Annotated in this window: 51 protein-coding genes and 1 tRNA gene (2 of these 52 cut by a window edge); 21 read left to right on the forward strand and 31 right to left on the reverse strand. The window is 66.6% G+C overall.

Features of this window, described 5'->3' with window-relative positions; translation table 11 throughout:
• The 3 genes from U7114_RS00240 to U7114_RS00250 form a co-directional block, all read right to left on the reverse strand.
• Nucleotides 1–780, reverse strand: partial view of a ribose-phosphate diphosphokinase gene (locus U7114_RS00240; protein ID WP_157238708.1) — the 5' portion only. Its footprint begins 201 nt before the window's first position; the window shows 780 of its 981 coding nt (coding positions 1–780); it begins with the start codon at nt 778–780; its stop codon lies beyond the left edge, outside the window.
• A gap of 2 nt (nt 781–782) precedes the next feature.
• A complete protein-coding gene (gene glmU, locus U7114_RS00245; protein ID WP_323056211.1) occupies nt 783–2,261 on the reverse strand; it encodes a bifunctional UDP-N-acetylglucosamine diphosphorylase/glucosamine-1-phosphate N-acetyltransferase GlmU in 1,479 nt (492 codons plus the stop codon).
• A 101-nt stretch (nt 2,262–2,362) separates the two neighbouring features.
• Nucleotides 2,363–2,434, reverse strand: a tRNA-Gln gene (locus U7114_RS00250).
• Between the two features lie 207 nt (nt 2,435–2,641).
• On the opposite strand from U7114_RS00250, the gene U7114_RS00255 reads away from it, so the two are divergent.
• Nucleotides 2,642–3,214, forward strand: coding sequence for a TetR/AcrR family transcriptional regulator (locus U7114_RS00255; RefSeq protein ID WP_323056485.1), 573 nt, complete (start codon nt 2,642–2,644; stop codon nt 3,212–3,214).
• A 108-nt stretch (nt 3,215–3,322) separates the two neighbouring features.
• Here U7114_RS00255 and U7114_RS00260 read toward each other — a convergent pair whose 3' ends face one another.
• From U7114_RS00260 to U7114_RS00280, 5 genes are all read right to left on the reverse strand, one after another.
• Nucleotides 3,323–5,152, reverse strand: a complete 1,830-nt coding sequence (locus U7114_RS00260; RefSeq protein WP_157238709.1) for an ABC-F family ATP-binding cassette domain-containing protein — start codon at nt 5,150–5,152, stop codon at nt 3,323–3,325.
• Between the two features lie 37 nt (nt 5,153–5,189).
• The gene (locus tag U7114_RS00265; RefSeq protein WP_157238710.1) at nt 5,190–6,149 is read right to left on the reverse strand and encodes a 4-(cytidine 5'-diphospho)-2-C-methyl-D-erythritol kinase; all 960 of its coding nucleotides are present in this window, start codon (nt 6,147–6,149) and stop codon (nt 5,190–5,192) included.
• Nucleotides 6,146–7,015 carry a 16S rRNA (adenine(1518)-N(6)/adenine(1519)-N(6))-dimethyltransferase RsmA gene (rsmA, locus tag U7114_RS00270; RefSeq protein WP_321215753.1) on the reverse strand — a complete coding sequence of 290 codons (870 nt, stop codon included), beginning with the start codon at nt 7,013–7,015 and terminating at the stop codon, nt 6,146–6,148. Before rsmA ends, U7114_RS00265 begins: the two co-directional genes overlap by 4 nt.
• A gap of 162 nt (nt 7,016–7,177) precedes the next feature.
• A complete protein-coding gene (locus tag U7114_RS00275; protein ID WP_323056212.1) occupies nt 7,178–8,347 on the reverse strand; it encodes a transglycosylase family protein in 1,170 nt (389 codons plus the stop codon).
• Between the two features lie 277 nt (nt 8,348–8,624).
• Nucleotides 8,625–9,530, reverse strand: coding sequence for a TatD family hydrolase (locus U7114_RS00280; RefSeq protein ID WP_321215752.1), 906 nt, complete (start codon nt 9,528–9,530; stop codon nt 8,625–8,627).
• Nucleotides 9,531–9,692: 162 nt separating this feature from the next.
• Here U7114_RS00280 and U7114_RS00285 point away from each other — a divergent pair, with 162 nt between their 5' ends.
• From U7114_RS00285 to U7114_RS00295, 3 genes are read left to right on the forward strand one after another with little or no spacing between them, the layout of a single operon-like run.
• Nucleotides 9,693–10,820, forward strand: a complete 1,128-nt coding sequence (locus U7114_RS00285) for a MoxR family ATPase (RefSeq protein ID WP_323056213.1) — start codon at nt 9,693–9,695, stop codon at nt 10,818–10,820.
• A 10-nt stretch (nt 10,821–10,830) separates the two neighbouring features.
• A complete protein-coding gene (locus tag U7114_RS00290; protein WP_323056214.1) occupies nt 10,831–12,270 on the forward strand; it encodes a DUF58 domain-containing protein in 1,440 nt (479 codons plus the stop codon).
• Nucleotides 12,267–14,804: a DUF3488 and transglutaminase-like domain-containing protein gene (locus U7114_RS00295; protein WP_416235530.1), complete on the forward strand. Its 2,538-nt coding sequence runs from the start codon at nt 12,267–12,269 to the stop codon at nt 14,802–14,804. Before U7114_RS00290 ends, U7114_RS00295 begins: the two co-directional genes overlap by 4 nt.
• A gap of 19 nt (nt 14,805–14,823) precedes the next feature.
• Here U7114_RS00295 and U7114_RS00300 read toward each other — a convergent pair whose 3' ends face one another.
• Both U7114_RS00300 and rsmI read right to left on the reverse strand, forming a co-directional pair.
• Nucleotides 14,824–16,323 (reverse strand): NAD-dependent succinate-semialdehyde dehydrogenase, encoded by a 1,500-nt coding sequence (locus tag U7114_RS00300; RefSeq protein WP_321215751.1) that lies wholly within the window; start codon nt 16,321–16,323, stop codon nt 14,824–14,826.
• Between the two features lie 184 nt (nt 16,324–16,507).
• Nucleotides 16,508–17,383, reverse strand: coding sequence for a 16S rRNA (cytidine(1402)-2'-O)-methyltransferase (gene rsmI / locus U7114_RS00305; RefSeq protein ID WP_321215750.1), 876 nt, complete (start codon nt 17,381–17,383; stop codon nt 16,508–16,510).
• A gap of 46 nt (nt 17,384–17,429) precedes the next feature.
• Here rsmI and U7114_RS00310 point away from each other — a divergent pair, with 46 nt between their 5' ends.
• On the forward strand, nt 17,430–19,157 hold the full coding sequence (locus U7114_RS00310; protein WP_323056215.1) for a dolichyl-phosphate-mannose--protein mannosyltransferase: 1,728 nt from the start codon (nt 17,430–17,432) through the stop codon (nt 19,155–19,157).
• Between the two features lie 67 nt (nt 19,158–19,224).
• Nucleotides 19,225–21,054 carry an AMP-dependent synthetase/ligase gene (locus tag U7114_RS00315; protein ID WP_323056216.1) on the forward strand — a complete coding sequence of 610 codons (1,830 nt, stop codon included), beginning with the start codon at nt 19,225–19,227 and terminating at the stop codon, nt 21,052–21,054.
• Between the two features lie 55 nt (nt 21,055–21,109).
• On the opposite strand, the gene U7114_RS00320 is transcribed toward U7114_RS00315, so the two are convergent.
• Nucleotides 21,110–22,306 (reverse strand): TIGR01906 family membrane protein, encoded by a 1,197-nt coding sequence (locus U7114_RS00320; protein WP_323056217.1) that lies wholly within the window; start codon nt 22,304–22,306, stop codon nt 21,110–21,112.
• A 124-nt stretch (nt 22,307–22,430) separates the two neighbouring features.
• Nucleotides 22,431–23,423, reverse strand: coding sequence for a stage II sporulation protein M (locus tag U7114_RS00325; RefSeq protein WP_321215746.1), 993 nt, complete (start codon nt 23,421–23,423; stop codon nt 22,431–22,433).
• A 71-nt stretch (nt 23,424–23,494) separates the two neighbouring features.
• Between U7114_RS00325 and U7114_RS00330 the strand changes: the two genes are divergently transcribed.
• A complete protein-coding gene (locus tag U7114_RS00330) occupies nt 23,495–24,295 on the forward strand; it encodes an RDD family protein (RefSeq protein ID WP_323056218.1) in 801 nt (266 codons plus the stop codon).
• A gap of 3 nt (nt 24,296–24,298) precedes the next feature.
• On the opposite strand, the gene U7114_RS00335 is transcribed toward U7114_RS00330, so the two are convergent.
• The 4 genes from U7114_RS00335 to U7114_RS00350 form a co-directional block, all read right to left on the reverse strand.
• Entirely contained in the window at nt 24,299–25,537 is a 1,239-nt protein-coding gene (locus U7114_RS00335; RefSeq protein ID WP_157238715.1) for a L,D-transpeptidase, read from the reverse strand.
• Nucleotides 25,538–25,601: 64 nt separating this feature from the next.
• Nucleotides 25,602–27,089, reverse strand: coding sequence for an adenosylhomocysteinase (gene ahcY / locus U7114_RS00340; protein WP_323056219.1), 1,488 nt, complete (start codon nt 27,087–27,089; stop codon nt 25,602–25,604).
• A gap of 9 nt (nt 27,090–27,098) precedes the next feature.
• Entirely contained in the window at nt 27,099–27,326 is a 228-nt protein-coding gene (locus U7114_RS00345) for a Trm112 family protein (RefSeq protein ID WP_104997233.1), read from the reverse strand.
• A gap of 78 nt (nt 27,327–27,404) precedes the next feature.
• Nucleotides 27,405–27,794 carry a DUF3499 domain-containing protein gene (locus U7114_RS00350; protein WP_321215743.1) on the reverse strand — a complete coding sequence of 130 codons (390 nt, stop codon included), beginning with the start codon at nt 27,792–27,794 and terminating at the stop codon, nt 27,405–27,407.
• 119 nt (nt 27,795–27,913) lie between these two features.
• Here U7114_RS00350 and U7114_RS00355 point away from each other — a divergent pair, with 119 nt between their 5' ends.
• Nucleotides 27,914–28,426, forward strand: coding sequence for a metallopeptidase family protein (locus U7114_RS00355; RefSeq protein WP_157238717.1), 513 nt, complete (start codon nt 27,914–27,916; stop codon nt 28,424–28,426).
• Between the two features lie 27 nt (nt 28,427–28,453).
• Here U7114_RS00355 and U7114_RS00360 read toward each other — a convergent pair whose 3' ends face one another.
• Genes U7114_RS00360 through U7114_RS00370 form a run of 3 tightly spaced genes read right to left on the reverse strand, consistent with a single transcriptional unit; the run spans nt 28,454 to nt 34,066 of the window.
• Nucleotides 28,454–30,142: a DUF5719 family protein gene (locus U7114_RS00360; RefSeq protein WP_323056220.1), complete on the reverse strand. Its 1,689-nt coding sequence runs from the start codon at nt 30,140–30,142 to the stop codon at nt 28,454–28,456.
• Nucleotides 30,135–33,503, reverse strand: coding sequence for a glycosyltransferase family 2 protein (locus U7114_RS00365; protein ID WP_416235531.1), 3,369 nt, complete (start codon nt 33,501–33,503; stop codon nt 30,135–30,137). Before U7114_RS00365 ends, U7114_RS00360 begins: the two co-directional genes overlap by 8 nt.
• Before the next feature lie 29 nt (nt 33,504–33,532).
• Nucleotides 33,533–34,066: a WhiB family transcriptional regulator gene (locus tag U7114_RS00370; protein WP_157238719.1), complete on the reverse strand. Its 534-nt coding sequence runs from the start codon at nt 34,064–34,066 to the stop codon at nt 33,533–33,535.
• Nucleotides 34,067–34,472: 406 nt separating this feature from the next.
• Between U7114_RS00370 and U7114_RS00375 the strand changes: the two genes are divergently transcribed.
• Nucleotides 34,473–35,171 carry a TIGR03089 family protein gene (locus U7114_RS00375; RefSeq protein WP_157238720.1) on the forward strand — a complete coding sequence of 233 codons (699 nt, stop codon included), beginning with the start codon at nt 34,473–34,475 and terminating at the stop codon, nt 35,169–35,171.
• Nucleotides 35,172–35,184: 13 nt separating this feature from the next.
• On the opposite strand, the gene U7114_RS00380 is transcribed toward U7114_RS00375, so the two are convergent.
• Nucleotides 35,185–35,763 (reverse strand): GtrA family protein, encoded by a 579-nt coding sequence (locus U7114_RS00380; RefSeq protein WP_323056221.1) that lies wholly within the window; start codon nt 35,761–35,763, stop codon nt 35,185–35,187.
• A 220-nt stretch (nt 35,764–35,983) separates the two neighbouring features.
• Here U7114_RS00380 and U7114_RS00385 point away from each other — a divergent pair, with 220 nt between their 5' ends.
• From U7114_RS00385 to manA, 4 genes are read left to right on the forward strand one after another with little or no spacing between them, the layout of a single operon-like run.
• Nucleotides 35,984–37,132 (forward strand): 5-(carboxyamino)imidazole ribonucleotide synthase, encoded by a 1,149-nt coding sequence (locus U7114_RS00385; protein ID WP_157242612.1) that lies wholly within the window; start codon nt 35,984–35,986, stop codon nt 37,130–37,132.
• Nucleotides 37,129–37,713 (forward strand): 5-(carboxyamino)imidazole ribonucleotide mutase, encoded by a 585-nt coding sequence (purE, locus tag U7114_RS00390; RefSeq protein ID WP_157238722.1) that lies wholly within the window; start codon nt 37,129–37,131, stop codon nt 37,711–37,713. Before U7114_RS00385 ends, purE begins: the two co-directional genes overlap by 4 nt.
• A 10-nt stretch (nt 37,714–37,723) precedes the next feature.
• Complete coding sequence (locus tag U7114_RS00395; RefSeq protein ID WP_157238723.1) at nt 37,724–39,370, forward strand: LCP family protein; 1,647 nt, start codon at nt 37,724–37,726, stop codon at nt 39,368–39,370.
• A gap of 29 nt (nt 39,371–39,399) precedes the next feature.
• Nucleotides 39,400–40,650 (forward strand): mannose-6-phosphate isomerase, class I, encoded by a 1,251-nt coding sequence (gene manA, locus U7114_RS00400; protein ID WP_323056222.1) that lies wholly within the window; start codon nt 39,400–39,402, stop codon nt 40,648–40,650.
• A 90-nt stretch (nt 40,651–40,740) separates the two neighbouring features.
• Here manA and U7114_RS00405 read toward each other — a convergent pair whose 3' ends face one another.
• Together U7114_RS00405 and glpX are read right to left on the reverse strand one after the other, a co-directional pair.
• Complete coding sequence (locus tag U7114_RS00405; protein WP_323056223.1) at nt 40,741–41,796, reverse strand: lipid II:glycine glycyltransferase FemX; 1,056 nt, start codon at nt 41,794–41,796, stop codon at nt 40,741–40,743.
• A gap of 86 nt (nt 41,797–41,882) precedes the next feature.
• Nucleotides 41,883–42,905 (reverse strand): class II fructose-bisphosphatase, encoded by a 1,023-nt coding sequence (gene glpX, locus U7114_RS00410; RefSeq protein ID WP_157242613.1) that lies wholly within the window; start codon nt 42,903–42,905, stop codon nt 41,883–41,885.
• A 225-nt stretch (nt 42,906–43,130) separates the two neighbouring features.
• Here glpX and U7114_RS00415 point away from each other — a divergent pair, with 225 nt between their 5' ends.
• The 3 genes from U7114_RS00415 to U7114_RS00425 all read left to right on the forward strand — a co-directional run bounded on the left by U7114_RS00415 (nt 43,131) and on the right by U7114_RS00425 (nt 45,950).
• Nucleotides 43,131–43,811, forward strand: coding sequence for a DUF4245 domain-containing protein (locus U7114_RS00415; RefSeq protein WP_323056488.1), 681 nt, complete (start codon nt 43,131–43,133; stop codon nt 43,809–43,811).
• Between the two features lie 9 nt (nt 43,812–43,820).
• Complete coding sequence (locus tag U7114_RS00420) at nt 43,821–44,435, forward strand: carbonic anhydrase (RefSeq protein ID WP_321215736.1); 615 nt, start codon at nt 43,821–43,823, stop codon at nt 44,433–44,435.
• Between the two features lie 87 nt (nt 44,436–44,522).
• A complete protein-coding gene (locus U7114_RS00425) occupies nt 44,523–45,950 on the forward strand; it encodes a class II fumarate hydratase (protein WP_091418460.1) in 1,428 nt (475 codons plus the stop codon).
• 156 nt (nt 45,951–46,106) lie between these two features.
• Here U7114_RS00425 and U7114_RS00430 read toward each other — a convergent pair whose 3' ends face one another.
• Both U7114_RS00430 and U7114_RS00435 read right to left on the reverse strand, forming a co-directional pair.
• A complete protein-coding gene (locus U7114_RS00430) occupies nt 46,107–46,577 on the reverse strand; it encodes an NUDIX domain-containing protein (RefSeq protein ID WP_321215735.1) in 471 nt (156 codons plus the stop codon).
• A gap of 72 nt (nt 46,578–46,649) precedes the next feature.
• Nucleotides 46,650–47,204 (reverse strand): A24 family peptidase, encoded by a 555-nt coding sequence (locus tag U7114_RS00435; protein WP_321215734.1) that lies wholly within the window; start codon nt 47,202–47,204, stop codon nt 46,650–46,652.
• A 59-nt stretch (nt 47,205–47,263) separates the two neighbouring features.
• Between U7114_RS00435 and U7114_RS00440 the strand changes: the two genes are divergently transcribed.
• Nucleotides 47,264–48,058, forward strand: a complete 795-nt coding sequence (locus U7114_RS00440; protein WP_157238727.1) for a hypothetical protein — start codon at nt 47,264–47,266, stop codon at nt 48,056–48,058.
• Between the two features lie 43 nt (nt 48,059–48,101).
• On the forward strand, nt 48,102–48,749 hold the full coding sequence (locus tag U7114_RS00445) for a GNAT family protein (RefSeq protein ID WP_323056224.1): 648 nt from the start codon (nt 48,102–48,104) through the stop codon (nt 48,747–48,749).
• A 97-nt stretch (nt 48,750–48,846) separates the two neighbouring features.
• Here the strand turns inward: U7114_RS00445 and U7114_RS00450 are convergent, their stop codons facing one another.
• Nucleotides 48,847–50,265 (reverse strand): PhoH family protein, encoded by a 1,419-nt coding sequence (locus U7114_RS00450; RefSeq protein ID WP_323056225.1) that lies wholly within the window; start codon nt 50,263–50,265, stop codon nt 48,847–48,849.
• Nucleotides 50,266–50,504: 239 nt separating this feature from the next.
• Nucleotides 50,505–51,266, reverse strand: a complete 762-nt coding sequence (locus tag U7114_RS00455) for an isoprenyl transferase (protein WP_321216230.1) — start codon at nt 51,264–51,266, stop codon at nt 50,505–50,507.
• 150 nt (nt 51,267–51,416) lie between these two features.
• Between U7114_RS00455 and trhA the strand changes: the two genes are divergently transcribed.
• Nucleotides 51,417–52,160 carry a PAQR family membrane homeostasis protein TrhA gene (gene trhA, locus U7114_RS00460; RefSeq protein WP_409339712.1) on the forward strand — a complete coding sequence of 248 codons (744 nt, stop codon included), beginning with the start codon at nt 51,417–51,419 and terminating at the stop codon, nt 52,158–52,160.
• Nucleotides 52,161–52,218: 58 nt separating this feature from the next.
• Here trhA and U7114_RS00465 read toward each other — a convergent pair whose 3' ends face one another.
• Nucleotides 52,219–52,563 (reverse strand): hypothetical protein, encoded by a 345-nt coding sequence (locus U7114_RS00465; protein ID WP_321215727.1) that lies wholly within the window; start codon nt 52,561–52,563, stop codon nt 52,219–52,221.
• A 98-nt stretch (nt 52,564–52,661) separates the two neighbouring features.
• Nucleotides 52,662–53,567, reverse strand: a complete 906-nt coding sequence (gene mca, locus U7114_RS00470) for a mycothiol conjugate amidase Mca (RefSeq protein WP_157238730.1) — start codon at nt 53,565–53,567, stop codon at nt 52,662–52,664.
• Between the two features lie 123 nt (nt 53,568–53,690).
• On the opposite strand from mca, the gene U7114_RS00475 reads away from it, so the two are divergent.
• Nucleotides 53,691–54,143, forward strand: a complete 453-nt coding sequence (locus U7114_RS00475) for a DUF4307 domain-containing protein (protein WP_323056226.1) — start codon at nt 53,691–53,693, stop codon at nt 54,141–54,143.
• Between the two features lie 192 nt (nt 54,144–54,335).
• A complete protein-coding gene (gene greA / locus U7114_RS00480) occupies nt 54,336–54,830 on the forward strand; it encodes a transcription elongation factor GreA (RefSeq protein ID WP_321215725.1) in 495 nt (164 codons plus the stop codon).
• 70 nt (nt 54,831–54,900) lie between these two features.
• Here greA and U7114_RS00485 read toward each other — a convergent pair whose 3' ends face one another.
• The 3 genes in view from U7114_RS00485 to U7114_RS00495 are tightly spaced (at most 8 nt apart) and all read right to left on the reverse strand, a layout consistent with a single transcriptional unit that may run on beyond the window.
• Nucleotides 54,901–55,521 carry a rhomboid family intramembrane serine protease gene (locus U7114_RS00485; protein WP_323056227.1) on the reverse strand — a complete coding sequence of 207 codons (621 nt, stop codon included), beginning with the start codon at nt 55,519–55,521 and terminating at the stop codon, nt 54,901–54,903.
• An 8-nt stretch (nt 55,522–55,529) separates the two neighbouring features.
• Nucleotides 55,530–56,768 carry a threonine ammonia-lyase gene (gene ilvA, locus U7114_RS00490; protein ID WP_323056228.1) on the reverse strand — a complete coding sequence of 413 codons (1,239 nt, stop codon included), beginning with the start codon at nt 56,766–56,768 and terminating at the stop codon, nt 55,530–55,532.
• A 3-nt stretch (nt 56,769–56,771) separates the two neighbouring features.
• A protein-coding gene (locus U7114_RS00495; RefSeq protein WP_321215723.1) for an AI-2E family transporter crosses the window boundary here: on the reverse strand, nt 56,772–57,671 show its 3' portion. Its footprint extends 435 nt past the window's final position; only the last 900 of its 1,335 coding nucleotides appear in the window; its start codon lies off the right edge, out of view — the gene reads right to left on this strand; it ends in the stop codon at nt 56,772–56,774.

The following is a 57,671-nucleotide window of genomic DNA, read 5'->3' on the forward strand; positions in this document are numbered from 1 at the left end:
GTGGGTGGCCGCGATGATGACATCCTTGGCACCGGCGTTCTTCAGCACCTGCACGGCACCGGAGATGGTTCCGCCGGTGTCGATCATGTCGTCGATCAGGACGCAGGTGCGCCCCTCGATCTGGCCCACCACGGTCTTGGACACGGCCTGGTTCGGCACAGTCAGGTCCCGGCTCTTGTGCACAAAGGCGAGCGGCGCGCCGCCCAGGCGCTCGGCCCACTGCTCCGCGACGCGGACGCGTCCGGTGTCCGGGGAAACGACGGTAACGTTTTCGGCGGCCACCCGGGTGCGGATGTAGTCAGCGAGCAGCGGAATGGCCATGAGGTGGTCCACCGGGCCGTCGAAGAAGCCCTGGATCTGCGAGGTGTGCAGGTCCACGCTCATGATGCGGTCCGCGCCGGCGGTCTTGTACAGGTCCGCCACAAGGCGGGCGGAGATGGGTTCCCGGCCCCGGCCCTTCTTGTCCTGGCGTGCGTAGGGGTAGAACGGGGACACCACCGTGATGCGCTTGGCGGAGGCACGCTTCAGCGAATCGATCATGATCAGCTGTTCCATCAGCCAGTTGTTCAGCGGGAAAGGGTGGGCCTGGATGACAAAAGCATCCGTACCGCGGACGCTTTCACCGGCGCGGACATAGATCTCACCGTTGGCGAAGTCATAGGCGTCCACCGGCAGCAGGTCGGTACCGAGCTCCTTGGCGATCTCCTTGGCCAGCTCCGGGTGGGCCCGGCCGGTTGCGAGCACCAGTTTCTTCTCGCCGCGCGCCGTAATTTCGCTCATGGTTACTTGCCCTCTTCTGTAGATGCCGGGGTACTTGAGGAATCTGTGGTGGCCGCCTGGGCCAGTTCAGCGGAGCGGGTTCCCGGGCGGTTGGCCGCGACCCATCCCTCGGCATTGCGTTGGGCGGCAACGGTCACGGCAAGCGCTCCCGCCGGCACGTCTTTTCTGATCACGGCGCCGGCACCGCTGTAGGCGCCGTCGCCCACGGTGACCGGAGCAACGAACACCGTGTTGGAGCCTGTCCGGACGCCCGAGCCGATGACCGTGCGGTGCTTCTTCTCGCCGTCGTAATTCGCCGTGATGTTTCCGCAGCCGATGTTGGTGTCCTCGCCGATTTCGGCGTCCCCGGCATATCCGAGGTGTGACAGCTTGGAACCGCGCCCGATAGTCACGTTCTTGGTTTCGTAGAACGCGCCGATCTTTCCGGTGTCCCCCAGGACAGTGCCCGGACGCAGGTAGGTGAAGGGGCCGACGGCGGCGCCCGCGCCGATGACGGCGCCGGAACCGTGGGTTCGGGTTACCTTTGCGCCCTCGCCGATGGTGACATCCGTCAGGGTGGTGTCGGGGCCGACGACGGCGTCCCTCGCCACGGTGGTGGCGCCGTGGAGTTGGGTGTTGGGAAGGATCCGGACGTCCTCGTCCAGGGTTACGGACGAATCGATCCAGGTGGTGGCGGGGTCCACTACGGTGACGCCGGCGCGCATCCAGGTCTCCACGATGCGGCGGTTCAGCTCTGCGCCGAGGGCGGAGAGCTGGACGCGGTCATTGGCGCCTTCCACCTGCCAGCGGTCGGCAGTAACGACGGCGGCGACGCGGCCGCCTGCCTTCCGGGCGAGTCCGAGCACATCAGTGAGGTATTTTTCGCCCTGCGAGTTGTCGGTGGTGACGTGGGTGAGTGCGTCCCGGAGGACGGCTGCGTCAAAGGCGTAGATGCCGGAGTTGACCTCACGGATCAGGCGTTCGGCGTCCGATGCGTCCTTGTGTTCGCGGATGCCGGTCACGGTGCCGTCCTCGCCGCGAAGGATCCGGCCGTATCCCGTGGCATCGTCAAGATCGGCGGTCAGCACGGTGACGGCATTGGCTTCACGCTCGTGCGTGGCCACAAGCTCGGCCAGCAGTTGTCCGGACAACAGCGGCACGTCGCCGTAGGTCACCACCACGGTGCCGGTAAGGTCCTGTTCTGCGTCCAGGGCCTGCAGGGCCACTTCCACAGCACGGCCGGTGCCGGGGATGTCGTCCTGGTCCACGATCAGGGCAGCAGGGTCCAGCTCCGCGACGTGGCGTGCCACCAGGTCGCGTTCGTGGCGGACCACGATGGCCAGCTGCCGGGGGTTGATGCTGCGGGCGGCCAGCAGTGCGTGGCCCACCATGGACCTGCCGCCGATTTCATGCAGGATCTTGGGGGTACGCGACTTCATCCGCGTACCGGCGCCTGCCGCCAGGACGATTACTGCGGCCGGGCCGGTATTCTCGGGGATCACGTACGGGCTCTCCTTGCTTGGTTACGCTGGCGCTTACGGTGTCCCGGCGAAATTGCGGGCGGCACCGTATGTCATCCTACTGAACGCTCCTCGCACAGCAGTTCCGCCCATAGGATTCGAACCTATACTCCACGGCTCCAAAGGCCGGGGTGCTGCCATTACACCAGAGCGGACCATGCCTTGGCGCGCGGCCGGGCACAAGTAGTTATTTTGCCACGGGTTCGGGGCGCCGCGCGACATGGGGCCTTCATCCCCTGCCCTTCCCCCGTTCCTGTCCCGCCTTGCCCGCTTTCCCGGCCCGTCCGGAGCGCCGCAAATCCGCCGGGAACGCGTGGTGCATGATGGAACGGTGAGCACCAACCCCTCAGCGGCGGAGCCAGCTGATCGACGTCGGACGCGGCCTCTTCGCCGTCCGCGGGCTCGACGGCACCACCATCGAGGAAATTGCTGCCTGCGCCGGAGTCTCCAAGCCGGTCATCTACGAACACTTCGGCTCCAAGGAAGGCCTGTACACCCAGGTGGTAGAGCACGAGTTTCGGCTCCTCCTGGACTCCATCAACGGCGCACTCACCGAGGAAGCCAAGCCGCGCGTCCTGGTGGAACGTGCCGCCCTGGCCCTGCTCACCTACATCGAGGACCGCACCGAAGGTTTCCGGATCCTGATGCGGGACGCTCCGCCGTCCCAGCCGGAAGGCGCCTTTTCCACACTGCTCTCGCACGTGACCGCCAAGGTGGAACACATCCTCTCCGACGAGTTCGACCGGCGCGGCTTCAGCGCCCGGGACGGCGCCATGTACGCCCAAATGCTCGTAGGCATGGTGGCAATGACCGGCCAATGGTGGCAGGACTCCCGCCAGCCCGACAAGCACACGGTGGCCGCACACCTCGTCAACCTCGCCTGGAACGGCCTGACCGGCCTCAAGAAGGACCCGGAACTGCAGTCTGAACTCTAGGCCTCGCCGTGGTTCCGTCCGCGGCGAAGGGGGTCATCCTCTGCATGCTGGCTCGTTCCTCGCCTCTGACGCATGCTGCCGGATAACCCCCTTCCCCGCTTGTGAGGGTCAGTCGCCCAGGAGTTCCGAGGACTCAAGCCATTCGAGTTCCAGGGCGTCCTTTTCGTCGGCCAGGTCCTTGAGCTGCTTGTTCTGTTCTGCCAGGGCGTCGAAGTCGGACTTCTCCGTGCTCTTGACCATGTCGTCGTGAAGCTTCTTTTCCTGCTGGTCGAGCTTCTTGATCTGCCGTTCGATCCTGTTGAGGGCCTTCCGGGCGTCGCGCTTCTCTGCTTCCGAGGCGCCTGACGGGGCTGAGGCGGCGGTGCTGCTGCCGGCGCTGGTGACGGGGTTCCCGCCGCCGGTGACCGTGGAGCCTGCCAGGGCGGACTCACGCAGCTCGAGGTACTGGTCCACGCCGCCGGGCAGGCCGCGGAGCTTGCCGTCGCCGAGGAGTGCCATCTGATGGTCGGTGACCCTTTCCAGCAGGTAGCGGTCGTGGCTGACCACCACCAGGGTTCCGGGCCAGCCATCCAGGACATCTTCGACGGCCGCAAGGGTATCGGTGTCGAGGTCGTTGGTGGGCTCATCCAGCATCAGCACGTTGGGTTCGCCGACAAGCAGGCGAAGAAGCTGGAGCCGGCGGCGTTCGCCACCGGACAGGTCCTTGACCGGGGTCCACTGCTTCTCGTTGGTGAAACCCAGCTGCTCCACCAACTGGCCGGCACTGAATTCCTTGCCGCCCACGTTGAAGGACCGCTTTTCCCGCTCAATCACCTCGATGACGCGCAGGTCCTTGACGTCGTCGAGTTCCTTGACCTCCTGGGTCAGGACAGCGGTGACCACGGTCTTGCCCCGCTTGACCTTTCCGGCGTCGGGAAGGATTTCTCCATTGAGAAGCTTCAGGAGCGTGGTCTTGCCGGCGCCGTTGACGCCCACCAGTCCCAGGCGTTCGCCGGGGGCAAGACGCAGGGTGATGTTGTCGAAGAGCTTCCGCCCGTCATCGCTGCCCTGGAAGTTGAGGGAGACGTTCTCCAGGTCCAGCACGTCCTTGCCCTGGCGGGCGGTTGCCATCTTGCTGAGGGCCATGGAGTCCCGCGGCTCAGGCACATCTGCGATGAGGGCGTTGGCGGCCTCAATCCTGAACTTGGGCTTTGCCGTCCGCGCGGGTGCCCCGCGGCGGAGCCAGGCGAGTTCCTTCTTGACCAGCTGCTGGCGCTTGCCCTCAACGACGGACGCCATCCGGTCCCGCTCGGCACGGGCCAGCACGTAGGCGGCATAACCGCCTTCAAAGGGGTCAACGATCCCGTCGTGGACTTCCCAGGTCTTGTTGCAGACCTCATCGAGGAACCACCGGTCGTGGGTCACCACCAGGAAAGCACCCTGGTTGGGCCGCCAGCGCGTCCTCAGGTGGCGCGACAGCCAGGCCACACCCTCCACGTCGAGGTGGTTGGTGGGCTCGTCCAGCATGATGACGTCGTGGTCCTCGATCAGCAGTTTGGCAAGCGCCACGCGCCGCTTCTGGCCGCCGGAGAGTGCATGGACGTTGGCGTGCCAATCGACGTCGGACACCAGCCCGCCCATGACTTCGCGGATCTGGGGATTGCGGGCCCACTCGTAGTCCGCCTGGTCCCCCACGATCGCGGCACCCACTGTCAGGTCGCCGTCGAGCACGTCGCTTTGATCCAGGTATCCCACGTTGACGTCACCGCGCTTGGTGACCCTGCCCGAATCCGGCGTGGAGCGCAAGGCAAGCAGCCGCATCAGGGTGGATTTGCCGTCGCCGTTGCGCCCCACCATGCCGATCCTGTCACCCTCCTCAAGCCCCAGGGTTACCCCGTCCAGGACTGTACGGGTCGCGTAGGAGACCGTCAGGTTCTCGCCGCCAAGAAGGTGTGCCAAAGGAACTGCTTTCTGCTTCAGGTAAAAAACTGGAGGTTTAGAGGAGGGTGTCGGAAATGATGCGCGCCCCCGGAACCGGGCCATGGACTGCGAGGGCTGTCAAGCCGTAGTGCCGCAGATCCGCGGCCAGGCCTTCAGCGGCCACCGAATCATCAGTCAGCAGGGCCACCGTGGGCCCCGATCCGGAGACGATGCCCGCAATTGCTCCGTGCGATTCTCCGATACCCAGCGTATCGCGCAGGGCGGGCGCCAGTTCAATGGATGCCCGCTGGAGGTCGTTGACCAGGACACGGCTCAGCGCTTCGGCGTCACCGCTGCGCAACGCTGTCAGGATCTTCGGGTCCACCCCGGTGGGTTCTGCGGCGTTGGCGCCGGCCGCTTCGCGGAGGCGGTCAAGGGTGCGGTACACCTCGGGAGTGGGAAGCCCGTAGTCCGCGGTGACCAGTACCCAGTGGGTCTGTGCCTTAGCCAGCGCCGGCGAAAGTTCGTCGCCCACGCCCAGGCCAACCGCCGTGCCGCCAAGGAGGGAAAAGGGGACGTCGGCCCCCAGTTCGGCAGCGAGGTGCGCCAGCTCTTCCCGCGACAGGCCACTGTTCCAGAGCGCGTCGCAGGCCAGCAGGGTTGCGGCAGCATCTGCCGATCCGCCGCCCATGCCTCCTGCCACCGGCACGCGCTTGGTAATTTCCAGATGGACCCCGGTGGAGTGCTCGGAGACGTCGGCCATAATCGCCGCGGCCTTGTGGGCCAGGTTGTTTCCGTCGAGCGGGATGTCCGCGGCGTCAAGATCGACCGTGCTGGCCGGGCTGAGGCTGATGGTGATCCCGGGCGTCTCCGTGCTGGTGGCAGCCACTTCCTCGTAGAGGGATACGGCCAGGTACACGCTGGCAACGGAGTGGTAGCCATCCGGTCGCAGCGGCCCCACTTCCAGCGAAACGTTCACCTTGCCGGGGGCTTTGACGCGGACTGTCCTTGCGGTGAACCGTCCCGGGGCGCTCATGCCAGCGCCTGCTTGGCTTCCGCGATTTTCGCGAAGGCTTCGATGCCGATGACCTCGCCCCTGGCGGTGGGGTCGACGCCGGCGGCAACGAGGCAGCGCTCCGCTTCCGGCGCCCCGCCGGCCCAACCGGCCAAAGCGGCCCTCAGGGTCTTGCGCCGCTGGGCGAAGGCGGCGTCCACCACGGCGAAGACCTGTTCCCTGGTGGCTGTGGTGACCGGAGGCTCACGCCGGGTAAAGGCCACCAGCCCCGAATGGATCTTGGGCGCCGGCCAGAAAACGTTCATGCCGATCACCCCCGCTTTGCGCATCTGGCTGTACCAGGCCGCCTTTACCGACGGCACGCCGTAGGTCTTGGAACCCGGCCCAGCGGCCAGCCGGTCCGCCACCTCATCCTGGACCATCACCAGTCCGTGCTGGAGGCTGGGGAAGTGCTGAAGGAGGTGCAGCACCACGGGAACGGCGACGTTGTAGGGCAAATTGGCCACCAGTGCCGTGGGCTGCACCGGCAGCTCCGTGACCTTCATGGCATCGGCATGCACCAGGTGGAAGGCTCCCGCGGCGGCCGGCCGCCATTCCCTGACGGTTTCCGGCAGTTTGGCAGCCAGCACCGGGTCAATTTCCACCGCCACTACCGACGCCGCAGCATCGAGGAGTCCGAGGGTCAGGGATCCCAGCCCCGGCCCCACTTCCAGCACTGTCTCTTCCGGGCCAACATCCGCGGCGGCCACGATCCTGCGGATGGTGTTGCCGTCGATGACAAAGTTCTGGCCGAGGGTCTTGGTGGGGCGGACACCGATCTCCTCCGCGAGCCGGCGTATGTCGGATGCACCAAACAATGGTGCGGGCGCGGGGATTGGTTCAGTCACCTAGGTATCCTATCCCGCGCGGTACGGGCGCCCCACCGGAAAAACAGGAGGGGGAAACAGGCGGGGAACCCGCCGGGAAAGACTGCCCGGTTAAACGGCTGCGGCCGGCCCCGGGTATCCGGGACCGGCCGCAGTGCCCGCATGGGCAGGCAATCCGCGAGGTCAGCTGGTGGCAGCCCAACCGCAGCCCCACGGCTGCAGGCCGCGCTGTGCGTAAACGCGGTTGGCAATGTCGATCTGCTGGGCCTTGGTGGCAAGGCTGGCGTTGGGGGCGTACGCGCCGCCGCCGGCGCCGATCCAGGTCCGGATATCGAACTGAAGGCCGCCGTAGTAACCGTTGCCGGAGTTGATGCTCCAGTTTCCACCGGACTCGCACTGGGCAATCTTGTCCCACATGGCTTCGTTCATCATTGCCGGAGCAGCGGCCCCGGTGTTGGCGCCTGCAGATGCCGAGGTGGCAGCCTGCGCAACGGGCTTGGGCTTGGTGCCCACGGTGACCTTCTCAGGTACGGGCTGGACCGCAACAGTCTCCGACACAAGGGTCCGGGACGCTTCGCGGCCGTCCACCAGTACCAGCTTGAAGGTCTTCTCCAGCTTGCCTGCGACGCCTTCCTGGGTGACTTCTTTTTCACCCTTCAGCAGTTCGGCGCTCTCACTGGTGACAATCTCGAAGGGGACGTCCTCTGTGGCGACCGCAGTCTGGCCGGTGTCGACGCGCGAGACCTTGATGACCATGTTGTTCACCACGTGCGCGTTAGCCGGCTGCGACGTGCGGTCGTTGGCACCAAGGGCCAGGCCGGCGTCTTCGAGGACCTTGCCGACGGTGGCCGCCGTGGTGGTTGCGGTGTCCACCTTGCCGTCGGCAACAATGCTGACGGACTTCGGTGTGGAGATGGAAACGTAGGATCCGGCAACTGAAAGCTGGGCATCCTTGGGCGCGGAAACCGAGGACGCGCTCGCGACGCCGAGTTCAGTAACCAGCCCCGCGACGTCCTGCGCGGTAGTGTTCACCGTCTTCTCGGCACCGTCGAGGCTCACCTTGACCTCTTTGGCCTTGTTGACGTTGATTACCGTGCCGTTCTGGACCGACGCATCAACGGACGGTGACACGCGGTCTGCAGGGTTGAGTTCCAGGTTGGCGCTCTTGACCACTTGGCCAACAGTTCCGCCGAACGTCTGCACGGACGAGACCTTGCCGTCAACATTGAGTGTGATGGTCTTGTTATTGCCGACGAAGGCTACGAGGCCCACCACGAGTGCGCAGAGCACCAGCAGTTGCGCGCCAACCTTGACAAAGCTGAACTTGCCGTCCGACGTAAAGAACTTGATCACGATTGCCCGTAACTTTAGGTCCATCCGGGCACGGGGAATCGCGCAATAAAATGCCCGGTACGGCCACAAGGGGCAGTCCGGGCACCGTTGCGCCGCCTAAACTCCGCTCAATCGGCAGGCCGGGCAACGCCCGAGAGCCTGCTGCAGAAAGAAGTGAATTACCCGCTGGCCTTCCCCGACCCCGGCTAATATCTGTCCACTGTAACCGTAGCGTTATAAAGCAACCAACAATTGTGCATACCGGGTATTTATTTGACAATGCCCGGGAAACGGCCGCCTAGTCCCAGGATCCGTATGCCCGTACGGTATTTTCGCTTATTCGGGCGCATATTTCTGCAAGATCGGATTCTGTCAATTCGGCCATGGCGCGGACTGTGTAAGGAACCATGTAGCTGGCGTTCGGCCGCCCGCGGTGGGGGTGCGGAGTCAGGAACGGCGCATCGGTTTCCACCAGGACCAAACCAGGGTCCGCAACTGCGAGGGCCCGGCGCAAATTCGCCGCATTCCGAAAAGTCAGCGTACCTGCAAAGGACATCCACCACCCTTCCTCGTTGCAGATCCTCGCCAGCTCGTCGTCGCCGGAGAAACAGTGGAAAACCACCCGCCCCGGCGCGCCTTCTTCCCTCAGTACCTGGACGACGTCGTCATGCGCGTCCCGGTCGTGGATCTGGAGCGTCAGGTCCAGGCGCTTGGCGATGTCGATATGGCGCCGGAAGGAGTACCTCTGATGCGCCAGCCCCTCCCCCTCGGTGCGGTAGAAATCGAGCCCGGTCTCCCCGATGGCCCGGATCCGGGGGTGGGAGGCGAGCTGCTCAATCTCTGCGAGCGCTTCTTCCAGTTGGCCGCGGGCGGCGTAACGGGGGGCGTCGTTGGGATGCAGCGCCACCGCCCCCAGCAGCCGCTCGTCCAGGTCCACCGCGCGGACCGTGAACCGGGACGATTCCAGGTCGCAGCCCACCTGGACTGCTCCCTGGACACCCACGGCCGCGGCGGCATCCAAAGCCGCCTTCACTCCGACCGGGGCCTGTCCGTCCGGGAAGTCAAGGTGGGTGTGGTTGTCCATAACGGGTACCGGCAGGGGTTCCGGAGCGGGCGGAAACGCCTTTTGCCGTGAGTTCCCCGGCTCCGGTGCGCCTGCCGTTGCGGGGTCCTGGTAGGCAGCGGGAGGAAGCGGATTGCACATCCGTCCAGCCTAGCCGCGGATGCTGCCGCATATTTGTCGGAACTCTCTGTCTGCGGTGGCAGTTGTGTTAGTAGTCTGGTACGAACACATGCGAACGCCCACCCGACGGGCGAAGGCAGGCTTGCTGTCCCGTCCAGGTGAACCAGCGCTGAAAGGTTGCCGATGGAACCCCACCGACGCACTGCCAACGATGTGAGCGCTGTGCACGGCAACCTGGCGGGGATCACCGATCCCGTCAGCCGTTTGAACGGCCACCGCCCCGCAGCCATGGACGCTGCATCCTTCCACGCAGCGAGCCAGCGCATCCTCACGTCCGTTAATACAGTCATCGATGGGAAATCCGACGCCGCCAAACTGGCGCTTACCGTACTGCTGGCCCAGGGCCACCTGCTGCTTGAAGATGTCCCGGGCGTAGGGAAGACACTCCTCGCCAAGACACTGGCACGCACCATCGACTGCACCGTCAACCGGATCCAGTTCACCCCGGACCTGTTGCCGTCCGATGTGACGGGCGTGTCCATCTACAACCAGGCCTCCCGGCTGTTTGAGTTCCGTCCGGGGGCTGTCTTCGCCAACATCGTCATCGGCGACGAAATCAACCGCGCCTCGGCCAAGACCCAGTCCGCGCTGCTTGAATGCATGGAAGAGCACCAGGTGACGGTGGACGGCAACTCGTACCGGCTCGACGAGCCGTTCATGGTGGTCGCCACCCAGAACCCCATCGAAATGGAGGGGACCTACCCGCTGCCCGAGGCGCAACGGGACCGTTTCATGGCCAGGATCTCCATGGGATACCCGGACAAGGACGCCGAAATCGAGATGCTCGAAACGCATCAGGCAACCTCGCCCCTGGCCAAGGTTTCCGCCGTCGTCACTGCAGCTGAGGTGGCGGCCATGATCACCACCGTCCAGCAGGTTTACGTGTCCCAGGCTGTCAAGGAGTACACAGTGTCCGTGGGCAGGGCCACCAGGGAAAGCCCGCTGCTCCGGCTGGGTGCCAGCCCCCGGTCCATGCTGCAGCTGCTGCGCGCGGCGAAAGCCACCGCGGCCCTGGACGGGCGCGACTTCGTGCTGCCGGACGACGTCGTCCACCTCGCCGAATCCGTGCTGGCACACAGGATCATCCTGGACCGGAAGGCCGCTGGTGCCGGGGAGACCCCCCACAGTGTCCTGCGGGGCATCCTGTCGCGCTTGCCCGTCACGTCCGGGACCGCTGGAGCCGGCACCAGGGCCCCTGCCCCTGCCGGCAGGACGGCTGCCCCGGTCACCGGCCTGGGCAGGAACCGCTAGGCGGCTACCCATGGCACTGCTGGACAAAGTGCCCCGGCACCTCTTCACCACCCGCGGCTGGGGCATGATCACCGCCGGCGGCATCGCCCTCGGAGCTGCGTACATCATGGGCCGCAGGGACTTGTTGACGTTGAGCGTGCTGCTCATAGTCCTTCCTTTGGTTTCCCTTGCCGGGATCCGGCTGGTGAAACCCAGGTTCCAGGTGTACCGGGAGTTCAATCCCTCCCCCGTGGAAACCTCCGCGCCCACGACCGTCCGGCTCGCGGTGGCCAGGACGGGAACCGGCAGCGGCCGGGCCACCATGGAGGAGCGGTTGCCTGCCCGCCTGGGCGAGTCGCCGGCGTTCCGTTTCCCTTCCCGTTCCGCCACAGGGGGCACCAGCCGGTACGAGTACCACCTGCGCTCAGCCCGGCGCGGGCAGTTCCTCATTGGCCCGGTGACGGCTGAGTTCACGGACCCGTTCGGCCTTTCGCTGCACCGCCAGGCGATTGACGACGGCGACATCCTCACCGTGACGCCTGCCGCCGTCGTGCTTCCCCTGACCGGGCTGGCCGGCGCCCGGGGCAACGACGGCATCACGGCCACCAGGATCCGGGCCAATCCCAGCGACGACGACGTCATGACCCGCGAGTACCGGCACGGGGATCCCATGCGGCGGGTGCATTGGGCCGCCACTGCACGCCACGGCGACCTCATGGTGCGTCAGGAGGAGTCGGTCACCACCCCCGAGGCAACAATCGTCATGGACCATCGGTACAGCGCGTTTTCCGGGGGCTCCGCAGGTCCGGCCGGGCAGGCTGGCCAGGACGGGCCCTCCATGGCCAGCAGCGCGGCCTTCGAGTGGAGCGTTGTGGCGGTCATGTCGATCAGCGCGCACCTGGCGGAGCGAAACTACGCCCTGCGCCTGCTGGACACCGGCGGCGGGCCTGCCTTCCTGCACTCGCCGTCCGCTCCCGAACCTGATGTTGAGGAGTACAGCGGCGGTGCCGGGCTCCAGTCCATCGGAGAAAGCCTTGCGGCCATCCAGCTGACCGGATCCCACCACGCCCGCCGCGACAATGTCCTTCACGAGTGGGCGGCCCGGGCGTCCACTCGCGACCGCACGTCCCATGACCCGGGGCCGGAGGCTTTCGACGACCTCCTCATGGACAAGCTGTCCGCACACCGCATGCGGGGTCCGGTGATCGCGGTGCTCGGAACCATTAGCCGCATGGAGGCCCTTGCGCTTGCCCCGGCGGCAGGCTACGCCACCAATGCCTTTGCCATCATCGCTGCCGAAAGGCCCGCAGAGTACGCGGATGTCCTGGAGGTGCTCCGCCAGGGAGGCTGGCGGGCAGTGGCCGTTGCCCCCTCGGTTCCCGTAGCGGCGGCCTGGAGCCAGTTCGACCAGGACCTTGCCATACCCGCCCCGACCGCCGACGTCCGCCGCGGAACGGGGGTGTCCCGGTGACCATGGCACCAGCCCGCAGGCACGGAACAGACCTGCCGTCCGGGACGCCTGGTGGAAACCCCGCCGCCCGGCCCCCGGTGGGCGCCTACCCCTGGGCCATGGCCGGAGCGATCGCCGTGGCCGTGTGCGGTGCCGCCCTTTCGCTGAACGGCGTGCTCCGGGGCTGGGGCTGGTACTGGCCGGTGCTGACCACCGTCCTTGTGGTCAGTTTCACCCTGGCCGCCCTCCGGTCCCTGCGCGCGCAGCCTCTGCTCGTGACGGCCGGCGGGTTCCTTTCCCTGGGTGCCATCCTGACGCTGACTTTTTTCCGCAGCTCAAGCTTTGCCGGGCTTGTCCCCACCGGAGGCAGCTTTGCCGAACTGGACCGCCTGGTCCGGCGCGCCAGCGAGACTGTTCTCTCCGAGACCGCGCCCGTGGCGCCCAATGTAGGCATCGTCATGGTTACCTGCGCTGTCCTGGGCCTGGCGGTGATCCTGGTGGATGCACTTGCGCTGCCGCTCGGCATGCCGGCCGCTACCGGGGTGGGGCTGCTGGCCATCCTGGTGGTGCCCGCGATGATCAAGCCGCAGAGCGTAGGCTTCTGGGGATTCGCCGCAACAGTTGCCGGATACCTGATGATCCTTGCCTGCAGCCAGTATTTCGCCCCCGATGCCCGGCTTCAGACCGATGCCGCCCGGAGTCCGGGCCACCTGCGGCGTGCCGTTCTCACGGGGTCCGTTGCACTCGCCGCAACCCTGGTGGCGCCCCTGGCCATTCCCGGCTTCGACCAGGGCACCTTCCCGCAAGGATCCCGCCTCAATCCGTGGGGCACGTCAACAGGACTGAACCCCATGATCACCCTGGGCAACAGCCTGCGCACTCCCGACGGAAGCGGGCGGATCACCTACGCCACCAATGCCGCCGCCCCGCTGTACCTGCGCTCGGTCACCGTGGACAATTTCGACGGCGAATCCTGGGGCCCCGACGACCGTGACGCTTCCCGCCTGCCGATGGGCGGCAGGATCGACCCTGGCTATACGGTGCTTGCCGACGAACAGCTCCGGCTGGTCACGGCCATCGACGCCGGCAGTTTCAACAGCCCCTACCTTCCCGCACCGTATGCCCCCGAAACGGTCCGCGGGCTCAGCGGCCGGTGGACCTGGGACCCGGCGACCTTGAGCATCAAGGGATCCGGCACCACAACATCACGAAGGCAGGAGTACCTGGTGACGTCCTCCGTGCCCAAACTGACGGCAGCGCTCCTGGATCAGTCCTCGGCAGCAGTCCAGGGCATCCCCGAGGACTTCACCCGGATCCCCGGCAACGTTCCCGACATTGTGCGCGCCACCGCCGATACCGTCGCCGGGACAGGCACGCCGTACCAGAAGGCGATGGCGATCCAGAAGTACCTGCGTTCGGCCGCGTTCACCTACTCACTGCAGTCTCCGGTGCAGGGCGGCTACGACGGCAACGGGCTCTCGGTGCTGGCTGACTTCCTCGAGCAGAAGAGCGGATACTGCATCCATTACGCGTCCGCCATGGCCGTCATGGCGAGGCTGGAAGGTATCCCCAGCCGGATCGCCGTAGGCTACGCCCCCGGCAGGCTCACGGGTGCCACCGTTTCCGTGGCCGGTCAGGGAGCGCTGCCCGAATATGAGGTGGATGCGCGTGATGCCCACGCGTGGCCGGAACTTTACTTCCAGGGCCTCGGCTGGGTGCCCTTCGAGCCCACTCCGTCCCGCGGTGTGGTCCCCGAATACGCCACGGAATCATCGGTATCTGCCTCCCCCGACGCACTGGACAACAACCAGGACCTGGTTCCCGGCGCCACGCCCGCTCCCGTTCCTGCACCCAGCACCACTCCCCTGCCCGCCCCCGGCGGTGGCGGCGGAAGCGCTGACGCCGGCGTCCAGCTCCTGCCGTGGCTCCTGGGCGCCGGCGGCGTCCTGGCGGTGGCGCTCCTTGCGGCCGCCCCCAGGATGGTTCGGGCGGGAATCCGGGCACGGCGGCTCCGGCCGCAGGACCCCGGCAAGGCCGTGCCCATGGGATGGCGCGAACTGCTGGATCTCGGCACCGACTACGGACTGCCCCCAGGCGCCAGCGAGACACCCCGGGCCTATTCGGCGCGGCTCCGTGGCACCCTGCTGGGGGACCCGGAAGGCGTGGACCGGCCCGCGCACCAGGCAGCCGCTGCCCTCACGGAAGAGTTCGAACGCCACAGCTACGGCCGCCCGCCCCGCACCATACCGGAACAGGATACCGATGACGCAAAGTCCCGGTCCGCCCGGGACAGGGCAACGGCCATGGCAGCCGAAGTCGGGGCCGTGGAAGAAACACTGCGCGCCAATGCTCCGCTCAGGCGGCGGCTGCAGGCCGCCTGGGTGCCGCCGTCGGTCATGGGCGGCCTGGGGCGCTTCCTCGCCGCCCCGTTCCGCTCCACTGGCCGCGCCATTGGCCGGGTCCTGGCCAGGACGGCTAAAGCCGCCGCACGCTCCTGGCCTGTTCCTTCCAGGCCCGGACCGCGCGACGGCGTCCACCGGCGAAGCGGGGGCTGACCGCTCCCAGCCCGTCGACTTATCCGGCGTAGGGATCGGCGATGCCGATGTACTGCGTGTAGAGGTACTCCTCGATGCCTTCGAGGCCGCCCTCACGTCCCAGGCCGGACTGCTTGACTCCGCCGAACGGGGCAGCCGCGTTTGAAATGACGCCGGCGTTCAGGCCAAGCATGCCGGTCTCGAGGCGCTCGCCCATCCGGATGCCGCGGTTCAGGTCCTTGGTGAAGACGTAGGCCACCAGCCCGTATTCGGTGTTGTTGGCCAGGCGGACGGCGTCGTCCTCGCTGCTGAAGGTGATGATCGGGGCCACGGGGCCGAAGATTTCCTCGGACAGGATCCGGGTGCCCTCCGTGACCCCGGACAGGATCGTGGGCTGGTAGAAGTAGCCCGGACCCTCCACCGGTCCGCCGCCCACGATGGCTTTCGCGCCGGAGGCAACAGCGTCGGAGACCAGTTCATGGACCTTGTCCCGGCTCTTGGCATCAATAAGCGGGCCCACTTTGGACTCAGGCTCGGTGCCGCGTGCGGTGGTCATGTCCTTCATTTTCGCGGCGAACTTCTCCGCGAACTCGGCGGCGATGGACTCGTGCACGATGAAGCGGTTCGCTGCCGTGCAGGCCTCCCCCATGTTGCGGAGCTTGGCGAGCATCGCCCCTGCGACGGCGGCATCCAGGTCAGCGTCCTCGAACACCACGAATGGGGCGTTGCCGCCCAGCTCCATGGAGGTGCGCAGGACTGTTCCGGACGCATCGGCGAGCAGGCGGCGGCCCACTTCCGTGGAGCCGGTAAACGAGAGCTTCCGCAGCCGGGAGTCCTTGATCAGCGGGCCGGTGGTGGCACCTGCCGTCGAGGTGGGGATGACATTCAGCACGCCCGCCGGCAGGCCGGCTTCCATCATGACGGCGGCAAAGAGCTGGGAGGTCAGCGGGGTAAGGTTCGCCGACTTCAGGACCATGGTGCAGCCGGCGGCGACAGCGGGGGCGATCTTGCGGGTGGCCATGGCCAGCGGGAAGTTCCAGGGCGTGATGAGCAAACAGGGGCCCACCGGCTTCTTGGTCACGAGCAGGCGCGACTTGCCGTCCGGAGACACGGAGTAGCGGCCGAAGGCCCGGACGGCTTCCTCCGAGAACCAGCGCAGGAACTCTGCGCCGTAGGTGACCTCGCCGCGGGCTTCGGCCAGCGGCTTGCCCATTTCCATTGTCATCAGCAACGCGAAGTCCTCGGCGCGCTCGGTCACCAGTTCAAAGGCACGGCGGAGGATTTCGCCCCGCTCGCGGGGAGGAACCTTCGCCCAGGACTCCTGCGCGGCGGCGGCCGCGTCCAGGGCTGCGGCACCGTCCTCGGGCCCGGCGTCGGCAAGGCTCAGCAGCACCTTCCCGGTGGCGGGATCTTCGACGTCGAAGGTCTTCCCGGAGATGGCATCGCGCCATTCGCCGTTGATGAGCAGGCCAGTGGGGATAGTGGCCAGAAGGGCGCTTTCGCGGTCTGCGGAAACGGCCGGCTGTGCAGTGACAGTCACGATGACTCCCTCGTCAGTAGGGTTGGTGCAGCCCGTCGGCAGCGGCCGGAGTGACCGGGCCCATACAGGCTGGATTACTGCCAGACTACTGCGGCGGCTTCACGCTGGTCTACGCCGTTGCGCACTGCCGGTCCGCGCTGGTGCTGTGCAGCTGCACAGCCGGTGCGGGTGCGGCCAGGGATTCTCAGCGGGCCGCCAAAACGGCTGAATAGAGCTCCCTTTTGCTCACCCGGACGTCCTCCGCGACGGCTGCAACGGCTTCCTTGAGCCGGATGCCCTGGGCCACGAGTTCGTTAACTGCCGCCACGTGGTCCTCCGGCGTCCCTGCCGCCTGGTCCGGCGCACCGCCCAGGACAACGGCGATCTCTCCCCTGATCTCCGTGCTTTCCGCCCAAGCCAGAAGTTCACCGAGGGTGCCACGGATTACTTCTTCATACGTCTTGGTCAGTTCGCGGCACACCGCACCGGGACGGTCCGGCCCGAACCGTTCGCGCAGTGCCCGGAGCATGGCCTCCAACCGGTGCGGCGCTTCGAAGAACACCATGGTCCGCTGCTCGCCTGCCAGGTCCGCGAGCCGCGAGGCCCTCTCCCCTGCCTTCCGTGGAAGGAAGCCTTCAAAGCAGAACCGGTCCGTGGGCAGGCCGGACAACGCCAGGGCGGTGAGCACTGCCGATGGCCCGGGCACGGCGGTGACCGTCAGGCCCGCCGCCACGGCACCTTGCACCAGCCGGAACCCGGGGTCCGACACCGAGGGCATGCCGGCGTCGGTGACCATGACCAGGGTGTTCCCCGCCCGCACCTGGTCCAGCAGCTCGGCGGTCTTCGCGGCCTCATTGTGTTCGTGGTAGCTGATGATCCGTCCGGCCACGGTCACGCCGAGGCTCTGGACCAGGCGGTGCAGCCGGCGCGTGTCCTCGGCGGCCACGATGTCAGCGGTTCCCAGCAGCTCCACCAGCCTTGCGGAAGCGTCCCCGGTGTTGCCGATTGGAGTGGCTGCAAGCACGATGCGCCCTGGAGTTGCCGGGCCGGAATCTGGAGGGGTGCTGGGGTTAGGGTCCACGCCACCAGCCTACTGCTGCGGAGGACTGCCGGCCGCAAACGGTAGCATGGGGCTCGTGACGCAGACCTCGACGCGGCCGGGCGGGACCGGACACGCCGCCCCCGCAGCAGCAGGCAGCGAAACAGGGGGGACCCCGGGCGGTCCGGGGAGTACCGCAAAACGGCCGTGGGTCAGCCGCCCCGCCGAGGCGTTCACGGTGGAATCCCTCACAGCCAGGCTCCTCGGCAGCGTCCAAACATGGCGCGACTACCCGCCGTCGCTGCGGCTGTGGCTCCTGCTGGTTCCCGTCCTGGCTGCCCTCGTCGGCGGGATCCTGCGGCTTGTCCGGCTCGAGGCGCCGCCCAAGCTGGTCTTTGACGAAACGTATTACGTGAAGGACGCGTACTCCTACCTGATCAGCGGCTACGAACGCAGCTGGCCGGACAAGGCCAATGACGCGTTCAACTCCGGAAACCCCGGAGTGCTGCTGGAGTCCCCCGAGTACGTGGTCCATCCGCCCGTGGGCAAGTGGATGATTGCGGCGGGCATGTGGCTTTTCGGCCCTGACAACCCGTTTGGGTGGCGCTTCTCCGCCGCGCTGACCGGCACCCTGTCCATCCTGCTGCTGTCGCTGATCGCCCTGAAGCTGTTCCGGTCCCTTCCGCTGGCCGGAGCCGCGGGACTCCTCCTGGCCGTGGACGGCCACCACCTGGTGATGTCCCGGACCTCGCTGCTGGATATCTTCCTTATGTTCTGGGTTCTCGCCGCGTTTGGCGCCCTGCTGCTTGACCGGGATGACGGCCGGCGCCGGCTCGCGGTTCGGCTGGCCCGTGCTGCCGCAGGAAACGGCGGCATCCCCACGGCGGCCCACCTGCTCTCCGGCCCCCGGCTGGGCGTCCGCTGGTGGCGGGTAACGGCAGGAATCTGCCTGGGGCTCGCAATCGGGACCAAATGGTCCGGCCTGTTTTTCCTGGCCGGGTTTGGACTGCTCACCGTCCTGTGGGACCTGAGCGCCCGGCGCGTGGCAGGCATCCGCGGCTGGATCAGCGGAGGCGTCATCAAGGACGGCATCCCGGCATTCCTTAGCACCGTTCCGGTGGCCGGTGTCGTCTACGCGGCCACGTGGACAGGCTGGTTCCGGTCCGAACATGCGTACTTCCGCCGGTGGGCCGAGGGCAACCCCTCCGCCGAGTGGGGCTGGCTGCCAGACTCTGTCCGCTCGCTGGCCCATTACCACCAGGAGGCCTACACGTTCCACCAGGGCCTGGGCTCGGAGCACCCGTACGAGGCATCTGCCTGGAGCTGGCTGGTACTCGGCAGGCCGACGTCGTTCTTTTACGAATCGCCCCAACAGGGCACACCCGGCTGTGCAGTGGAAAAATGCACCTCCGCGATCCTGTCCGTGGGAAACCCCCTGATCTGGTGGGGTGCGGCGATAGCCCTGGTGGTCCTCCTGTTCTGGTGGGCCGGGCGCCGGGACTGGCGCGCCGGAGCGGTGCTGGCCGGCGTGGCCGCAGGCTACCTGCCATGGTTCCTGTACCCCGAACGGACCATGTTCTACTTCTACGCGGTGTCCTTTGAACCGTTCCTCATCCTGGCCCTGACATACTGCCTGGGGCTCGTCCTGGGCAAGGCCGCCGACCCGCCCTGGCGCCGCCGCTCGGGGCTCTACCTGGTTGCCCTTTTCGTGGCGGCCGCCGTCCTCCTGTCGGCCTTCTTCTATCCTGTCTGGGCCGCCGAAACCATTCCCTACGAGGACTGGAAAGTCCGGATGTGGATGCCGTCCTGGATCTAGGGCAGGATGGCATCAGACCCCCAACGGAGCCGCTGCCGCGGCGTGGCAGCGGAAACGGAGACCTGATGTGAGAGAAGCGAGCACCGAACTGCTGGTTGAGCTTGACGCCGCCAGCAATGTGACTGACCTGCTGCTGGAGCAGCATGCGGCCAACCCTGCGCACGCCCTGTACCGCAGGAAGGGACCCAACGGCTGGGTTGACGTCACAGCCCACAAGTTCCTGCAGGATGTCAGCGCGTTGGCCAAGGGCCTCATCGCCGGCGGCCTTGAGCCGGGCGACGCCGTGGCCGTGATGTCCCCCACCTCCTACGAATGGACCCTGGTCGATTTCGCGATCTGGTTTGCCGGCGGTGTGACAGTCCCCATCTACGAGACGTCCTCCGCACGCCAGGTGGAGTGGATCATCCAGGACGCCGGCGTGCGCCGCGTCTTTGCCGGCGACCGGGCCACGGTGGACCTGGTCACCACTGTGCTCGAGGGCTCCTTCCTGCTCCGGGACCGGCTGGTCAACGTAGTGCGGATGGATTACGACGGCGAAGCACCGGACCTTGCCAGCCTCGCCGCTGCCGGCGCGGGGGTTACCGACGCGGAGCTTGAGCGGCACCGCAGCCGGGCCGGCCTGGAGGACGTCGCCTCCCTGGTATACACGTCGGGCACCACGGGAAATCCCAAGGGCTGCGAGATCACGCACGGAAACTTCGCCCTGGTGGCGAAGAACATCGTGGCGTTCCTTCCGGAGCTGCTGCTGCAGGACCAGGCCCGCACCCTGATGTTCCTGCCCCTGGCCCACGTCCTTGCCCGTGCCGTCCAAGTGGTGTGCCTCGCCGCCGGGGCCACTCTGGGCCATACCCCGGGAGCCGCCCGGCTCCTTGAGGACCTGGGCACGTTCCGGCCCACTTTCCTGCTGGTGGTGCCGCGGATCTTCGAAAAAGTCAGGGCCACCGCCGCCCACAAGGCTGCCCTCTCGGGCAAGGCCTGGCTCTTCCGGGCTGCATCGGCCACGGCCATTGAGTTCTCGCAGGAAGAGGATAAGCGGAACCGCGGGAAGGGCAGCGGCCCCGGGCTGCTGTGCCGGGTGCGCCATGGAATCTTTGACCGGCTGCTGTATCCCCGCCTTCGGCAGGCCCTGGGCGGACAGGTCGGGTACACCGTATCCGGGGCCAGTCCGCTGGCCCTGGAGGACGCCCACTTCTTCCGGGGCGCCGGCATCCCGGTACTGGAAGGCTACGGGTTAACCGAAACCACGGCGCCGTGCACCGCCAACACCCCGTCGCGTACCCGGGTGGGCTCAGTGGGGATACCCATCCCCGGCACCACCATCCGGGTGGCGGAAGACGGTGAAATCCTGGTGAAGGGAATTGGCGTCTTCAAGGGCTACCACGCCAACCAGGCCGCGAATGCCGAGGCTTTTGTGGACGGTTTTTTCCGGACCGGCGACCTCGGGGAACTGGATCCGCAGGGGTTCCTCACCGTGACGGGCCGTAAGAAGGACCTGCTGGTCACTGCGGGCGGCAAGAATGTGGCACCGGGCCCTCTCGAGGAAAAGATCCGTTCCCATCCGCTGGTGGCGCATGCGGTTGTGGTGGGCGATGGGAAACCCTTCGTCTCGGCGCTGGTCACCCTCGACCCCGAGGGTGTGGACAACTGGCGTTCGGAGCAGGGCCTGCCCGCCCTCTCAGCCAGCGACGCGACCAAGGACCCGGACGTCCTCGCGGCAGTCCAGGATGCGGTGGACCAGGCGAACCTGCTGGTGTCCAAAGCCGAGTCCGTCCGGAGCTTCTCGCTCCTCGATGCCCAGTTCACAGTGGAGTCGGGACACCTGACCCCGTCCCTCAAACTGAAGCGGGCCGCCGTCGTGCGTGACTACGGCGACGAGATCGCCAAGCTGTACGCCTGACCCCGTCCGCCCGGGCTGTATGGAGCCGGCTGCCCGGACGGCGATCCTGTCCCGGTTACTCCTGGCCTGCGGCGGGAACCGGTTCGTCCTTCACCAGTCCGCGCCGCCGGCGGGTGGGCCAGGTGAGGATGAGCGTCAGGAGCGCTGTCAGGAGAACCAGGGCGGCGATCACCATCCCGGCATCAATCCAGAACTGGCCTGGGAACAGCCGGATCAGGGTGTCATCCATGCTGAAGGTCCAGGTGCCGTCGGCGAAGAAGATCCGGTGGAACTCGGTAAAGAACTGCTGCCAGCCCAGGAACGCCAGCGTCCCCAGGCCCAGGATGAGGACTAAGGTGACGATGGAGCCGGCGAACAGCCCCCGCCGGACGCCCCCGGTGCTTCGTTTGCGGAGGTAGAGGACGGCGATGAGGCCCAACAGGAGCAGCAGGACACCCGCGCCGAAGGTTGAGAGGATCACCAGTTTTACGTCCGCCATGTGGCTGACTTCGCCGTCCTTGAACAACTTGTCGCCGCCGCGGTGCACCAGGTCGCCCAGGTAGCGCGGGCCGGACCAGTTGCTGAGGTAATCCACTGCGTAGGAGCCGTAGGTCATCCTGTCGTCCGTGCTGAACCCGTACCCGTCGCCGGGGAATCCGGGGCGGTTGTATTCCACCCACAGGAACAGCGGACTGGTCACCGCCCGGACAGCCAGGATCAGCAAAGTCACCGGGAAGAAGACAGCAAGCAACACCTGCATGACGCGCGGCGCCACCGGCTTGGCGTTCGCGGCACTCTCACGTTGGGCATTGCGGCGCTCCACCTCTTCCTCCGGCGGGCGGACCTGCAGCGCGGACGTGGCAAGGGGCTCCCTGAAGACCGGGGAACTGCCGTCGCCGTCGGGGTCTGCGGCGGCTTCGGCTGCTTTCCGGTCCGCCCTGGTCTCAGGCCGGCCGGTCCCTTCCGGAACCCTTGATGTGGCTTCAGCGCCTGCGGAGCCGGCGCCTTTCGTCCCGGCCGTGCCGGTGGAAGCGGGGGAACCATCTGCGGTGGCGGTGGGAGTGGCGGAACCGTCAGCGGTGGATGGGGCCGGGGCGCCGGAGGCTGGGGCGGCCGAGGACCCGGATGCTGCGCTGGAACTGCTGGCTGCACTGGAACCGCGCCCGGGGGTCAGCCAGGAAAAGGCGGGCTCGTCGGAGTCCCGGGAGGTATCCAGGAGGGGTTCCGGCTGCGGCTCCGGGCTTTTGGCGCGGGCCGGTGTTTCGTCTTTCACAGCAGGTCACTTCCGTCGAATGTCCGCGCCGGGCCGGGGTCAGCAGGCGCGCTTTATCTGTTGACGAGCCTACCGTCCGCGCCTTCGGCTGGGCGAGGAACCACCCCGGTCGGATTACAACGATTCAGGCAGCGATTTCCGGGTAGCCCGCGTCCTCACGCCGGAGATCCCCGCGTTCTCCGGCCAGGTAAGCCGGCCTGCCCCACTTCAGCACGTAGAACCAGTACGCAGCCAAAACTGCGGCGCCGATGGCAATCTTGGCCCACACCGGCAGTGCACTGGGAGTGACAAATCCTTCCACCAGCCCGGAGACAAACAACACCAGGACCAGGCCAAGGGCCACGGTGATCAGGGACCTGCCTTCCTCGGCCACCGCCCTTCCCCTGGTTCTCGGTCCCGGTGAAACCATCGCCCAGAAGATCCGCAGGCCGGCGGCACAGGCGATGAAGACTGCAGTGAGTTCCATCAGGCCGTGCGGCAGGATGTAGCTGAAGAAGACGTCGGTTTTGCCGGCAGCGGCAAAGATACCGGCGGCGACCCCCACGCCCTGGGCGTTGCTGAACAGGATCATCGGAACCCAGAAGCCGGTGATCCCCAGGGCGACAGCCTGTGCGCTGATCCAGGCATTGTTGGTCCACACGGCGCCTGCAAAGGACGCAGCCGGGTTCTCGGAATAGTAGTTGATGAAGTCTTCCTCGACGTACTGCCGGGCCGCGGCCTCGGACGCCACTGCCCGCAGCGCTTCCGGGGACGTGCCAATCCAGAGTGCGTACGCCGCACCGATGAGGGCGAAGGCCGTGCCGCAGGCAAGCGTGAGCCAGGTCAGCCGATAGAACGCAGCCGGAAGTGCCACCACGAAGAACCGTGCCAGGTCCGCCATGGGATTGGACCGCGCGCCGGTGAACCGTGTCCTCGCTTGGGCGAGGGTGGCGGACAGCGAGGCGGAGAGCCCGCTTTCGGGGGCAACCGAGCGGATCAGGGACAAGTGCGCGGACGTGGACTGGTACAGCGCCAGCAGTTCATCGGCCTCGCGGCCGCTGAGCCTGCCCTTGGAGGCAAGCTCGTGCAGCCGTGCCCACTTGTCCGCGTTGACAGCGGAGAAGGCGTCCATATCCACGGGACCAGCCTAGCGCTCCGGCACTAGACTGTGAGCGACCACACCGTAAGCCTCGAGAACGGGAAAAACCTGTGAGTTCGATTGTCACCGGCGAGGCCGTGGTGCTGGAACTGCGGCCGGCGTCCTTTGCGGCCCGCGCCCTTGGCCTGCTCCTTGATGTTGCCTTCAGCGTCATCCTGCTGGTGGCGATCCTGATTGGCCTGTCCGCTGCCGGTGAGGACCTCGACGAGGCGGCCACGCGCGCCCTGATCCTGGTGGCCGTGGTCTTTTGCCTGGTGATTGTTCCGGTAGGTGTTGAAACGCTCAGCCGCGGCCTGTCCCTGGGGAAGCTGGCCACCGGCCTCCGGGTGGTTCGGGAGGACGGCGGCGCCATCCGTTTCCGGCATGCAGTCATCCGCGGCCTGACCGGATTCCTGGAGATCTACCTGACTTTTGGCGGGATTGCGCTGACCGTTGCGCTCTTTAATGACAAGTCACGCCGGCTGGGTGACCTCATGGCCGGAACCTATGCAGTCCGTACGCGCGTCCCCGTGGAGCAGCCGGTGCCGGTTTTCGTTCCGCAGCGGCTGAAAGCGTGGGCAGCCGCCGCCGATATCGGACGGATCCCTGATGCTACGGCCCGCAGGGCTACGCAGTTCCTCCGGCAGGCAGGGCGGATGGCCCCCCTGTCACGCTCTGAAATGGCCGCGTCCATCGCCACCGAACTGTCCGCCCACGTGGCTCCGCCCCCTCCCGCCGGTACCGGGCCGGACGACTACCTTGCCGCCGTCGTGGCTGAACGCCGCAACCGGGAGCTGACCAGGCTGGCCCAGTCGCGCCGGCGCAACACCGAGACGGGCGAGCGGCTGCAGCGGCTGCCTTTCGGCAGCTGACCGTCAGTTGTCGTACTCACTCCACGGAATGTTCCAGTCGCCGAACCCGTCGTCGTGGGCGGCGTAGTCGCCCTCGGTGTTCACGATCTGCACCACATCCCCGGTGCCCATGTTGTCGAAGACCCAGGCAGCGCCGTCGGGAGCGAACCCGATGCAGCCATGCGAGACGTTCGTGTTGCCAATGAACGGAAAGGCCGACTCAAGGGCCTGGTGGATGTAGGCGCCGCTGAGGGTGAGGCGGATGGTGTATTCCACGTCGACGTCGCCGTAGTAGGCCGGATCGTCGGGTTTCAGGCCGATGCTCGAGGCCCGGAAGTGGTCGAACCGCTTCTTTTCCATCAGCACGCCATAGCCACGGGCCGACGGGAAGCGCTTGTCCCCCATGCTCACGGGCAGGGTCTTGACCACCTGGTCATTGACGCTCAGCGTGAAGGTGTGCGCGGCGGCGTCGGCAACTGCCACCTTCTTGTCGCCGATCGAGACGTTCACCTTCTTGTTGAAATTGGCAATCTGGCCGTTGCCCAGGTCCACGCCGAAGAGCTTCATATCCATGCTGATGGTGGAGTTGGCGGCCCAGAAGGTCTCAGGCCGGTACCGGACCATGGTGTCGCTGTACCAGTGGAACGCTCCCACCTGGCCGGCGCTGCTGGTGATGGTGATGGCCTTTTCCACGGCTTCGCGGTTGACCACCGGCTCGCTGAAAATGACCTGCAACGGCTGCCCGACGCCGACTTTCATGCCATCAAGCGGGTAGATGGCAGCGTCCGCCTCGTGCGTGCTGGATACCGTGCTGAAGGACTGCGTGGTGCTTGTTTCGCGGCCCGCCTGGTCCTTGACGACATACGTGTAGCTGTAGTCGGTGTTGAACTTGAGCGGTCCGGCCGCAGACCAGCCGGTGCCCGCGGCGTCAATGCGGCCCTCGACGATTTCACCTGAGGTACTGGTCAGGGTGACCCGCTCGATGGTGCCGTTGGTTACCTTCAGCGACACCGGGGCCGCCGGATTTACCTGCTTGGCGCCGCCGGCCGGCACGGCGTCGGACTTGACGGGAGCAATAACCGGCGAGGCAATGCCGGGGGAAGTCCTGATGGCGGATCCCGCCTCGGATTCGATGGCACCCCGGGCGATGCCCGGCGCAACCGCAGCGAAAACGCCACCGATGGCGGCGAGGACACACACGGCCACCACGAGGAGGATTTTCTTGAGGCGTCCCGGACGGCGGGACTGGACTTCGGGCTCCATATGTTTGATCCTAGGCGCAGAAAGTAACGGCCCGGGCGCAGTGGGCGCCCGGGCGCTTTACTTCTTAGTAACGATAATGCTCGGGCTTGTATGGGCCGGCGACGTCAATGTCCAGGTACTCGGCCTGGTCCTTGCTCAGCTCGGTCAGCTCAACGCCCAGGGCATCCAGGTGCAGGCGGGCCACCTTTTCGTCCAGGACCTTGGGCAGCACGTAGACCTGGTTTTCGTATTCGCGTTCGCCTTCGGGCTGGTCCTTCTTGGTCCACAGCTCAATCTGCGCAATGGTCTGGTTGGCGAACGAGTTGCTCATGACGAAGGACGGGTGCCCGGTGGCGTTGCCCAGGTTCAGCAGCCGGCCTTCGGAAAGGACGATGATGGACCGGCTGGCCTCGCCTGTGGCAGGGTCCTCCTCGAAAACCCATTCGTGGACCTGCGGCTTGATTTCGACCTTCTTGATGCCGGGGACCCTCGCGAGCCCCGCCATGTCGATCTCGTTGTCGAAGTGGCCGATGTTGCCCACGATCGCTTTGTTCTTCATGCCGGCCATGTGCTCCGCCATGATGACGTCCTTGTTGCCCGTGGTGGTGATGAAGATGTCACCCTGCGCGAGGACAGACTCCAGCTTGGCCACCTGGTAGCCGTCCATCGCGGCCTGCAACGCGCAGATGGGATCAATTTCGGTAACGATGACCCGCGAACCCTGGCCACGCAGCGCTTCCGCGGCGCCCTTGCCGACGTCGCCGTAGCCGCAGACGACGGCGACCTTGCCGCCCATGAGCACATCCGTGGCGCGGTTGATCCCGTCCGGGAGCGAGTGGCGGATCCCGTATTTGTTGTCGAACTTGCTCTTGGTGACGGAGTCGTTGACGTTGATGGCCGGGAACAGCAGCTTGCCCTGTTCAGCGAGCTGGTACAGGCGGTGCACGCCCGTGGTGGTTTCCTCGCTGACGCCCTTGATGGTGGCAGCCGTCCGGGTCCACTTCTTCGGATCCGCGGCCAGGGAGCGGCGGAGGACCTCAAGGAAGATTCCGTACTCTTCGGAATCAGTGGGATCAGCGGACGGCACGTTGCCCGCTGCCTCGAACTCCACACCCTTGTGCACCAGCATGGTGGCGTCGCCGCCGTCGTCCAGGATCATGTTGGGTCCCAGTTCGGGATTGGACTCCGCGCCCGGCCAGGTAAGGATCTGCTCGGCGGTCCACCAGTACTCTTCGAGGGTTTCGCCTTTCCAGGCGAACACCGGCACACCCTGGGGGTCCTCCACGGTGCCCTTGCCGACCACCACGGCGGCGGCGGCTTCGTCCTGGGTGGAGAAGATATTGCAGGAGGCCCAGCGGACCTCCGCGCCCAGGGCCGTGAGGGTTTCAATCAACACCGCTGTCTGCACTGTCATGTGCAGTGACCCTGCGATTCGGGCGCCCTGGAGCGGCTGGGTGGGCCCAAACTCCTCGCGCAGCGACATAAGCCCCGGCATTTCGTGCTCGGCAAGGCGGATCTGGTGGCGGCCGGCTTCCGCCAGGGAGATGTCGGCAACCTTGTAATCAAAAGTCATGGATGGTCCTTAATTGGTTCCGGAGGCTGAGTCATGTTGGTCAGATCCTGCCGCGGAGGCTGCAGCGAGCAGCTCCGGGGGCAGGAGCAGCGGTATGCCGTCCTCGATGGCGTAGCGGGGCTTGACCCCGGATTCCGCAGCGACGGCGGCAACCAGTTCCTCGCCTTCCTGCACCAGGGGCGAACCGGTCACGGGACAACGCAGGACGGACAGCAGTTCGGGACTGATCTTGGGCATTTATTGGTGCTCCCTGGCGGGCGCGCTCGCGCCGGTAGCGGACTGATGTGCAGCTTCCAGCCTACCGCCACATGGATGTCAGGAGGGTTCACGCAGGACGCGCAAGTGTCCCCTGCGGGTGCCTTCGGCGCCGGCCGGCGCCTCAAGGGCTGAATGGGGGCCGCGCTGCGCCGGCGGCTGCTTCGCCTGGTTGGGCAGGGCCGCAGCATCCCGGACGGCATTCGCAAGGGCGAGCAGGTCATCAGGGCCGGGCTGCTGGGGAGTCGACGGCATCGCCAGCCGCAGGACCTCCCAGCCCCGCGGGACCGTCAGGGAGCCTGCGTGCTGCTCGCACAAATCGTAACAATGCGGCTCGGCGTACGTGGCCAGCGGACCGAGGACTGCTGTGGAGTCTGCATAGACGTACGTCAGGGTGGCCACCGCTGACTGGCGGCAGGCAGATCTTGAACACTGACGGATAGCTCCCACGACATCACAGACTACTCCGTATCGCGGCCAAAACGGCGCATTGCTACCCCGGGGCCGCCGCGTCCGTGCCCCGGGCAGAATGTATCGCGTAAATGTTCCGCCGGGTTTACAGTCAATGTATGCAGTCATCGAACCAGAAATCCGGTTTCACGGTCCGGTTGGCTGATCCGGATGCCCGCAGGGATCCAGGGACCGGCTCACCGGGCAAGAGCTTCGCAATGCGCCGGCGCAACCGCCACGGGCGCGGGCTCCGCGGGGAAGTGGTGCTCCCGACCCATCCCGGCTACCGGACCCGCTCGGACCGCTTTGATGACATGGTGATGGATTCCGCCCAACGGCTTCACGACATCTGGGGCAAGACGCTGGACGGGGTCCGGTTTGGCGTGGACGAGATCCCCCCGGACCTGGAGCAGCTGGCAGCCAGCACTTCCCCCGCTCCCATGGGCTCCTATACTCCCGCTGCGGACGGGGAAGGACCCATGATTACCGTGTATCGGCGCGTGGTGGAACAGGCGAGCCCCGGCCCGGAAGAGCTCCAGGACCTGATCCACGATGTCGTTGTGGAGCACACCGCCGAGATGCTCGGAGTGGCTCCGGAGACACTGGACCCGGTCTACCGCCGCCGGTACTGAACCGGCCGCAGCGGCTGTGCGGCCGGCCTAGTGGCTGAGCGTCACGGGCACTGTTTCCTGGCCGGCGGCGGCCGCCAGGAATGCCAGCGTTGAGACGTCGTTCCTGCCATCCTGCTGAACCAGCACAGCGCCGTACGCGGCATCTCCGGATGCGGAAACTACGTAGCCCACGACGCCCACGTCCTCAACCTTGTCCGGCACCGCTATGGAAGACGTGGTTCCGCCGGCAATATCGGCGGTGGACGGGGTCCGGACTTTGCCGTCCGATGTGATGGCGGAATAGGTGATGGTGGCCCTGGCGTCCAAGGCGCCGAAGATCAGGCTGCGGCTCCCGCCCTGGGGAACCGGAACCACGTGCTGGCTGCCCAGCCTCACCCCGGACGCTGCCCAGGCGACGTCCGACGGCCGGTCTTCCTGGAGCCCGCGGGTGATCCGCGTGGCGGCGACGAACGAGACATCCGAGGATGCTGCCACCGTGTACTGCCCGGCGGGGACACCAGCGAGCGAGACTTCGGTGACGGCGCCTGCCTTTGCCGTAATGACGCCCCCGGAGGGCAGGGCCTTTTGGCCGTCCCGGCCGTAGAGCTTGACCTCCACCACTGCGTCCGACGGCCCCGGAACCGTCAGCTGAAGTGCCGGGCCGGCATCCCCATACCCTGGCTTCCCGGTCAGCTGGGCCAGCCCGGCGGGGTCCTGGATGTCCACGCCCGTCATCACCTGGCGCACAGCGGGAGCTGCTCCCGGCGCAATGAAGTCCACTCCCCCGGGAGTAAGGCCGCGCAGTACGCCCTGTTGGATCACGGCCGCGACGGGACCGCCGGCGCTGCGGATGTGGACACTGAGCTGCGGCTCCCCGGGCGCAAGGCCTGCGAGGACCACGGATCGGGAGGTGCCCGGAGCGACAAGCAGGCCGCGGCTGCCAGGCGCCTGGATCTGCCCTTGGGCGCCAAAAAGTTCCAGGCTTACGGTCGCCGGCGTGGTGGAGGCATTTGTCAGCACCAGCACGGACGCCCGGCCCACGGTTGTGCTCGCCCCTGCAAGCCACTGGTCGTTGGAGGGCGGCTGGCAGTTGGATGCTGCGGTGCCCTGGAGATCCCCGTCTGTGGCAGTGAACTTCATCACCGCTGCGGCCGATGCCTTCTGGTTTGCCAAGGCGTCGGCGCTCAGTACGCTGGCCTTTTCCACAGGACGGGCTGCCACCACTCCGGCCAGGAGTTCCTGGGGCGAACCGGCAGGAGCAGCCTGGCCGGGCTCCTTGGAAATTTCGACGGCGGTTGTCCCGTCCAGCTGCGACAGCCGGCTTGCCGGCAGCACTCCCGCCGAGCCGAGGACCGCCCCTGTGACAGAAGTGGCGGCCGTAGCGGACACCGGACTGAACTGGGGATCAGTTCCTGCCTCGGTGCCTTCCAGCAGCCGGGCCGGTCCCGGGCACACACCCAGGCTCGTCCCGGCGGGAACAGCTACTGCCGGGGCGGCCACCGCACGGCTGGAATCCGCCTGTGGCAGGAGGGATCCACCCGCTACCACGGCCCCCGCTCCGGCGAGGATCACTGCCGCCGAAGCGAGCCCCGCCAGCGCCGCTTTGCGTCCCTGTACTGAAGCCCGCCGGGACGAACGATGGTCAGTGTCCGAGGTGTTTTCGGCGCCCGTTGCGCTTTGCGCCCCGCCGGAGGCCAGGGTTTCCGGCGCTTCAGCGGGCGGAGTGTGCTCATGCATTCTGGTGTTCCTTACGCAGGGAGCCCTCGTCCCGTGAAAGGCCGGTCCGTGTCCTCCGGGCGGGCATCGGGATGGCGAGCAGGACCGTCAGGCCAATCACCGTGACCTGCGCTACGGCCGTCCACAGCGCCCAAGGGTTCTCATAGCGGATGGTCAACTGTCCTCCGGAGGCAGGGAGCGTGAAGGCCTGGGCCCAGCCCGAGGTGGTTGCCGTGAGCCTGCGGCCGTCGATCCAGGCGCTCCAGCCCGGATCCGCGCGTTCTGCCAGGACCACAAGGCGCCCTTCCGGGCCGGCATCCACGGGGGCGTCGACGTCCGTGTAGGCGGAGGGAACCAAGCCGATGGAAGCACCGCCTGCGTCCACGATCCGCACCCGGTGCGCAACATCGGCAGCCTGCAGTACCGGCTGGTTCAGCGGGGTGATCCGCCAGAGCCATCCCACGTCGGTCTGGCCTACCGCCACAAGTCCGGGTACAGCATCCATCCTGCTGGCTGTCAGTTGCGCCGCGGTGTCCGCTGAGCGCAGCACAATGAACCCGACGCCGAGCTGCTCGAGGTCGTTCCGCGGGTCCACGCCCTGGCCGGCTACAAGGGTGGCCACCACGCGGCGGACGGCGGCGGCGATGTCATCATCCTCGCGTACTGACTCTGCCCCCGGCGCACCGATGATGTTCCGTGCGGACGCAATGGCCGAGAAACTGTCCAAGGTGGTACCGGCGCCGCGCATCAGGGTCGCATCGAAAGTGCCGTTGTCCCGTGTACTGATCAGCAGGGTGCGGGTCTGCTCCGGCCCCGTGCCGCGGTCGATCGCGGTAGCCGGGAGGGTCCGCGGGGTGGCGGGCTCCACCAGGCGGGGAGCTCCGAGCGCGTCGGCGTCGTCGGCAACGCCCGTTGCCGTGGCACCGGCGCCCGCCGGGCCCGTCCCCGCGGCGGCAGTCGCAGGGCGAAGCAGGTTCTGGGCGGACCAGGCCGCCATTCCCGCCAAGGGGCCGGCCAGCAGGAGGAGCATGCTGACGGCAGCAACTGACCGCAGGGCAGTCCTGTGCTTGGTGGTGCTGCTGGCCACAGCTTTGTCGGTCATGGCCAGGAGTTGTTCGGCACCCAGGATGCCTGCGGCCAGGAGTGCGAAGGCCGCGGCTGAGACGGCCGGCCCGGTGAAGGGGGTCACCATCGTTTCCGCGCTCAGTCCGGTGGCCACGTGGCCTGCCAGCCAGCCGCCTGCCAAGGCAATGATGCCGGCCACCCAGAAACACCTCACTGTCCTGGCGCGGTGTCCGGGGACCAGCAGCCCGGCAACGGCCAGGGCGAGCACCGGGACCGCCCCCAGGAGCGCCAGCAGCAAGGCCCAGGGGAATGGGCCGCCGGTGAAGTGGGGAAGCCCCTCAAGGCCGCCCTGCGGATCAAACTGCAGCGGCTGTCCCAGCAGCTGCTGCCACAAAGGTGCAGCATCAAAGGCCAGCGGCGGGCCGGGATCCGCCAGCAACGCCCTCGGCCTGTCGAGCACGGAGATGCCGAAGGGAATGAAAAGGGCCGCGGCGGGCAGCAGGGCCCACCAGACCGTGCGCCCGCGGCGGCCGAGCAGGAGGCCGCAGAGCACGATGACCACGGCGGCCGGAGCCAGGAGCGACGGTGCCGACGCGGCAACAACGGCCAATGTAAGGCCCGCGGCCGCGGCAGCGGTCCAGGACGGCGTGCCGTTGATGCCGGGCCGGGCCGGCGGCCTGTCGCCGAGGCGGCCGTCGGCAGGGGCAGGCAGTGTGAAGCGGCCGTGCCCTATTGCAGAGCCGGTGGCCCGCAGCAGCGCAAGGACCAGCAAGGGAAGCATGATGTGGGCAACCAGTGCGCCGGCCCGGCCCTGGTTAAGCGCCACCTGGAGGGCAGGGGCGGCAGCCCAAAAGACCGCTGCGGCCAGCCGCAGGCGGCGCCGGACTGTCAGGCCTCCCGCAGCAAACCACGCCGTCAGCCCGGACAGCGGAGTTGCGAGCAGCAGCAGCCAGGCGATGGCAGGGTTGGCGTCGCCCCCGCCGAGTACGCCCAGGATCCACAGGACGTATCCAAAGGGGTCTCCCCGCCCGGGCAATCCTGCGCCGAGCGTGATCCACCAGCTTGAGGCGTGGTGCCACAGATTGCCGAGCTCGCCGGAAACGGGAATGAGGGCGCCACCGGTTACGGCGTCGGCACGGAAAAGTCCCGTAAGGGCCAGCATTGACGCGACGGATGCGATGATGACGGTGGCCAGGGCGCCGTTGCCCACCCAACCGCGTTTTGAGGTGGCAAGGGCCGCGAAGTCGTCCGACGCATCCCCCGTGGGTTGGTGCGCCAGTGGATCCTGCTCGAGGTCATCGGCAGGTGAATTGTCCGAGCCGAGCGCCTCCATCAGGGACCGGCGGTGGCTCCAGACCTCGCGCCTGGGCGTTTGGAGCTTGCGGATCACCGACCTGCGGATCCGGCGGGTTTGGCGGGCGCTGCGTCGGGCCTTGGCCACGGCGCGCGGCCTGCCGAGGGCGGCGCAGGTAGCAACCAGCTGGGACAAGCCGTGGCCGGGGTCTTTTACCAGAATGCTGAGCACCAGCTTGAACAGGCTGCCCAGGAGGGCCCCTGTTCCATGGACGGGTACCATCCACAGCGGCGAGTGTTTCAGGCGCAGATGGACCTGGGCTTTCCGGGCGGCTGCGGCATTGCCCAGCGCGTGCGGCCGGTGCGCGACGTGGAACATCCTGGCCGCGGGCACCACCACAACGCGGTGCCCTGCCAGCCGGTTGCGCCAGCAGAAGTCGACGTCATCGCCGCTGCCGGGCAGGGCGGGATCGAAACCGCCCAGCTGCTCCCAGATGTCGCGGCGAACCAGCATTCCAGCGGAATTGACCGCAAAGGTGTCACTGCGTCCGTCGTACTGTCCCTGGTCCAGTTCGTCGGCGTCGATCAGGGTGAGCCGTTCGGCCCACCGGCTGGTGGACAGGCCGACGTCGATCAACTTGCGTCCGGCGTCCCAGTCCAGCTGCTTGCAGCCGGCTACGGTGACGGAAGGCGCGCGTTCGACGGCGCTGAGCAGCTCGGCGAGGGCCTGCGGTGCGGGTGCTGCATCGTCATGAAGCAGCCAGATCCACTCGGCCTTGCCGCCTGCATCGCTTCCGCGCCATGGCGCCAGTTCAGCCAGGCCGGCCAGCACCGCCGCCCCCATGCCTCCTTTACCCCGCTGCTGGCTGACGACGTGGGCCGTGCCCAGGGCCTGCTGGAGAAGGGCCTTGGAATCATCCCGGGAGCCGGTGTCGACGCCAATGGCGTAGTCCACGGGCCGGGTCTGGTCCGCTAGGGCTGCGAGGGTTCTGGGCAGATAGGCACTGCCGTTGTGGGCGACCACAACGGCAGTGACATGGACATCCTGGTGAATTAGATTGCTCGCTTCCTAAGCCGCCGGCGCTCGCGCTCGGAAAGGCCTCCCCAAATGCCAAACCGTTCGTCGTTCGCCAACGCGTACTCCAGGCATTGCGAACGCACGTTGCAGGCCCCGCAAACCTTTTTTGCGTCGCGGGTGGAGCCGCCTTTTTCAGGGAAGAATGCCTCGGGGTCAGTTTGGGCGCACAACGCGTCTGTTTGCCAGCCCAGCTCGCCCTCGTCGTCGAAATCCTGCTGGAAAGGCAGTCCGATCCATACGGGCTGGGTGGCGCCTCCTGCGGCAAGCTCCATGGGAGGGTCGAGTTCATCCTCCGGCTCGGCGCCGCCGTCCAGCAGGGCCTCGTGCGCGGCGAGGAAGGCAGTGGCCTGGTCCTCAAGGGCGCCCCCGGCGTTCCTGTTGTACCGCTCGGCGGCATGGGGGTCGGCCGGGTCAACGTACCAGTCGCTCGGCACCCCCCGCGCGCGGTATTTTGCCGTTGCCTGGCCGGCCACGACGGCATCTTCCTGGATACGCTCTGCTTGCCCCATGGCGACCCTCCTGATGTTGCAGCCCCTGCCTGGATACGTGGCACTCGGTTGTGTGCCGGCATTTACGCAGTTGCCTTTAGTTATCTAATTACACGTGTGTAACTTGGGCGAGTCAAGCCGCTGCCGGATAATAATCACTCTGGATCACGAATAAGGCGTACGCCACGCCCGGTAATTTATTACGACCGCGCGGTGCAGAAGTCCGGCAGCCCGAACCGACGGCCCTGAACCCTCAAATTCACCGCCGTTTGCCGGAAAATAGCCGCAATCCCAAGAAATAGCAAGCACGCTGAGCATCTGGTGTGAGATATCTCACGCCGTGTTACGGGACGGGCCCTTGTGCGCTGCGCCGGCGGAGGCCGGCCAACCGTGGTCCAAAGACCTTCGCCGGTGGCAGGATGTAGCCATGACCAACCCGGCAGCCGACCTCATGGCAACCCTTCGTTCAGGCAACTCCACCGCCCCGCGCCTCACCTGGTACGGCCCCGGCGACGAGCGCGTCGAGTTATCCGGCCGGGTGCTGGACAACTGGGTTGCCAAGACCAGCAACCTGCTTCAGGACGAACTGGACGCCGCCCCCGGCATGCGGCTCGGCCTGGAACTGCCGGCGCACTGGAAGTCGATGGTCTGGGCACTTGCCGCCTGGCAGCTCGGGATGCAGACGGTCCTTGACGGCAGCTCGGCGGATTACCTGGTCACCGCCGATCCGGGAACAGTCGAGGGAAGGTACGACGCCGTCATCGCCGTCGCGCTGCCTGCGCTGGCCATGCGCTGGCCGGGTGAGCTGGGCACTGGCTATATCGACTACGCGGCGGAAGTCCGCTCCCACGGCGACGTGTTCATGGCCCACGCCGAAGCTGATCCTTCAGGCTGCGCGATCGTGGCCAGCGACGGCCGGCGCCACCTTCACCGGGACCTGCTCGACGGCTTCGCGGCACCCCATGAAGAGGGCGTGCGGCTGCACATCCCTGCCGGGAACGGCCTCGAGGCTGCCCTGTCAAACGCCCTCGGCGCCTGGCGGCGCGACGGCTCGGTGGTGGTAACCCACCCGGACGTGCAGCTGACGGACAAACTGCTCGCAGCGGAACGCATCCACGGCAGCTGAGCTGCCGGGCCGGCTAAGCCTTGCCCTGGCCTTCGGCCGAGGTTTCCCGCTCGACGGCGACGGCGTGCTCCGTGGTGCGGCGGTCGTGCTCCTTGGCGTGGTGGTGCAGCTCGATGAGCTCGTGGTCGTGGGAAAACTCCGGCTCCTGGTCCAGTTCCTGGTTGAACACCAGGAACCGGTAGGCGAAGAAGCGGACAACAGTGGCTACCAGGATGCCTACTATTCCAGCGAAGAACAGCATGTTCTTGTCCGTCACGCCCATACCGTACTTGGCGAGCGCCGTGAAGCCGGTGGAGATGCCGATGCCGATCCCGTTGATGAGGACGAACATCAGGAATTCCCGGAGCACGTTGGCCTGCCGACGGTGCCGGAAGGTCCAGAGCCGGTTGGCAATCCAGGAGAACACCGTGGCCGCCGAGGCGCCGACAAACCTTGCCTTGGCCTCGCTGTCGGTCATGGGGCCGTGCATGAGGTAGTAGGTCAGGCCGTTGTCGATGACGAACGCAACGCCGCCAACAGCTCCGAATTTGGCTACTTCACGCCAAAAAAGGGACGCGAGCCCCCGGATACGGTCTGCAAGTGCGGTAAACATGGCCCTCCATGGCTGTCTGAAATGTGGGCCATCGGGCCAGACGCCTATTTTAGCCCCCAAACCTGCGTGGCAGCCTCCCCAACCTGCGCCGGGGCCTTCGGCGGCCGAAACACTCCTGCCCGCCGCGGACCGGAAACGTGGGATACCGGGCGGTCTTCGGTAGGCTGGCAATGTGACTTTTCCAGTAATAGGCGTGGTGGGCGGCGGCCAGCTTGCCCGCATGATGGCCCCGGCCGCAACCGCACTTGGCTTTGAACTACGCGTCCTTGCCGAAGGTGACGATGTCTCCGCTGTCTCGGCGGTGCCGTCCTCGCCCGTGGGTGACTACAAGGACCTGCAGACCCTCCTGGACTTCGCAGAAGGCCTGGACGTCATGACCTTTGACCATGAGCACGTCCCAACGGCCCACCTTCGTGCCCTGCAGGATGCCGGCGTCAATATCCAGCCCGGACCCGACGCGCTCGTCAACGCCCAGGACAAGCTGGTAATGCGTGCAGCCATCGACCGTCTGGAACTTCCCAATCCTGCCTGGGCCGCCGTGAAGGATGTGGCCGGCCTCGTCAGCTTCGGGGAACAAACCGGCTGGCCGGTTGTGCTGAAGATGCCGCGCGGCGGCTACGACGGCAAGGGTGTCCGCATGGTGGGCTCGGCGGAAGAGGCTGCGGACACAGAGGAATGGTTTGACGCCATGAGCCCCCTCCTCGCCGAGGCCAAAGTCGAGTTCACGCGGGAACTGTCTGCGTTGGTGGCACGGACGCCCGACGGCGAGGCCCGGGCATGGCCCGTGGTGCACACCATCCAGGTGGACGGCGTGTGTGACGAGGTCATAGCGCCCGCGCTGGATATCCCCGTGGAGGTTGCCGCGGCAGCGGAAGACGCCGCACTGCGGATTGCCGGCGAGCTGGGAGTGACGGGCGTGCTGGCCGTTGAACTCTTCGAGACGCCGGGCTCCGGGGCAGGGTTCCTGATCAACGAACTCGCCATGCGCCCCCATAACACCGGCCACTGGACGCAGGACGGCTCGGTGACCAGCCAGTTCGAGCAGCACCTCCGGGCGGTACTGAACCTTCCCCTTGGCGCCACCGATGTCCTTGCACCGGTTGTGGTGATGAAGAACTTCCTGGGCGGCGAGAACCAGGACCTGTATTCCGCCTTCCCGCTGGCGCTTGCCAGCGAACCTGCCGCGAAGGTGCATTGCTACGGCAAGTCCGTCCGGCCCGGCCGCAAGATCGGCCACGTGAACCTGGTGGGTTCATCAACCGCGGACGTCGAGTCCGTTCGCCGCCGTGCCACCATGGTGGCCAACATCATCCGCGACGGGCGGGTGGCGGCGGAGGAAACGCCAAGCACTTTCGAGGAGAACGCATGAGCGCCCAAGCCACACCAGCCACCGCTTCGGAGACAGCGCCCCTGGTAGGCCTGGTCATGGGCTCCGACTCGGACTGGCCTGTCATGGAAGCCGCCGCGGACGCGCTGGCGGAGTTCGGCATTCCGTTCGAAGCCGACGTCGTGTCAGCCCACCGCATGCCTACGGAAATGATCCGCTACGGGCAGACGGCCCATGAGCGGGGCCTGAGGGTCATCATTGCCGGCGCCGGGGGCGCGGCCCACCTGCCGGGCATGCTGGCCAGCGTTACGCCGCTTCCGGTCATCGGCGTGCCTGTCCCCCTGAAAACCCTGGACGGCATGGACTCACTCCTGTCCATCGTCCAGATGCCGGCCGGCGTTCCGGTGGCTACCGTTTCAATCGCCGGGGCACGCAACGCGGGACTCCTGGCGGTGCGGATACTGGCAGCCGGCACGGACGAGCTTGCCGCATCGCTTCGCGCAGACCTCCTTGATTTCGCCGCGGACCTCAACGCCGTCGCAACCCGCAAGGGTGCGAACCTGCGGCAAAAGGTCAGCGAAGTCTTCGCCGAAGGCAACGGCGCCCTGCGGGGCAGCCGCTAGGGCGGCGCGTATGTCCAGCAGCAAGCTGCATGACTCCGCTCCCGGCGGCGCAATGACAGACCCCGTCCGGTACCCGGTCAGCGCCTCTCCGCACGTCCGCACCAAGCGGGCCTTCGTGCTTGTCCTCCTGACTCTCCTGGTCCCGGGCAGTGCCCAGATTGTGGCCGGCGACCGCAGGCTGGGCCGCGCCGCACTGGCCGTAACGCTCTCCGTCTGGGCAGTGCTGGCGCTCACCCTGCTCCTGCTGCTCCTCAACCGGCCCCTCCTGATCAACATCATCACCAACCCCTTCGCCTCCCTGGCGATCGTGATCCTGCTGGTAGCGCTGGCCGTCGGCTGGGCGGCACTGTTCATCAACACCCTGCGGCTGATCCGCCCCGTACTGCTGGAGCCCTCGGTACGGCCCGCCGTCGGGTTTGCCCTGGTACTGGCCCTGGTCCTCGGGAGCGGGTCGCTCGGCTACGCCGCCTACCTCCTCAATGTGGGCCGTAACGCGATCGGCAACATTTTTTCTGCCGGGCCCGCTATCGACCCCGTGGACGGGCGCTACAACTTCCTGATGATGGGCGGCGACGCCGGTGAGGACCGTACCGGACGGCGTCCGGACAGCCTCTCCGTGCTGAGCGTTGACGCCGAAACCGGCCAGACCGCCATCATTTCCGTCCCCCGCAACTTCCAGAACGCGCAGTTCAGCAAAGACTCGCCGATGCGGGAGATCTATCCCGACGGCTACAACTGCGGCGACGAATGCCTGATCAATGCCATTAACACCGAAGTCACCAACCAGCATGCGGACCTTTACCCGGGGGTGGCCGATCCAGGCGCGCAGGCAACCATGGAAGCCGTCTCCGGAACGCTGGGAATGACAATCCAGGCCTATGTCCTGGTGGACATGGAGGGCTTTGCCACGCTCATCGACGCCATGGGCGGCATCAAGATCAAGGCCGGCGGCTGGGTACCCATGAGCGGCTACTTCGACGATTACAGCCAAACCCACGGCATGCCCCTCGGGTGGATCCCGGCCGGAGAGCAGACACTCGACGGCAACCAGGCGCTCTGGTACGGACGGTCACGCGAGTATGTGGATGACTACGCCCGCATCCAGCGCCAGCAATGCGTCCAGCAGGCCATGCTGAAGCAACTGGACCCGGCCACGCTGCTGGCCAAGTTCGAAGACATCGCCAACGCGGGCACCCAGGTTGTGGAATCCAACATTTCCTCCTCCCAGCTTGGCAGCTTCCTGGACCTCGCGATCAAGGCGAAGGGCCAGGACGTCAAGCGGCTTACGATCGGCCCCCCGGACTTCGACGCCTCCTTCTCCACCGTCCCGGACTTCGACCAGATCCACCAGCGCGTGGACCAGTTGCTGGCGTCGGCCTCCGCCAAGGGCGCCCAGTCGGCAGGAATTCCCGACGACGCCATCGCCGTCCCGAAGGCGGGCGCCGGGCACATCCAGGCGGCCGGGGCCTCCCCCGCCGCCCTGCCGGCCGGCGGCCGCGCCCCGCAGCAGCCCACGCCGTCGGACTTCACCCCGGTGACCACAACCCCCGACGGCGAGCCGATCACCGAAGAGATGCTGAACCAGCTCAAGCGCAATGGCGATGAAGAAACCATCCGCCAGCTCGTGGCCACCAACGGCCAGTGCGCCCCGCTCTAGCGGCCAACCCACCAAGGAACGGAACGGTTTTGTACCAGATTGACAACGTCCTCCGGGATTACGCCTGGGGTTCGACGACGGCCATCGCCGCCCTCCTGGGACGCCCGGAATCCGGCGGCCCCGAAGCGGAACTGTGGATCGGCGCGCACCCCGATTCCCCGTCGGTTGCCCGCGTTCCCGAGGACGGTTCGGCGACCACGGGCCTGGACGCCCTGATCTCGCGCGATCCGGAGCATTTCCTTGGCGCGGACTCCGTGGCCCGCTTTGGTCCGCGGCTGCCGTTCCTGGCCAAGATCCTGGCGGCAGCCCAGCCACTGTCCCTGCAGGTCCATCCGAGCCTGGAGCAGGCACGGGCGGGGTTTGCGGGGGAAAACGCAGCGGGCCTGGCTCCGGATGCACCCAACCGGAACTACCGCGACGACAACCACAAGCCGGAGATGATTCTCGCCCTGACGCCGTTTGAGGCGCTGTGCGGTTTCCGTCCGGCAGCCGGGACCGTGGACATCCTGCAGCATGTTGCGGCCGCCTTCGACTCCGTGGAGGGCGGGGCTCCCGCGCTGGTCAATGGGCTGCTTGCGGACCTCCAGTCCCCCGGTGAAAGCACGGGCCTGCGGAAGGCCTTCGAGCGCCTGATCAGCGGCGGCCAGCCCGTGGCTGATGCTACTGCGCTGGTGGTGGCTGCGCTCCTCTCCGGAGCGCCCCTTGCCCCCTACGAGGCCGAACTCAACACAGTGATCAGCCTGAACGAAAAGTACCCCGGCGATCCCGGAGTCCTGATCTCCCTGCTGCTGAACCGCATTTCGCTGGCACCGGGTGAGGCGGTATACCTCCCCGCCGGAAACGTCCATGCCTACCTGCACGGCCTGGGCGTGGAGGTCATGGCATCCTCCGACAATGTCCTGCGCGGCGGCCTCACCCCCAAGTTCGTGGATGTGCCCGAACTCCTGCGGACTGTCGACTTCCAGCCAGTGGCCGTGCCCAGGCTCGCGGCCGAAAGGACGGTCCTGGACCAGGAACTGTTCCGCCCCCCGTTCGAGGAATTCCAGCTCCAGCGCATCGAGCTCTCACCCGGCGCGGGACCGGTACCGCTGGCACAGTCCGGCGCGGCCGTGGTCATCGTTGTGGCCGGCAACATCTACCTGGATTCGCCCAAGGGCGACCTGGAGCTCTCCCGGGGCGGCAGCGCCTTCCTGGCCGCAGCCGAGGCTCCGGTCAACGTTCACCCGGTGGCAGGGAGCACGGAACCTGCGCTTGCTTTCGCCGTGACCACGGGCCTTTAGCAGGCTGCGCCCCGCGGCTTACTGGCGGCAACGGCAAAGGGCGACGGCGGCACCCGGGCGGGTGCCGCCGTCGCCCTTTGCCTGCCGGGGCTAGCTGCCCGGGCGCAGCTTCTTGAGTACGGGCCGGACCCTGCCGGCAGCAGCCTTCAGCAGCCGCCGGCCGGTCTGCAGCCCGCGCCGCGCCAGTGGCATGGCCTGGGCATAGGCCGGGTAGAACGGCGAAAGCGGTTTTTCCCAGGTGCCCAGCAGCATGTTCTCGTGCTTGGCGAACTGCTTCTTGAAGTCGGAGATGCCGTCGTTGAGCAGCCCGTTGAAGTCGTAGCGGGAGCATCCGTCCTCGCGCATCGCCTGCAGCGCCGCCCATTTCACGCCGTAGTTGACGCGCTGCTTCTGCCCCTCGCCGGACACGCCGCCGTAGAGCTCGAAGGCGGTGGCGCCGCTCCTGGCGAGCCAGACAAACGCCAGCAGCTGCTCGCCGTCGAACGCCCCGATGATCGGCGAGCCGTCCGCCATGTTCTTGAAGATGTCCCGGTAGTACTGGTCCTCGTGGATCCCGAAACCGGCCCGGTCCGCGGTCTCGTGGTAGACGGCCAGTACCTGCTCAAGTTCGGCGTCGTTCTTCACTTTGCGGAACTCAACGTCGCTGCGCATGGCCTTGCGGATGTTGGCCCGGGTGGACTTGGACATGTCCGCCATGAGCTCGTCATCGGTCCTGGTGAGGTCAAGGATCAGGGTCCGCGGGATAAGCACCGTATTGCTGGATGACCGGAACCCGGCGGCCGCCACTGCACCGGCGAAAACTGAATCCTGGTCCCAGTCCGGTTCGATGCTCAGGGCCACTCCCCGGTGGCGGACGGCGGCATGGCGGGCCAGGCTGTTGAGGACCGCCTGCGCGTTCTCCGGTGCACACATGGGGCCACGGGGAATGTACACCAGCGCACGGAACGGAAGGGGAAGGCGCCGGATCAGCAACTGGGCGCAGCCAATGGTGTTCCCGCCGTCATTGATGAGCACACGGTCCACGGACCAGCCGTGCATGGCCTTGGTCTCGCCCCACCCCCAGAGCTGTTGCGGATGTCCCTGGAACCGGTCAACGTGGTCGTCCCAGAGGGCGCGGTCAGTACAGGGCACAACAGCAGGAATCATGGCTTCAACCCTATACCAACGGCTTAAACGCCAGGCCCCCGGAACGCGGTGCGCTCCGGGGGCCTGGGATCACAACGCGGCCGGGGTCAGCTCTTGCGGGCGTAGCCTTCCCACTTGTCAGCCCGGTGCTCGCCGTCAACGAAGCGGATAGTGCCGGACTTGGAACGCATGACGATGGACTGGGTGAGGACCCTGTCCTTGGAGTAGCGGACGCCCTTGAGGAGGTCGCCGTCGGTGATGCCGGTGGCGGCAAAGTAGCAGTTGTCACTGGAGACGAGGTCGTTGGTGGACAGGACCCGCTCGAGGTCGTGGCCGGCGTCGATGGCCTTCTGCTTCTCTTCGTCGCTGGTGGGCCACAGGCGGCCCTGGATGACACCGCCGAGGGACTTGATGGCGCAGGCGGCCACGATGCCCTCCGGGGTCCCGCCGATGCCCATCAGTGCGTCGACGCCGGTGCCCGAGCGGGCGGCCGCGATGGCGCCTGCCACGTCGCCGTCCATGATGAACTTGGTGCGCGCGCCTGCCTGCCGGATTTCCTCCACCAGCGGCTTGTGGCGGTCACGGTCGAGGATCATGACGTTGAGCTGGTTGACCTTGACGCCCTTGGCCTTCGCGATCAGGTGCAGGTTCTGCTTGACCGGGAGGCGGAGGTCCACCATGTCAGCGGCTTCCGGGCCAGTGACGAGCTTCTCCATGTAGAACACGGCGGAGGGGTCGAACATGGAGCCGCGCTCTGCCACTGCCAGGACGGCGAGGGCGTTGTTGATGCCCAGCGCGGTCAGCCTGGTTCCATCGATGGGGTCAACGGCCACATCGCATTCGGGCCCCGTACCGTCACCGACGCGTTCGCCGTTGAAAAGCATCGGAGCTTCGTCTTTTTCGCCTTCACCGATGACCACGACACCGTTGAAGTGGACGGTCTGCAGGAAGGAGCGCATGGCGTCAACGGCGGCACCGTCAGCCTTGTTCTTGTCGCCGAAGCCAACCCAGTGGCCGCCGGCGATTGCGGCTGCTTCGGTGACGCGGACGAGCTCGAGGGCAAGGTTCCGGTCCGGCTCATCATTGCCCACCGCCAGGGACGGGGAGAGCGTGGAGTACTTCTGGGTCATGGACGCTGGTGACACGTGAACCTCTTCTTCGAGTGGCGATCATTGAACCCACCCCGCCGGTGCAGCAGGGCGGTGATTCCTCTGATATCGATCATAGTCGCGGCACCGCCTTCGGAGCGGCGGATGACGCAACACCGCAATGTGCCAGGAGGCCGTGCCAGGGAGCCCGCGGAGGCCAAATGGAAGTTGACTGCCGCGATGGGCGACTATAGAGGGGTGAATGACATGCAGGAAAAGACCACCCCCAGTCCCGAGCCGCACGGATCCGGAGGCAGCAGCGTGTCCGGCGCCACGGCAGGACAGGGGCAGGCCAAGCCCGTCATTCCGGCGGCAGCCGCCAAGCGCGCCAACGCCTCGGTGATTGGAATGGTCATCGCCCTGGTGGTGAGCATCGCCGCGTTCCTGCCCATCATCCTCATGAATCCGCTCCCCAAAAGCGAGGGCTACCGTCCGAACATCGATGTGGGAGCCACCGCACGCAACGCCACGGATGTGGCGGGATTCACACCCGTGGCCCCGGACACCGGCAATACTTTCCGGCCGAACTACGCCCGGTGGGAAGCCGGAACCGGCAGCGGTGTCCCCACCTGGGAAGTGGGCTACCTGACGCCCAGGGAGTCCTTCATCAGCCTGGTCCAGACCAGGAGCGCCAACCCCACCTGGCTTCTTCAGCAAACCAGGAACGCGCCCGTCACCGGCTCCCGGAACGCCGGCGGGCAGGACTGGCAGCTTCGGGACACCGGCAAGGGCGAAAAGTCCCTGGTGCTGGACTACCGCGGCACCACCGTTGTCCTGTCCGGGGAGGCCCAGCTGGACGAGATCGCCGTGCTGGCGGACGCCGTCGTCAGGTCCCTGGAAAGCAACCCGGCTGTCACAGTTTCACCCTCCGCGCCCGCCGCACCGTAAGGTAGGCGCGTGGCTACCTATCTGACTCCTGCACTCGCCTGGCGCCGTCTGCGCGAAGGCAATGAACGATTCGTTAACGGTGAGACCTCGCACCCCAACCAGGATGCGTCACGGCGGTCGTCCCTCGTGGAGAACCAGCACCCCTTCGCCGTCATCTTCGGTTGCTCCGACTCGCGGCTCGCCGCAGAGATCATCTTCGATGTGGGTCTCGGCGACGTCTTCGTCGTCAGGACGGCCGGCCAAGTCATTGACGACGCCGTCCTGGGCTCGCTGGAATACAGCGTGGCAGTGCTGGGGGTGCCCTTGATCGTGATCCTGGGGCACGACAGCTGCGGGGCCGTCAGCGCCACGAAGTCCGCGGTGGAAACCGGAGAGATGCCGACAGGTTTCATCCGGGACCTGGTGGAACGGATTACGCCGTCGGTCCTCACCTCCCTGCGCAATGACGAAACCGAAGTCAATGACATGGTGGTGGAACACGTCAAGCAGACATCGCAGCGCCTCGTGGACAGCTCCCGTGTGATTTCCGACGCAATCGGCTCGGGCAAGACCGCGGTCATCGGCCTCTCGTACAGCCTGGCCGAAGGCCGCGCCAACCTGGTTTCCGGAATCGGCGAGCACTAGGAGCTTCCCAAACCTGCCGCGGCGGTGGGCCTGTAGCAAGCAGTTCACGGTTTTCGATGCGGCGCCCGTGCGTCCTAAGCTAGCCCCATGACTTCCACTGAAGAGTTCCGCATTGAACATGACACGATGGGCGAAGTCCGCGTCCCCGTGAACGCACTGTACCGCGCGCAGACGCAGCGGGCAGTGGAGAACTTCCCCATTTCCGGCAAGACCCTGGAACGTGCGCACATTGAAGCACTGGCCCGGGTCAAGAAGGCTGCCGCCCAGGCCAACGCTGAACTGGGTGTGCTCGACGGCGAGCTGGCCAAGGCGATCGCAGATGCAGCCGATGAGGTGGCCGCCGGCAAGTATGACGGCGACTTCCCCATCGACGTCTTCCAGACGGGCTCCGGCACGTCCTCGAACATGAACACCAACGAGGTCATCGCCGAGCTTGCCTCGCGCGCCCTCAAGGCCGCCGGCAGTGACAAGGTTGTGCACCCGAACGACCACGTCAACGCCTCACAGTCCTCCAACGACGTCTTCCCCACATCGGTCCATGTCGCCGCCACCTCGGCCCTGATCAACGACCTCATTCCGGCCCTCGGCTACCTTGCCGAGTCCCTGGAGCGGAAGGCTGTCGAGTTCAAGGACGTCGTCAAGTCCGGCCGCACCCACCTGATGGACGCCACCCCGGTGATGCTCGGCCAGGAGTTCGGCGGCTACGCCGCGCAGGTCCGCTACGGCATCGAGCGGATCAACGCCTCGCTCCCCCGCGTCGCTGAGGTTCCGCTCGGCGGCACGGCCGTAGGCACCGGCATCAACACCCCGGCGGGCTTCCCGGAGCGCGTCATCGAACTGCTGGCAACCGACACGGGGCTTCCCCTGACGGAGGCCCGCGACCACTTCGAGGCCCAGGCCAACCGCGACGGCCTGATCGAGGCGTCCAGCCAGCTGCGCAACATCGCGATCTCGTTCATGAAGATCAACAACGATCTCCGCTGGATGGGCTCGGGCCCCAACACGGGCCTTGGCGAAATCGCCATCCCGGACCTGCAGCCGGGTTCCTCGATCATGCCGGGCAAGGTCAACCCGGTCATCTGCGAGGCATCCATCATGGTGGCGGCACAGGTCATCGGCAACGACACCGCCATCGCCTGGTCCGGCACCAACGGCGCGTTCGAGCTTAACGTCGGCATCCCGGTCATGGCGTCCAACCTGCTGGAATCCATCCGCCTGCTCGCCAACACCAGCCGCGTCATGGCGGACAAGATGATTGACGGCATCACCGCGAACGTGGAGCGCGCCCGCTTCCTGGCCGAGGCCTCACCGTCCATCGTGACCCCGCTGAACAAGTACATCGGCTACGAGAACGCGGCCAAGATCGCCAAGACGGCCGTGGCTGAGGGCCTTACCGTGCGCCAGGCAACCGAGAAGCTGGGCTTCGTCGGGGACGGCGAGGGCAAGGTGTCCGAAGCCGATCTGGACAAGGCACTGGATGTCACCACCATGACGGCTCCGGCCCACAAGGCCTAGGTCCCCTTCCCCGCCAGGTCCGCCTGGCGGTGGCAAGCACGACGCCGGCCGCCCATCTTCCCAGCGAAGGCGGGCGGCCGGCGTCTTTAAGGCCAGCTGCGAGCGCCGGGATTTCCCGCGAAGGCGGGCGGCCGTCGCATGAACGCCCGGGAGGGCTCAGGGTTCGAAGTGGGCGGCTTCCGCCGGAGCCAGGGCACGGTGGATGCTGGTGAGGTGGCCGGCCATGAGTTCAGGCAGTTCATTAATGCCGAACCACCCGACGGCCAGGGATTCGTCGTCATTCACCCGGGCGGTTCCGGAAACGTAGCGGCAAAGGAACACCACATCCAGGAACTCGCACACGTCGCCGTTCGGGTAGGTAAAGGGACCAACGGCCCCGACGGAGACCACCCGCTCGGGTTCGGCCACCACTGCCGTTTCCTCGAAAATCTCCCGCACCAGGCCGCGGGCCGGCTGCTCCCCGGGCTCCAGCATCCCGCTGACCAGGGCCCATTGTTTGTTGTCCGCCCGCTGTGCGAGCAGGACACGTCCCAGCGCGTCCACCACCACGCCGCGGACCCCGGGAACCCACAGGGGATCATTGCCGATTTTCTTACGGAGCTTCAGGACGTAGTCAGGCGCTGGCATCCCGCCAGCCTACCGAAGTGTCTGCCCCCTTTGCCCGCTGGAAGCTGTCCCCGGGCCCCTTGCTGCCGAGGGTCAGGCCGGAAGCAGCATGGCCGCAGCAGTTCCTGCGAGCATAAACGGCCCGAACGGGATGGAGGATTTCAATGTCCCCCTGCGCGCGGCCAGGAGCACGATGGACCACACGCCGCCCAGCAGGAAGGCCAGGAAGGTACCGGCAAACAGGTGGCCCCAGCCAAGGTAGCCGAGGTACATACCCAGGACTCCTGCGAGTTTCACATCGCCAAATCCCATTCCGGGTGGGTAGGCCGCCCGGAGAATGAAGTAGAAGAGCCACAGGATGGCGGCTCCGGCCACTACCCGGAGCACCGGAAGGGCCAGGATGCCTGCGGGAGATCCGGGAGAATCCGGGGCCCCGCCGTCGCCGGTTCCGGGAAAGGCCGACGCCGCGAGGAGGAGCACACCGGCAACGGCGTAGGACGGGAAGACAATCCGGTTTGGCAGGAGGTGGTGGCGGACGTCAATCACTGTGAGCCGCACGGCCATCACCGCGAAGTAGGCGCAGGCAGCCAGCACCAGCCAGAAGGCCAGCGGGGTGTGCTGCCACAGTTCGCCCAGTCGTTGGATCACCCTCGGATGCTACTGGATTTCCGCTCCGTGGCAGTACTGGCCGCGCGTAAACTGTGGATATGGCGACGTGGGAATCCCGGCACCGGCCGGATCCGGACAGTGGTGCTGCCTCGACGGACCTCGCGGCCATGTTCCGGGACCTGTGCCGGTCCTCTCCCTGGAAGTGGCAGTCGCTGCGCTTTGAATACTGGGACGAGCCGTTTGCAGAGGCCCCCAGTCCTGCTGCTCCGCTTGTCCGCGCCTGGCTGCGCCGGCCCGGGGCACTCCGCCTCGAAAGCCCTGAGGGACTGGTCCTCCACAGCACCACGGGAATTAACGATTCAAAGGACGGCCTTTACACCAGCTCCACCCGGAGATCCTGGCTCCTCCCGCCCCATCTGGTGACGCCCGTCTACGACGACCTGGGGCTGGTGCGGCGCCGCCCGGAAGCAGCCTACGGCGAGCCGGGTTTCGGCAACGGACGCTTCTCCGCCGCCCTGGACCCGGTGGAACTCGCAGGCAACGCCCCTGTGCCCCTCGAGTTCCCGGGCAGTAACGCCATGGAACTCCACGACATCCACCGTAGGGAGCATGAGGGCCGGCCCGCGCTCGAGGCCGTCGTCTCCCCCACCGCCGCCTACCATCCCGTGGATCCTGCCGCTCCCCTGTGCCTGCCGGGCCGCAGCCGGATCCGGGTGGACCTGGGAACGGGTGTGTGTGTTTCCAGCCGCTCCCTTGAATCCGACACGGACCAGTACGGGCACTGGCTGCGGATCCTCGCCGTAGATGAGTACATGCTGGACGACCTGTTCCTGGCCGAGTCCATGAACCTTACGGACGTCCGGCGCCACATCAGCTGGGATGTCCCCGCCTGACTGTGACAGGCCGCAATGCGGGCTCATCGGCTAGGCTTCGCGGATGACGACGCTGAACACCGTGTGGCCGCTCTTCGATCTCACGCTGGCAACGCCCCGGCTGGAGCTGCGCCCCATCCAGGACCATGAGATTCCGGCGGCAGTTGCAGCGGCGCAGAGCGGGATTCATGCCCGCGACAGAAACCCGTTCAGCACTCCATGGACTGAGCTTCCGGCCGAAGAGCTTGGACCGAACATGGCCCGCTGGTACTGGCGCTGCCGCGCGGAGTGCACCCCCGAGTCGTGGACCCTCCTGCTGGGCATCTGGCACGGGGGTGAGTTCATCGGCTGCCAGGACGTCGGGGCCAAGGACTTCGCCACCCTCAAGACGGTCAGCACGGGATCGTGGCTCAAGCAGTCAGTGCAGGGCCGCGGCTTTGGCAAGGAGATGCGTGCCGCCGTCGCCCTTTACGCGTTTGACTGGCTGGGCGCAGAAGTAGCCGAGTCCGAGGCCGCCAGCTGGAACGAAGCCTCCCTCGGCGTCTCCCGCTCCCTCGGCTACGAGCTCAACGGCATCACCAGAAAGGCCTGGGGCACGCAAGTCGAAACAGTCCAGCACGTCCGCCTCACCCCGGACTCCTTCAAGCGCCCCGACTGGACCGTCAAGGTAGAGGGCCACGAAGCAGCCGCGAACTTCCTGAACATCAGCTAGTGCCGGGACTTGGTGCCCGGGTGCGCCTTCCGGCAGCGTGCGTCAAAGGCGACGGAGGAGCCAGCACGCAGAGGAAGGGGCACCCGGGCACCCCCGCTTAGCCTTCGAGGAGTTCGGTGACCAGGGCTGCGATCGGGGACCTTTCGGAGCGGGTCAGGGTGATGTGGCCGAAGAGCGGGTGTCCTTTCAGCGTTTCGACGACGGCGGCGATGCCGTCGTGGCGTCCGACGCGGAGGTTGTCGCGCTGGGCGACGTCGTGGGTCAGCACGACCTTTGAGTTCTGGCCCATGCGGCTCATGACGGTGAGCAGGACGTTCTTCTCGAGGGACTGGGCTTCGTCAACGATCACGAAGGCGTCGTGGAGGGAGCGTCCGCGGATGTGGGTGAGCGGCATGACCTCGAGCATGCCGCGGTCCATGACCTCCTCCACTACTTCCTGGCTGACCAGTGCGCCGAGGGTGTCGAAAACCGCCTGCGCCCAAGGGTTCATTTTTTCGGATTCGGAGCCGGGCAGGTAGCCCAGTTCCTGGCCGCCCACCGCGTAGAGGGGCCGGAACACGATGACCTTGCGGTGCTCTCGGCGTTCCAGCACTGCTTCCAGGCCGGCGCACAAAGCAAGGGCGGACTTGCCGGTGCCTGCCCTGCCGCCGATGGAGACGATGCCGACGGCGGGATCCATCAGCAGGTCGATGGCCAGCCGCTGCTCCGCGGACCGTCCGTGGAGCCCGAACACGTCGCGGTCGCCTTTGACGAGCCGGACCTGCTTGTCTGCCCCCACCCTGCCCAGGGCGGAGCCGCGGTTGGAGAGCAGCACGAGTCCGGTGTTGACCGGCATCTCCGCGGCGGCGGGGATGAATACGGGCTCGTGGCCGTACAGCGTGGAGATCTCCTGTTCGCCGACTTCCACTTCGGCGATGCCGGTCCAGCCTGAATCCTTCACCAGCTCGTTGCGGTATTCGTCGGCGGTGAGGCCCATGGCGGAGGCCTTGACGCGCATCGGAAGGTCCTTGGACACAACGGTGACGTTGCGGCCCTCGTTGGCGAGGTTCTTCGCCACGGCGAGGATCCGGCTGTCGTTGTCGCCGCTGCGGAATCCCAGCGGAAGGACCTCGGAGGAGATGTGGTTGAGCTCCACCATCAGGGAGCCGCCGTCGTCGCCGATGGGAATGGGCTGGTTGAGTCCGCCGTGTTTGACCCGAAGGTCGTCGAGCAGCCGGAGCGCCTTCCGGGCGAAGTAGCCAAGCTCGGGGTCGTGCCGTTTCGCTTCCAGTTCCGTGATGACTACCACCGGGACGATCACCTCGTGTTCCGCAAAGCGGAGCAGCGCACGGGGGTCGGAGAGCAGGACGGAGGTGTCGATGACGAAGGTGTTAATGGCGGGTTCCCTTCCGGAGACAGCAAAACCGGCCGCGGCATCTTCTGCCGCACCGGTTTGTATGGTGGCTCGCATGGCGCGAGAGGTAGCTTTCTCTCCCTGGTCGGAAAGGACCTCGGGCAGTTGTTCAGAAGTAGCCACATCGACTCCAGCCCCGGGCACCAGCCCGGAATTGTTATTGGTGAGGCGGCTCGGCCACGAGGCCGGGTCCGGCCTCCCATACAACCGGTGCGATGTTTCGCTCCATGTACTGGCCTCCCCGATCAGCCGGCGGTTTTGCCTGCTGATGGATATAACGTAAATCCACGCCAACTAATTTCCGCAACCATTACGCGGCGATTCCTGTTGCGGGACTATGAACTCGTGATTAACCGGATGTGTCAGGAGCCGAAGCGGCGCTGCCGCCCCGCGTAGTCGCGCAGGGCCCGCAGGAAGTCCACCTTGCGGAATGCGGGCCACAGGGCCTCGCAGAAGTAGAACTCGCTGTAGGCGCTCTGCCACATGAGGAAGCCGGAGAGCCGCTGCTCCCCCGATGTGCGGATCACCAGGTCCGGGTCCGGCTGGCCGCGGGTGTACAGGAACCGGGAAATGTCGTCCACGCAGAGGTCGTCGGCCAGTTGGGAGATGTCCGCTCCCCTCGCCACGGCATCGTGGAGGAGTTCCCGCACCGCGTCGACGATCTCCCGCCGGCCGCCGTATCCCACGGCCACGTTGACGTGGATCTTCTCCCTGACGGGAGTCCGCGCGGTCAGCTTGTTGAGCCGTTCTGCCAGGTAATCGGGCAGGAGCTCCGGGGCACCCATCGCATGGACGGAGATGTTGGCGTCCTCGTCCAGGCGGTCCAGGGTGTTGGCGATGATGCCCATCAGGAGGTCCAGTTCCTCACTGGACCTGTTCATATTGTCGGTGGACAGCATGTACAGGGTGACCACTTTGACCCCGAGCTCCTGGCACCAGCCAAGGAACTCGTGGATCTTGTCTGCGCCCGCCTGGTGGCCCTGGCTGGTGGGGGCATTGAACTGCTTCGCCCACCGGCGGTTCCCGTCCACCATCACGCCGATGTGCCGGGGTATCCGGTCACGCGGAAGGTCCTTGAGCAGCCTGCGCTCGTAGAAGCCGTAGAGGAACCCGGGCAACTCCACGCGCTCACTCACCTGACTTCCTTGCTGTACGTACTTGCACATCCTAGGCTACCGTCCGGAGCGGCCAGGACCTGCAGACGTGCTCCGGAAGGCCGTTCCGCACATAGCTACTCATCAGTAACTTACTGCGGCGTAGGTTATTCTGGGAGCATGAACAGCGACACCCCGGACGCCCCGCGGACGCCGCAGCGCAAGGACAGCAGGGCGGAATCAGGCCACGAAACAAACGCTGTGGACGACGCCGCCGTCCGGCTGGCCGAACTCCTGATGATCAAGCCGAAATGGCGGGGCTGGATCCATACCGTTACGGCGCCGCTCGCACTGGCGGCAGGAATCGTGCTGGTGGTTCTTGCCCCCACGACGGACCGCAAAATTACGTCCGCCGTCTACGCGGCAACGGGCGTCCTGCTGTTCGGAGTCAGCGCGGTGTACCACCGGGGCAACTGGTCGCCAAGGGTTAAGATCGTCCTCAAGCGGCTGGACCATACGAACATCATGCTGGTGATTGCCGGCAGCTACACGCCCCTGGCCTGGACCCTGCTGGAGCGCCCCCAGGCGGTCCTCCTGCTGTGGGTCATCTGGTCCGGGGCCATCCTCGGGGTGCTGTTCCGGCTTCTGTGGACGGATGCCCCGCGCTGGCTCTACGTACCCATCTACATAGCCCTGGGCTGCGGCGCCCTCGTTTACCTGCCGCAATTTTTCCAGGCCAGCATTCCATCGGCTGTCCTCATCTGCGTGGGCGGCATCCTGTACATCACCGGAGCCGTGTTCTATGCGCTGAAAAAACCGAACATCAGCTACCACCACTTCGGCTTCCACGAGCTGTTCCACGCCCTGACCGTGGTGGCCTTCGCGGCACACTTCACGGCCATAGCCATGGCGGTCCTCAGCTAGCGCGGCCGAACACCGCGGGCGAAAGGCTCCGCACTCCATGGGAAGCCGGTGCGGATGGTCAGTGCCGCTGGTCTCCCTGCACGGGCCCTGTCCCGCCGTCGGCCGTTCCCTGCACGGTGCCGGGCACCTGCCCGCCGGACGCATCCTGGGCGGCGTCCGCCGCCTCCACGTCCGCCGCGGCTGCGGCAGCAATGCGGTCCTCTTCCACCTGTGCCCGGTACCGCACGCGCCGGATGCGCCGGACCATGTCCACGATCAGCAGTGCGGTGGCAACCACGAAGAACGCCGTCATGATGAAGCCCAGCAGGCCGGGCGTCACCTGGTCCTCTGAAATGCCCTCACGCAGCGTGGGCGTGGGCAGGGGCGTGGGGGTGGTGGCCAGGCTGAGGAGCAGGTGATGCACGGTTGTATACCTTCTGTGGTGCGGGTGGCAGAAGCCGCGGCGGGACGGCGAGGCGCCGGACCCTATCTTCTACGCGACATAGAAATTGCCGGCTGCTTCTATCTTAGCCCCGCGAACAGATCCCGCTCGGGGAGCTCCGAGGGAACCCTGGAGTGAATCAGGGAGTAGTCCTCCCACGGCCATGCCCGGCGCTGCATCTCGGGCGAGACGGCGAAAAAGAACCCCAACGGGTCCACCTGGGTCCTGTGGGCCCGGAGCGCGTCGTCGCGTACTTCGAAGAAGTCCCCGCAGTCCACCTGGGTAGTGGTGGGGTGGGTGGCGGGAGGCGGGGTATGGCCCTCCGCGTCCGCTTCGAGCCACGCTGCCAGCCGCTCGGCATACGGAGACTGGAGGCCGGCCTCCTCCAGGGCAAAATGCAGTGCCCGGAAACGCTCCGGACTGAATGCCCTGTCGTAGTAGAGCTTGCTGGGTTCCCAGGGCTCGCCGGCGTCCGGATAGCGCGAACCGTCACCGGCGGACTCGAAGGCTTCCACTGCCACCCGGTGGGCCATGATGTGGTCCGGATGGGGGTATCCGCCGTTTTCGTCGTAGCTGAGGATGACATGCGGCTTGAAGGACCGGACCAGCCGCACCAGGGGCGCAGCCGCTTGGTGCAGGGGCAGGGTGGCGAAGGATCCGGCGGGAAGCGGCGGAAGCGGGTCGCCCTCGGGCAGGCCCGAGTCCACGAAGCCCAGCCACCGCTGCCTGATGCCCAGGATGGCCGCTGCCCGTTCCATTTCCAGGCGCCTGGCGCCGGCCATGTCCCGCTTGGGATGCGGCTCCCCCTCAACTGCCGGGTTCTGGATGTCTCCCCGGGACCCGTCGGTGCACGTGGCCACCAGGACGTCCACGCCGGACGCGGCGTATTTGGCCATCGTCGCAGCGCCCTTGCTGGACTCATCGTCCGGATGGGCGTGGACCGCGAGCAGCCGTAGCGGCGCCGGGGAGGTGCTGGACGCTGTCATCGAGGGACGGCTCCTTATTCTTTTCTGCGGCCTGTGGGCGCTTGACGGATCACTTGGGCGGGCGGACGCTGGCCCGGGCTGGGACCAACAAGCGTCCGCCGGAAAGGGCACTAAACTGGTCTGGTGACTTCCCCGGACCAGCCGGCCCAATCCGCGCCCGCAAACACTAGCCTAGCCAATCGCTATGGTGCTAAAAAGCGCAGGCTGCAGCCAGGAGCCAGGCGCGCCGTCGGCGGTGCGGCGCTGGCCGCGGGAATCGGGTTCCTCGCCTGGGTTTCCACATCCCAGTCGCTGTCCGACGTTTCGTTCAAGGACATTGGCTACAGCACCACGGACGCCACGCTTGCGGAAGTTGACTTCCAGGTGACGCGCGAGCCCGGAACCGCCGTCAAGTGCGCCGTCAAGGCACTGGACTCCAAGTTCGCGGTGGTGGGGTGGAAGGTTGTGGACATTCCGCCCGCACAGGCCGACGGAACAGCCGACGGCGGCCGCACAGTTGCGCAGAGGGTGCCCGTACGCACGGAGTCACTGTCCGTCTCCGGGGTGGTGGACAGCTGCTGGGCCGCTGACACATAAGTCCGGTGTTGCCTGGGGCCGGCGCCTGAAAAAGTGGCCGGAGCATGTGACGTGCGCCGCTTCGTTGTTGGGTTAACTCCAAGGGATTGACTACAATGAAGGCATACCTTTACCCCGCTGAGCTGGTTACTGTTCCACAAGTGGCCACCGTGGCGGGGTCTTTTGCATGTAGGACCACAAGAGGAGAAGTCCGTGTCTACCACCAACAGCGCAGCTGCAGCCTGGCTCACCCAGGAAGCTTTTGACCGCCTGAAGGCAGAGCTGGACCACCTTTCCGGCGCTGGCCGGGCAGAGATCGTCCAGAAGATTGAAGCAGCCCGGCAGGAGGGTGACCTCAAGGAGAACGGCGGCTACCACGCAGCCAAGGAGGAGCAGGGCAAGATCGAGGCCCGCATCCGCCAGCTGACCGCGCTGCTCCGTGACGCCCACGTCGGCGCGGCTCCCGCGGACGACGGGATCGTGGAGCCCGGCATGATCGTCGTTGCCAGGATCGCGGGCGACGAAGAGACTTTCCTGCTCGGTTCCCGCGAAATCGCCGGCGATTCCGATCTTGACGTGTTCAGCGAGAAGTCACCCCTGGGGGCAGCCATTCTTGGACACAAGGAAGGCGAAACCCTGAGCTACACGGCTCCCAACGGCAAGGACATCAAGGTGGAGATCCTCTCCGCCAAGCCTTACGCTGCATAGCCGTCCATTAACTGGAAACGCCGGCCGTCCCGAAAGGGGCGGCCGGCGTTTCCAGTTAAGCGGCAGGAACCTAGATCGCCGGACCCATGGCTCGGCTGCGGCGGCGAAGCAGGAGGGCGGCCACCACTCCCCCGGCCGCCCCGCCGAGGTGCGCCTGCCATGAGATGTAGCCTGCCCCGATGGGCAGGACCCCCAGCAGTATGCTCCCGTACCCCATGAAGAGGACCACGGCCAGGAGGATCTGCCGCCAGCTGCGGTTGATGAATCCCCGGACCAGGAGAAAGGCAAACAGGCCGAACACCAGGCCTGACGCTCCCACTGTGATGCCGCCGTCGCCAATCAGCCACACGGTGAGGCCGGATCCCAGCCAGCTGAAGGCCAGGGCAGTCAGGAATACCCGGAGCCCCGAGAGGAACACCAGGAAGCCAAAGATGACCAGGGGCAGGCTGTTGGACAGGAGATGGTTCAGGTTGGCGTGCAGGAGCGGGAAAGTGAAGATGTCCAGCAGCCCGTCGGCGGTTCTGGGCCGGAGTCCGAACGTCGCGTTGAGCGAGCGCAGCATCACCATGTTGAACAGTTCGATGACGAAGAGGAACACCACGAAGCTGCCCAGCACGAGCAGCCCGCCCTTGGCCCGGGCGGCGACTGTCCGCCGCTGCCCGAGGCTCCCGTTTCCCGCCAGTCCGGCCATGGGGCGTCCTAGTGCACCACGATGGGCTGGAAGCCCTCGGCACGCAGGGCGCTGAGCACCTGTTCCCCGTGCTCGTGGCCCTTGGTTTCAAGGTTCACCGTGATGGACACGTCCCCCATGCTGATGGCGCCACCCACGCGGGTGTGGTCCAGGCCGGTGACGTTGGCATCGTTTTCGGCGATGATCCTGGCGATGGTGGCCAGCGAACCGGGGCGGTCATCGAGCATCATGCGGACCGTCATGTAGCGCCCAGCCGCGGAGAGGCCCCGCTGGATGACCTTGAGCATGAGCATGGGGTCGATGTTGCCGCCGGACAGGACCGCTACCGTGGTTCCCGGGTTCTCGATCTTGCCGTCCATCAGCGCTGCCACGCCAACTGCACCCGCGGGCTCCACCACCATCTTGGCGCGCTCCAGCAGGAAGATCAGTGCGCGGGCCAGCGAGTCTTCACTGACCGTCACCACGTCATCGACGAGCTCACGGATGATGCTGAAGGGGAGCTGCCCGGGCCGGCCGACGGCGATGCCGTCAGCCATGGTGGAGACCTTCTTCAGGGGCACCAGGGCATCCGCGGCGAGGGAGGGAGGATAGGCGGCGGCGTTTTCGGCCTGGACCCCGATGATGCGGATGTTCCGCCCGAGTTCCTTGGCCCTGGCCTTGACAGCGACGGCGACCCCGGCCAGGAGCCCCCCGCCGCCGACGCCCATGAGGATGGTGTCCACGTTGGGAACCTGCTCGAGGATTTCCAGGCCCAGCGTGCCCTGGCCCGCCACCACGTCCACGTTGTCGAAGGGGTGGACAAAAACGGTTCCCGTCTCGTTGCTGTAGCGCTGGGCCTCGGCGAGCGCCTCGTCAACGTTGTGGCCGTGGAGGATCACCTCGGCGCCGTGGCTGCGGGTGGCCGCCAGCTTAGGCAGCGCCACGCCCAGCGGCATGTAGATGCGGGCTTTGATTCCCAGGCTCTTGGCGGCAACGGCCACGCCTTGGGCATGGTTGCCGGCAGAAGCAGCCACCACTCCGCGCTTCTTTTCCTCGGGGGAAAGCCGCGCCATGCGCACGTACGCGCCGCGGACCTTGAACGATCCGGCCCGCTGGAGGTTTTCGCACTTGAAGAAGACATCCCCGCCCACCATGGTTCCAAGGGCGCGGGATGATTCCACCGGCGTCCGCGCAATAATCCCGTCGAGCAGCTTCTGCGCCTCCAGGACATCGTCCAGCGTGACGGGAAGGGTTTCGAGGATGTTCACGGACTATTCTCCTTTGGGTTCGGCCCCGGCGCCCCGTTCCGCAGCGGGAGGGGCATCAGGTTGTTCTGCTTTCGTGCCGGCGGCGGCGCCCTTGCCGCGGCTGAGTACTGCCGGCGGCTGGACGTCCCGGATGGTGTTGTCCACTCCGGCGCCCGCCGTCAAAGGCTCTCCGGTGAATGCCGGCACTTGTTCATGTTCCCACGTTCTGGCGGCGATGTAGCGAATGGCAGTGTTTGCGACGGCGAGGATGGGCACCGAAAAGAGGGCGCCCGGAATGCCGGCAAGGTAGGATCCCGCTGCCACCGAGAGGATCACTGCCACCGGGTGCAGTGCCACGGCCTTGCCCATGACGAGCGGCTGGAGGATGTGGCTTTCCAACTGCTGGACGAGCAGGACGATGCCGAGCATGATCAGGGCGTTGATGGGGCCGTTGGCCACCAGTGCCAGCAGGACCGCGATGGCGCCGGTCACGAGGGCGCCGACGATCGGGATGAACGAACCGATGAAAACGAGCACGCTCAAGGGAAGCGCCAGGGGGACGCCGATAATGGCGGCGCCCACTCCGATCCCTACCGCGTCAACGAAGGCCACAAACATCTGGATGCGGGCGTAGCTGACCATTGACGCCCAACCCTTGCGCCCGGCACCGAACGTTGCCGCCCTGGCCTTCCTGGGGAGCAAACGGACCAGGAACGCCCAGATCCGGTCCCCCTCCAGGAGGAAGAAAATCAGGATGAACAGCGCCAGGATGAGACCGGCAGCAAAGTGCCCCGCCGTGCTGCCGAAGGACAGGGCCCCGCTGACAATGCTGCTGGTGTTGTTTTGCAGGGCGGTGGTGGCTTCCCTCAGGTACTGGTCCATCTGGTCTGCCGTGACATGGAGCGGCCCGTCAGCCAGCCAGTC

This window comes from Pseudarthrobacter sp. C1 (assembly GCF_034720455.1).
Lineage (GTDB): Bacteria > Actinomycetota > Actinomycetes > Actinomycetales > Micrococcaceae > Arthrobacter.

Excerpts from the sequence above, each read along its gene's own strand:
- U7114_RS00265 (WP_157238710.1), bottom strand. The coding sequence starts at position 6,149 with ATGAGCGCCCCGGGACGGTTCACCGCAAGGACAGTCCGCGTCAAAGCC.
- U7114_RS00280 (WP_321215752.1), bottom strand. The coding sequence starts at position 9,530 with ATGTGCAATCCGCTTCCTCCCGCTGCCTACCAGGACCCCGCAACGGCA.
- U7114_RS00285 (WP_323056213.1), top strand. The coding sequence starts at position 9,693 with ATGGAACCCCACCGACGCACTGCCAACGATGTGAGCGCTGTGCACGGC.
- U7114_RS00290 (WP_323056214.1), top strand. The coding sequence starts at position 10,831 with ATGGCACTGCTGGACAAAGTGCCCCGGCACCTCTTCACCACCCGCGGC.
- U7114_RS00310 (WP_323056215.1), top strand. The coding sequence starts at position 17,430 with ATGGGGCTCGTGACGCAGACCTCGACGCGGCCGGGCGGGACCGGACAC.
- U7114_RS00335 (WP_157238715.1), bottom strand. The coding sequence starts at position 25,537 with ATGGAGCCCGAAGTCCAGTCCCGCCGTCCGGGACGCCTCAAGAAAATC.
- ahcY (WP_323056219.1), bottom strand. The coding sequence starts at position 27,089 with ATGACTTTTGATTACAAGGTTGCCGACATCTCCCTGGCGGAAGCCGGC.
- U7114_RS00345 (WP_104997233.1), bottom strand. The coding sequence starts at position 27,326 with ATGCCCAAGATCAGTCCCGAACTGCTGTCCGTCCTGCGTTGTCCCGTG.
- U7114_RS00355 (WP_157238717.1), top strand. The coding sequence starts at position 27,914 with ATGCAGTCATCGAACCAGAAATCCGGTTTCACGGTCCGGTTGGCTGAT.
- U7114_RS00360 (WP_323056220.1), bottom strand. The coding sequence starts at position 30,142 with ATGCATGAGCACACTCCGCCCGCTGAAGCGCCGGAAACCCTGGCCTCC.
- U7114_RS00370 (WP_157238719.1), bottom strand. The coding sequence starts at position 34,066 with ATGGGGCAAGCAGAGCGTATCCAGGAAGATGCCGTCGTGGCCGGCCAG.
- U7114_RS00375 (WP_157238720.1), top strand. The coding sequence starts at position 34,473 with ATGACCAACCCGGCAGCCGACCTCATGGCAACCCTTCGTTCAGGCAAC.
- U7114_RS00380 (WP_323056221.1), bottom strand. The coding sequence starts at position 35,763 with ATGTTTACCGCACTTGCAGACCGTATCCGGGGGCTCGCGTCCCTTTTT.
- U7114_RS00385 (WP_157242612.1), top strand. The coding sequence starts at position 35,984 with ATGATGGCCCCGGCCGCAACCGCACTTGGCTTTGAACTACGCGTCCTT.
- purE (WP_157238722.1), top strand. The coding sequence starts at position 37,129 with ATGAGCGCCCAAGCCACACCAGCCACCGCTTCGGAGACAGCGCCCCTG.
- U7114_RS00395 (WP_157238723.1), top strand. The coding sequence starts at position 37,724 with ATGTCCAGCAGCAAGCTGCATGACTCCGCTCCCGGCGGCGCAATGACA.
- U7114_RS00405 (WP_323056223.1), bottom strand. The coding sequence starts at position 41,796 with ATGATTCCTGCTGTTGTGCCCTGTACTGACCGCGCCCTCTGGGACGAC.
- glpX (WP_157242613.1), bottom strand. The coding sequence starts at position 42,905 with ATGACCCAGAAGTACTCCACGCTCTCCCCGTCCCTGGCGGTGGGCAAT.
- U7114_RS00415 (WP_323056488.1), top strand. The coding sequence starts at position 43,131 with ATGCAGGAAAAGACCACCCCCAGTCCCGAGCCGCACGGATCCGGAGGC.
- U7114_RS00425 (WP_091418460.1), top strand. The coding sequence starts at position 44,523 with ATGACTTCCACTGAAGAGTTCCGCATTGAACATGACACGATGGGCGAA.
- U7114_RS00430 (WP_321215735.1), bottom strand. The coding sequence starts at position 46,577 with ATGCCAGCGCCTGACTACGTCCTGAAGCTCCGTAAGAAAATCGGCAAT.
- U7114_RS00440 (WP_157238727.1), top strand. The coding sequence starts at position 47,264 with ATGGCGACGTGGGAATCCCGGCACCGGCCGGATCCGGACAGTGGTGCT.
- U7114_RS00445 (WP_323056224.1), top strand. The coding sequence starts at position 48,102 with ATGACGACGCTGAACACCGTGTGGCCGCTCTTCGATCTCACGCTGGCA.
- trhA (WP_409339712.1), top strand. The coding sequence starts at position 51,417 with ATGAACAGCGACACCCCGGACGCCCCGCGGACGCCGCAGCGCAAGGAC.
- mca (WP_157238730.1), bottom strand. The coding sequence starts at position 53,567 with ATGACAGCGTCCAGCACCTCCCCGGCGCCGCTACGGCTGCTCGCGGTC.
- U7114_RS00485 (WP_323056227.1), bottom strand. The coding sequence starts at position 55,521 with ATGGCCGGACTGGCGGGAAACGGGAGCCTCGGGCAGCGGCGGACAGTC.